Source organism: Pseudomonas sp. LB3P14, from assembly GCF_054898045.1.
In genome coordinates this window covers 4,244,374-4,299,473 of the sequence record NZ_CM142714.1, presented here as the reverse complement: position 1 = coordinate 4,299,473, position 55,100 = coordinate 4,244,374, and the positions used below count along the sequence as shown (strand labels likewise).

Below are 55,100 nucleotides of genomic sequence, written 5' to 3'. Positions count from 1 at the left end.
ACCGATTTCAATGCTCAGGGCGACTTCCATCGCGCGGGCTACATCAAACGTCTCGAATGGCTGGCCCCATACGGCGCCACGGCATTGTTCGCCGCGGGCGGTACCGGTGAGTTCTTCTCTCTGGCGGCCAGCGAATATTCGGAAATCATCAAGACTGCCGTCGACACCTGCGAAACCAGCGTGCCGATTCTCGCCGGCGTTGGCGGTTCGACTCGTCAAGCCATCGAATACGCACAGGAAGCCGAGCGTCTGGGCGCCAAAGGCCTGTTGTTGCTGCCGCACTACCTGACCGAAGCCAGCCAGGACGGTGTTGCCGCCCACGTTGAAGCCGTGTGCAAATCGGTGAAAATCGGCGTGGTGGTTTACAACCGCAACGTCTGCCGCCTGACCGCGCCGCTGCTGGAACGGCTGGCCGAGCGCTGCCCGAACTTGATCGGCTACAAGGATGGCCTGGGCGATATCGAGTTGATGGTGTCGATCCGTCGTCGCCTCGGTGATCGCTTCAGCTACCTGGGTGGTTTGCCGACCGCCGAAGTCTACGCAGCGGCTTACAAGGCTCTTGGCGTACCGGTTTACTCCTCGGCAGTATTCAACTTCATCCCGAAAACCGCGATGGATTTCTACCACGCCATTGCCCGCGAAGATCACGCCACCGTTGGCAAGATCATCGACGACTTCTTCCTGCCGTACCTGGACATCCGTAACCGTAAAGCCGGTTACGCCGTGAGCATCGTCAAGGCCGGGGCAAAAATTGCCGGCTATGACGCAGGTCCTGTGCGTGCGCCGCTGACCGATCTGACGGGTGAAGAGTACGAAATGCTCGCCGCGTTGATCGACAAGCAAGGCGCGCAATAAACACTGACTAAACAAGGCCGCTGAGCAATCAGCGGCTTTTTGCGTGAGGAGAGATTCAATGGCAGATGCAAAGCGTTTTGATAACTACATCGGTGGCCAATGGGTTGCCGGCACCGACTACTCCACCAACATCAATCCGTCGGAGTTGACCGACACCATTGGCGAGTACGCCAAGGCTGATCTGGCTCAAGTCCATGCCGCCATCGACGCCGCTCGCGCCGCGTTCCCGGCGTGGTCGACTTCAGGCATTCAGGCTCGCCACGATTCACTGGATAAAGTCGGCACTGAAATCCTCGCCCGTCGCGAGGAGCTCGGTACCTTGCTGGCCCGGGAAGAGGGCAAGACCCTGCCTGAGGCTATCGGCGAAGTGACTCGCGCCGGCAACATTTTCAAGTTCTTCGCCGGCGAATGCCTGCGCCTGTCCGGCGACTACTTGCCGTCGGTACGTCCGGGTGTGAACGTCGAAGTGACTCGCGAAGCGCTGGGTGTGGTCGGTCTGATCACGCCATGGAACTTCCCGATCGCGATCCCAGCCTGGAAAATCGCCCCGGCCCTGGCCTATGGCAACTGCGTAGTGCTGAAACCGGCCGATTTGGTGCCGGGTTGCGCCTGGGCGCTGGCCGAAATCATCTCCCGCGCAGGCTTCCCGGCCGGCGTGTTCAACCTGGTAATGGGCAGCGGTCGAGTGGTGGGCGATGCGCTGGTGCAGAGCCCGAAAATCGATGGCATCAGCTTCACCGGTTCCGTGGGCGTTGGTCGTCAGATCGCCGTCAGCTGCGTGTCGCGCCAGGCCAAGGTTCAGCTGGAAATGGGCGGCAAGAACCCGCAGATCATTCTCGACGACGCCGACCTCAAGCAAGCGGTCGAGCTGTCGGTACAGAGCGCGTTCTACTCCACCGGCCAGCGTTGCACCGCCTCGAGCCGCTTCATCGTCACCGCCGGGATTCACGACAAGTTCGTTGAAGCCGTGGCCGAGCGCATGAAGTCGATCAAGGTCGGCCACGCGCTGAAAACCGGCACCGACATCGGTCCGGTGGTTTCCCAGGCTCAGCTTGAACAGGACATGAAGTACATCGACATCGGCCAGTCCGAAGGTGCACGTCTGGTCAGCGGCGGTGGTCTGGTGACCTGCGACACCGAAGGCTACTACCTTGCGCCAACCCTGTTTGCCGACAGCGAAGCTGCGATGCGCATCAGCCGTGAAGAGATTTTCGGCCCGGTCGCCAACGTTGTTCGCGTAGCGGATTACGAGGCCGCGCTGGCCATGGCCAACGACACCGAATTCGGTCTGTCCGCGGGCATCGCCACCACGTCGCTGAAGTACGCCAACCACTTCAAACGCCACTCCCAGGCGGGGATGGTGATGGTCAACCTGCCGACGGCGGGCGTGGATTACCACGTTCCATTCGGTGGGCGTAAAGGTTCATCCTATGGCTCCCGCGAGCAAGGTCGCTACGCGCAAGAGTTTTACACGGTCGTAAAAACGTCCTACATCGGCTCCTAATACATCGCGGTATCCCCGGATACCGCGCACCCCTGTAGGAGCTGTCGAGTGAAACGAGGCTGCGATCTTTAGATCTTAAAAAGTAAAGATCGCAGCCTCGTTTCACTCGACAGCTCCTACAGGGATAAACAGTTTCACCCGCGCATAAAAATAATCAGTGGGAGTACATCTACATGCAAGCGACCAAGCCGACCCACGTCCGCTATTTGATTTTGCTCATGCTGTTTCTGGTGACCACGATCAACTACGCTGACCGGGCCACTATCGCCATCGCGGGCTCCAGCCTGCAAAAAGACCTCGGCATCGACGCGGTCACTCTCGGCTACATCTTCTCTGCATTCGGTTGGGCCTACGTGGCCGGGCAAATTCCCGGTGGTTGGTTGCTGGACCGTTTCGGCTCGAAAAAAGTGTACGCACTGAGCATCTTCACCTGGTCGTTGTTTACCGTGCTGCAGGGCTATGTCGGTGAGTTCGGCATGTCCACAGCGGTGGTAGCGCTGTTCATGCTGCGCTTCCTGGTGGGCCTGGCCGAGGCGCCATCCTTCCCCGGTAACGCGCGCATCGTTGCGGCCTGGTTCCCGACCGCTGAACGCGGTACGGCGTCTGCGATTTTCAACTCGGCGCAATACTTCGCCACGGTGCTGTTTGCCCCACTGATGGGCTGGATCGTCTACAGCTTCGGCTGGCAGCACGTGTTCATCGTCATGGGCGTGATCGGCATTATCTTCTCGCTGATCTGGTTGAAGGTTATCCACAGCCCGCGTCAGCATCCGATGATCAACGATGCCGAGTTCAAACACATCGCCGATAACGGCGGCATGGTCGATATGGACCAGGACAAAGGCAAAGGCAAAAAGGTCGACGGCCCGAAGTGGGACTACATCCGCCAGTTGCTGACCAACCGCATGATGCTCGGCGTGTACCTTGGCCAATACTGCATCAACGGCATCACTTACTTCTTCCTGACCTGGTTCCCGGTGTACCTGGTGCAAGAGCGCGGCATGACCATCCTCAAGGCGGGTTTCATTGCCTCTTTGCCGGCGATCTGCGGCTTTATTGGTGGTGTGCTCGGCGGCGTGATTTCCGACTACCTGCTGCGCAAGGGGCATTCCCTGACCTTCGCCCGCAAGGCGCCGATCATTGCTGGTTTGCTCGTTTCCAGCAGCATTGTGGCCTGCAACTACGTGGACATTGAATGGATGGTGGTCGGCTTCATGGCCCTGGCATTCTTCGGTAAAGGCGTGGGCGCGCTGGGTTGGGCGGTGGTGTCCGACACCTCGCCGAAACAGATCGCCGGTTTGAGTGGCGGCCTGTTCAACATGTTCGGCAACATCGCCTCCATCACCACGCCCATCGTGATTGGCTACATCATCAGCTCCACCGGTTCGTTCAAATGGGCGCTGGTGTTTGTCGGATGCAACGCACTGGTCGCAGTGTTCAGCTATCTGGTAATCGTCGGTCCGATCAAACGTGTGGTACTCAAAGAGCCGCCAGTCAGTGGCCCTGAAACGAACAATAAATTATCTGAAGCGCATTCCTGAGGAGCGGCGTCATGCAGTTGATTGAACATTCCGACTCGCCGCGCTACATCCGCCTGCACGAGCGGGACAACGTAGTGATCGTGGTTAATGACCAAGGCGTGCCGGCCGGTACCGAATTTCCGGACGGCCTGGTCACCGTGGATTTCGTGCCACAGAGCCACAAGGTCACCCTGGAAGACATTCCCGAGGGCGGCCAGGTGATTCGTTACGGGCAGACCATCGGCTACGCGTTGCAGCCGATTCCGCGCGGCAGCTGGGTCAAGGAAGATCAACTGCGCATGCCCACCGCGCCACCGCTGGACAGCTTGCCGCTGTCCACCGAAGTGCCGGCGGCGCAGGCACCGCTGGAAGGCTTCACGTTCGAGGGTTATCACAACGCCGACGGCACCGTCGGCACGCGCAACATTTTGGGGATTACCACGACGGTTCAGTGCGTCACTGGCGTGCTCGATCATGCGGTCAAGCGCATCAAGGACGAGTTGCTGCCCAAGTACCCGAACGTCGATGATGTGGTCGCGCTGACCCACAGCTACGGCTGTGGAGTGGCGATTACCGCGACTGACGCGTACATCCCGATCCGTACCGTGCGCAACCTGGCGCGTAACCCGAACCTGGGTGGCGAAGCCTTGGTGATCAGCCTGGGCTGCGAGAAATTGCAGGCCGGGCAGGTGATGCACGAGAACGACAGTTCGGTGGATTTGAGCGATCCGTGGCTGTATCGCTTGCAGGATTCGAGTCACGGTTTCACCGAGATGATCGAACAGATCATGGCGCTGGCCGAGACCCGTTTGAAGAAGCTCGATCAGCGTCGCCGGGAAACGGTGCCGGCGTCCGAGCTGATTCTCGGCATGCAGTGCGGCGGCAGCGATGCGTTTTCCGGCATCACCGCCAACCCGGCGCTGGGCTATGCCTCGGACCTGTTGCTGCGGGCGGGCGCGACGGTGATGTTCTCCGAAGTCACCGAAGTGCGCGACGCGATTTACCTGCTGACGTCCCGTGCGGAAACTGAGGAAGTGGCTCAGGAGCTGGTGCGTGAAATGGACTGGTACGACCGTTACCTGGCCAAGGGCGAAGCAGATCGCAGCGCCAACACCACGCCGGGGAACAAGAAGGGCGGGTTGTCGAACATTGTCGAAAAGTCCCTGGGCTCGATCGTCAAATCCGGCAGTAGCGCGATCAACGGGGTGCTTGGCCCTGGCGAGCGTTTCAAGCGCAAAGGGCTGATCTTCTGTGCGACCCCGGCCAGTGACTTTGTCTGCGGGACGTTGCAATTGGCGGCGGGGATGAACCTGCATGTGTTCACCACCGGACGTGGCACGCCTTATGGGCTGGCGATGGCGCCGGTGGTGAAGGTGGCGACCAGGACCGAGCTGGCGCAGCGTTGGCCGGACCTGATCGACATCGATGCCGGGCGGATTGCGACCGGACGGGCCTCGATTGAAGACCTCGGCTGGGAGTTGTTTCACTACTACCTGGATGTGGCTAGCGGCAAAAAGCAGACGTGGTCGGAGAAGCACAAGCTGCATAACGACATCACCTTGTTCAACCCGGCACCTATCACGTAATGATCGTTCCCACGCTCCGCGTGGGAATGCAGCCCGGGACGCTCTGCGTCCCAAAGCGTGACGCGGAGCGTCACAAGAGGCATTCCCACGCGGAGCGTGGGAACGATCCGGGTGAAAGTGGCTTATCATTAGCCCCCTAACGACGCTCACCCAAGGTTACCCCCGGCATGCTGGCTATCTTCCTCGAAACCCTGAACATCACCGCGCCGGTGTTTGCCATGCTGTTTCTGGGTGTGCTGCTCAAGCGCATCGACTGGATCAACGACAACTTCATTCACACCGCGTCGGCCCTGGTGTTCAACGTCACCATGCCGGCGTTGCTGTTTCTGGGCATCCTGCATGCCGACCTGCATGCTGCGTTGCAACCGGCACTGCTGATCTATTTCTCGCTCGCCACCTTGGTGAGTTTCGCCATCGCCTGGGGCTGGGCGATCTGGAAGTGCCCGCGGGAAGACCGGGGGATTTACACCCAAGGCGCATTTCGCGGCAACAACGGGGTGATCGGCCTCGCACTGGCAGCGAGCATGTACGGCGACTACGGGATTTCCCTCGGGGCGATTCTTGCGGCGCTGGTGATCCTTTTTTACAACACGCTCTCGACCATTGTGCTGGCGGTTTACAGCCCGGTGATCAAGTCCGACCCTTGGAGCATCTGCAAAAGCGTGATGGTCAATCCGCTGATCATCAGCGTGTTTGTGGCGGCGCCGTTTGCCTACTTCAAGATCAGCTTGCCGGGATGGCTGGAGACGTCCGGCCAATATCTGGCGCAAACCACCCTGCCATTGGCGTTGATCTGTATCGGCGGCACGCTGTCGCTGGCGGCACTGCGCAAAAGCGGCAACATGGCGCTGAGCTCAAGCCTGGTGAAGATGATCGGCCTGCCGGTTCTGGCGACACTGGGTGCGTGGCTCTGGGGCTTTCGTGGTGCGGAGTTGGGGATTCTATTCCTGTACTTCGGCAGCCCGACCGCCGCAGCCAGTTTTGTCATGGCCCGTCAGGCCAATGGCAATCATGAGCTGGCGGCAGCGATCATCGTGATCACCACATTGATGGCCGCGGTCACCACCAACATCGGGATCTTCTTGTTGCAGTGGGGCGGGTGGATTTAGTCGGCTTTCTGGTAGCTGTCGATCACTTCCTGCGCCGCCCGAAACGCATCGATTGCCGCCGGTACACCGGCATACACCGCGCAATGCAGCAGCGCTTCACGAATCTCTTCCACGGTGCAGCCATTGTTCAGCGCACCACGCACGTGACCCTTCAATTCCTGCGGGCACTTCAACGCGGTCAGCGCGGCGAGGGTGATCAGGCTGCGGGTTTTCAATGGCAGGCCTTCGCGGTTCCAGACGCTGCCCCAGGCGTGCTCGTTGACGAAATCCTGCAGCGGTTGAGTGAACTCGGTGGCATTGCCCAGTGCGCGGTCGACGAAGGCGTCGCCCATCACTTGGCGGCGTACTTCAACGCCAGGCTTTTTATCATCGGTCATGGCAATTCACTCTTGTGGTGTTGGCGACGCCAGGCGCGCAGCGACGTGAACAGCAAAAACGCCACCAGCGCCGGCAGGGCAAAAAACAGCATCAGGTGTTCAAGCTTGCCGGCCAGCGGCATCCCGGTGGTGAACGACACCACGTGCAGACCGTAAGCCAGATACAAACCCAAAAACATCAGACCTTCGGCGCGGGTCACGCGGTAACCGGAATAGAACACCGGCAGGCACAACACCGCGACGCCGAGCATCACCGGCAAGTCGAAATCCAGGGCGTTGGGCGATACCGACAGCGACGACGGCGCGATCAACGCGGTGAAGCCCAGCACGCCCAAGAGGTTGAACAGGTTGCTGCCTATCACGTTGCCCACGGCGATGTCGCGCTGACCGCGCAAGGCGGCAATCAACGAGGTGGCCAGTTCCGGCAGGGAGGTACTGACCGCGACGATGGTCAGGCCGATGATGCGCTCCGACAGCCCGAGATCGGTCGCGACCGAAACCGCCGCGCCCAACAGCAAGTGCCCGGCGTAGACCAGCATCGCTAATCCGCTGGTGATCATCAGCAAACTGCTGAGCCACGGCGCTTGCGCGACTTCGTGGGTCGTCGATTGCGGACGGGCCGAGTGCCGCGACTGGCGCAGCAGCAGGCCCAGATACAGCGCCAGTGCCGCCAGCAACATCACGCCGTCGGTGCGGGTCAGTTCTTTGTTCCACGCCAAGACGAACACCAGCAGGCTGGCGCCGATCATCAGCGGAATATCCAGGCGCACCAGTTGCCGTGAAACCCGCAGCGGGATGACCAGCGCCGAGAGCCCGAGCGTGACGAGGATGTTGAAGATGCTACTGCCGATCACGCTGCCGACGGCGATGTCGGCGTTCTGCGCCAGGGTGGCTTGCAGGCTGACCGCCATCTGTGGAGCGCTGCTGCCGAGGGCGACGATGGTCAGGCCGATAATCAGCGGTCGTACATGCAGGCGCGCGGCGAGGCGCACGGCGCCACGCACCATCAACTCGGCACCGGCGATCAGCAGCAGCAAGCCGCTGAGCAATTCAATCACGCTGATCAGGGGTAAATCGGCAAGTCCGAAAATGGTCGGCGCTCCATCTGTCAGTCGTCGAGGGCTTGCACGCGAACCCGTGCGGTGCCACTGCCGAGCATGCCCAAACGCTGGGCCGCTTCGTGAGACACGTCGATCAGGCGTCCACGAGTGTGCGGCCCGCGATCGTTGATGCGCACTACACAGGATTTGTCGTTATTCAGATTGGTGACCTTCACCCGTGTGCCAAAGGGTAGCTGGCGGTGGGCGGCGGTCAGGGAATTCTTGTTGAAACGCTCGCCGCTGGCGGTGCGTTTGCCTTGGTGTTTGGCGCCGTAATAGGACGCCGTGCCGGTTTTGTCGTAGCCATGTGAATCGATGATATCGGTGCTGGCGCAACCGGCGAGTAAAGAAAGCAGGGCGCAGGCACTGAGCAGACGCTTCATTAGTTGACCCCATGATCGTTCCCACGCTCCGCGTGGGAATGCAGCCCGTGACGCTCCGCGTCACAAAAGCGGACGCAGAGCGTCCAGTGAGGCGTTCCCACGCGGGAGCGTGGGAACGATCACTGTGGTTAGCCTTCGAGCTTGCTTTTCAGCAGTTCGTTGACCTGTTGCGGGTTGGCCTTGCCTTTGGAGGCTTTCATGGCCTGGCCGACGAAGAAGCCGAACATCTTGCCGCGCTTGGCTTCGTCTGCCGCGCGGTATTGTTCAACTTGTTCGGCGTTGGCCGCGAGCATCTCGTCGAGCACCGCAGAGATCGCGCCTGTGTCGGTCACTTGCTTCAGGCCGCGCTTGTCGATGATCTCGTCCGCACTGCCTTCTCCGTTGGCCATCGCTTCAAAAACCACCTTGGCGATTTTGCCGGAGATGGTGTTGTCGGAGATGCGCAGCAGCATGCCGCCCAATTGCTCGGCCGAGACCGGCGACTGATCGATGTCCAGGCCCTGTTTGTTCAACAGGCTGCCCAATTCAACCATGACCCAGTTGGCCGCCAGCTTGGCGTCGCCGCCGATGCTCACGACTTTCTCGAAGTAATCGGCTTGCTCGCGGCTGGTGGCCAGGACGCTGGCGTCGTAGACCGACAGACCGAACTGCGCCTGGAAGCGCTCGCGTTTCTGCGGTGGCAATTCCGGCAGGGTGGCGCGCACGTCGTCGAGGAACGAGTCTTCGATAACCACCGGCAGCAGGTCCGGATCGGGGAAGTAACGATAGTCGTTGGCTTCCTCTTTGCTGCGCATCGGACGGGTTTCGTCCTTGTTCGGATCGTACAGGCGGGTTTGCTGGATCACCTTGCCGCCGTCTTCGATCAGTTCGATCTGACGCTGCACTTCGCTGTTGATCGCCTTCTCGATGAAGCGGAACGAGTTGACGTTCTTGATCTCGCAGCGCGTACCGAACTCAACCTGGCCTTTTGGACGGATCGACACGTTGCAATCGCAACGCAGCGAGCCTTCGGCCATGTTGCCGTCGCAGATGCCGAGGTAACGCACCAGCGCGTGGATCGTCTTGACGTAAGCCACGGCTTCCTTGGCGCTGCGCATGTCCGGCTCGGAAACGATTTCCAGCAGCGGCGTGCCAGCGCGGTTCAGATCGATGCCGGTGGCACCGGTGAACTCTTCGTGCAGGCTTTTACCGGCGTCTTCTTCCAGGTGCGCACGGGTGACGCCGACACGTTTGATCGTGCCGTCGTCCATGGCGATGTCCAGGTGACCCTTGCCAACGATCGGCAATTCCATCTGGCTGATCTGGTAGCCCTTCGGCAGGTCCGGGTAGAAATAGTTTTTGCGGGCGAACACGTTGTGCTGGCCGATCTCGGCATCAATCGCCAGACCGAACATCACCGCCATGCGCACCGCTTCCTGGTTCAGCACCGGCAATACGCCAGGCATACCGAGGTCAACCAGGCTGGCCTGGGTGTTCGGCTCGGAACCAAACGTGGTGGAACTACCGGAAAAGATTTTCGACCGGGTGGTGAGCTGGGTGTGAATCTCCAGCCCGATCACGACTTCCCATTGCATGTGTTTCTCCTCAGAAGCCGGTTGGGGTGCGGGTGTGCCAGTCAGTGTTTTGCTGATACTGATGGGCAACGTTCAACAGGCGACCTTCCTGGAAATACGGAGCTAGCAGTTGCACGCCGACCGGCAGACCATCGACGAAACCTGCGGGCATGGACAAGCCCGGCAGACCGGCGAGGTTGGCGGTGATGGTGTAGACGTCTTCCAGGTACGCAGCAACCGGGTCGCTGTTCTTGGCGCCGAGCTTCCAGGCCGGGTTCGGCGTGGTTGGGCCGAGGATGATGTCGACCTCATTAAAGGCTGCCATGAAGTCGTTCTTGATCAAGCGACGAATCTTCTGGGCCTTCAGGTAATAGGCATCGTAGTAACCGGCCGACAGCGCGTAGGCACCGACCATGATCCGGCGCTGCACTTCCGGGCCGAAACCTTCGCCACGGGAGCGCTTGTACAGGTCGATCAGGTTTTTCGGGTCTTCGCAGCGGTAGCCGAAACGCACGCCGTCGAAACGCGACAGGTTGGAAGAGGCTTCTGCCGGCGCGATCACGTAGTACGCAGGGATTGCGTGCTGCATGTTCGGCAGGCTGATTTCCTTGACCACGGCACCGAGCTTTTCCAGCTCCTTGACGCTGTTGTGAATCAGCTCGGCGATGCGCGGGTCGAGACCGGCGCTGAAGTATTCCTTCGGCACGCCGATGCGCAGGCCTTGCAGCGACCCATTGAGGCCGGCGCTGTAATCAGGCACGGGCTCGTCAATGCTGGTGGAATCCTGCGGGTCGAAACCGGCCATGCCTTGCAGCAGGATCGCGCAGTCTTCGGCAGTGCGGGCCAGAGGGCCGCCCTGATCGAGGCTGGAGGCGTAGGCGATCATGCCCCAGCGTGAAACGCGACCGTACGTCGGTTTCAGGCCGGTGAGGTTGGTCAGTGCGGCGGGCTGTCGGATCGAGCCGCCCGTGTCAGTGCCGGTGGCCGCAGGCAGCAGGCGCGCGGCGACCGCAGCCGCCGAACCGCCGGACGAACCGCCGGGTACGTGTTCCAGGTTCCACGGGTTTTTCACCGGGCCGTAGTAGCTCGACTCGTTGGCCGAACCCATGGCGAATTCGTCCATGTTGGTCTTGCCCAGGGTCACGGTCCCGGCAGCGGCCAGCTTGGCAACGACAGTGGCGTCGTACGGTGCTTTAAAATTGTCGAGCATCTTCGAACCGCAGCTGGTGCGGATGCCCTGAGTGCAGAACAGGTCTTTGTGCGCGATCGGCGCGCCGAGCAGGGCGCCGCTCTCACCCTTCGCGCGGCGTGCGTCAGCGGCTTTCGCCTGCTGGAGCGCCAGGTCTTCGGTGAGGCTGATGAAACTGTTGAGCTGCGGATCGAGCTGGGCGATACGCGCCAGCAGGGTTTTGGTCAGCTCTTCGGAAGAAAACTTTTTATCGGCGAGTCCGCGGGCGATCTCGGCCAGAGTCAATTGATGCATTGCAGGCTCTTTCCCTTTAGTCGATGACTTTCGGAACCAGGTACAGGCCGTTTTCGACCGCTGGTGCGATGGACTGATAGGCCTCGCGATGATTGGTCTCGGTCACGACGTCTGCACGCAGGCGCTGGCTGGCTTCCAGTGGGTGGGCGAGCGGCTCGATACCGTCGGTATTGACCGCCTGCATTTCGTCGACCAGCCCAAGAATGCTGTTCAGGGCCGAAGTAATATGTGGAAGATCGGCATCATTAAGGCCCAGACAGGCCAGATGAGCGATTTTTTCCACGTCGGAGCGTTCAAGCGCCATGGGAATCTCCAGTGGAAAACAGAACGGACGGCGTCCGTGTGTTAGATTGTCGGAACACTACCGCATTTCTACGGTCATAAGGCCGCGATTGTGGGGGTTGGTGCACAGAAAAGCGGCCAATTTAACATATTGGCGCCTTGCCCAAAATCCCTGTCGTTGTTAGAGTTTGCCGCACTTTTTTACCCACGCGTTGCCTAGGGTCCCTTTCCCATGTTCAAGAAACTGCGTGGCATGTTTTCCAGCGATCTTTCCATTGACCTGGGCACTGCCAACACCCTTATTTACGTGCGCGAGCGCGGTATCGTCCTGAATGAGCCCTCGGTTGTGGCTATTCGGACACACGGTAACCAGAAAAGTGTCGTTGCTGTCGGCACCGAGGCCAAGCGCATGCTCGGCCGTACGCCGGGCAACATTGCTGCCATTCGTCCGATGAAGGACGGCGTGATTGCCGACTTCAGCGTTTGCGAAAAGATGCTGCAGTACTTTATCAACAAGGTTCACGAAAACAGCTTCCTGCAGCCTAGCCCTCGTGTGTTGATCTGCGTTCCTTGCAAATCCACCCAGGTTGAACGTCGTGCCATCCGTGAGTCGGCCCTTGGTGCCGGTGCCCGTGAAGTGTTCCTGATCGAAGAGCCAATGGCGGCTGCGATCGGTGCCGGCCTGCCGGTTGAAGAAGCTCGCGGCTCGATGGTTGTCGATATTGGTGGTGGTACCACTGAAATCGCACTGATCTCCCTGAACGGTGTGGTTTACGCCGAATCGGTACGGGTTGGCGGCGACCGCTTCGACGAAGCGATCATCACTTACGTGCGTCGCAACTACGGCAGCCTGATCGGCGAATCCACTGCCGAGCGCATCAAGCAGGAAATCGGTACGGCCTACCCGGGCGGCGAAGTTCGCGAAGTCGACGTTCGTGGCCGTAACCTGGCCGAAGGCGTTCCACGCGCATTCACCCTGAACTCCAATGAAGTGCTGGAAGCTCTGCAAGAGTCCCTGGCCACCATCGTTCAGGCTGTGAAAAGTGCGCTAGAGCAATCGCCTCCGGAACTGGCTTCCGATATCGCCGAGCGTGGTCTGGTACTGACCGGTGGTGGCGCCTTGCTGCGTGACCTCGACAAGTTGCTGGCGCAGGAAACCGGTCTGCCGGTGATCGTTGCCGAAGACCCGCTGACCTGCGTTGCTCGCGGCGGTGGCCGTGCATTGGAAATGATGGATAAACACACCATGGACCTGCTGTCGAGCGAGTGATTTCGCCGGTCGCATCTATGCTGTTGGCGCGCAGGCAGCACTTTGCAGTGCTGCCTGTTGGCGTTTATCTTCTGTCAGTCTGCATCCAGGCCGGTTTGATGCCGTATGAATAAAGAGAACATTTGCCTGGGAGGAGCGGCTTATTAAACCGCTTTTCACCAAAGGGCCTTCACTGGGCGTGCGCTTGTTGGTGCTGGTCGTGCTATCGGTCGCGCTGATGGTGGTCGATGCCCGCTTCACACTGCTCAAGCCGGTGCGTAGCCAAATGTCGCTGGTGCTGATGCAGTCCTACTGGATCACCGACCTGCCGCAGAGGCTATGGCAGGGTGTGGCCAGCCAATTTGGCAGCCGAACCGAGCTCGTCGCCGAAAACGAAAAACTCAAAACCGAAAACCTGCTGTTACAGGGCCGCATGCAAAAGCTTGCCGCCCTCACCGAGCAGAACGTTCGGCTGCGCGAGTTGCTCAACTCCTCCGCACTGGTCAACGAGAAGGTCGAAGTGGCCGAGTTGATCGGCATGGACCCCAATCCCTTTACCCATCGCATCATCATCAATAAAGGTGAGCGTGACGGTGTGGTCCTTGGTCAGCCGGTGCTCGATGCTCGCGGCCTGATGGGCCAGGTGGTCGAGTTGATGCCGTACACCTCTCGTGTGCTGCTGCTGACCGACACCACTCACAGTATTCCGGTGCAGGTGAACCGCAACGGTCTGCGTGCTATTGCCAGCGGCACCGGCAACCCGGAACGCCTGGAGCTGCGTCACGTGGCCGATACCGCCGACATTAAGGAAGGCGATCTGCTGGTCAGCTCCGGTTTGGGCCAACGGTTCCCGGCGGGTTACCCGGTGGCGACGGTCAAGGAAGTGATTCACGATTCCGGTCAGCCGTTCGCCATTGTGCGTGCCGTGCCGACCGCCGCATTGAACCGCAGCCGTTACCTGCTGCTGGTGTTCACCGACGGCCGCACAGCCGAAGAGCGCGCCAACGAAGCCGCCCAGGCTCAAGAGGCTCTGGACCAGCACGGTGGTGGGCCAATCATTCCAGCGACCGTGCCAAAACCTGCCATCGTCCCGGCTGCTGTTGCTGCACCTGCGACTCCGGCTGCGACTCCGGTTGCACCGCCGACTGCCCCGGCCGCCGCAACCCCGGCCAAACCTGCGGCAACTCATCCTGCTGCAGCGAAGCCTGCCGCCAGTAAGCCGCCCGCGACGCAACCTGCTGCCGCTAAACCGCCGGCCACGCAACCTGCTGCCGTGAAGCCTGCTGCCAAACCGCCTGTTTCTGCGCCGGCTACCACTGGGGGACGAGAATAATGGTTGGTGCTACTGCCTCCCGAAACGGCTGGATGGTCTGGCTGACGTTCGCCATAGGCATGCTGCTCAGCGTTTCGCCGCTGCCGCAATTCATGGAAATCCTGCGTCCGCTGTGGCTAGCCCTGTTGTTGGCGTTCTGGGCGTTGGCCATGCCGCAGAAAGTCGGGATGGTCACCGCGTGGTGCCTGGGCCTGGCCGAAGACGTGCTCTATGGCACGCTGCTGGGCCAGAACGCGTTAATCCTGACGCTGATCACGTATCTGGTGCTGGCGCTGCAACAACGCCTGCGCATGTTCCCGATGTGGCAACAGAGCCTGGTGATCCTGGTGATCTTCGGCCTCGCGCAGCTTGTTCAATTATGGCTCAGCGCTCTGACCGGCAATCGTCAGCCGACGCTGGCGCTGGTCTTGCCGGCACTGGTCAGTGCATTGCTGTGGCCGTGGATCAGCTACGGTTTGCGTGGTTTGCGTCGACGCTACAAAATCAATTAATTCGGTCAGGCATGTGCTCGCACCGGTGCCCTGTCTCGACAAAAAGGAACAGTATTTGTGAGACAGGGCACCAGGCAGGGAGATGTCTTGATGAAACAGCTGTACCTCGCCTCAGGCTCGCCGCGTCGGCGTGAACTGCTCACGCAGATCGGCGTGCCGTTCTGCGCCATCAGCGCGGACATCGATGAAACCCCTTTAAAAGATGAATCCCCGTCGGCCTATGTCGAGCGCCTGGCGCGCGGCAAAGCTGAAGCCGGGCGCGGGACTGTCGTGTCCGACGCAGATTTTTGCGTGCTGGGCGCCGATACCGCCGTGGTGCTGCACGGGAAAATTCTCGGCAAACCGGTTGATGAAGCGCAAGCGTGCGCCATGCTTATGATGTTGTCCGGGTGCGAACATGAAGTCCTGACGGCGATTGCGGTGCTCGATGGTGAGCGTTGCGAGTCTCGGGTCGTGCGCAGCCTGGTGCGTTTTCGCAACATCAGTCGTGATGAAGCGGTGGCCTACTGGGCCAGCGGCGAGCCGCAGGACAAGGCCGGCGGCTATGGCATTCAAGGGCTCGGCGCCGTGTTTGTCGCCGGCCTCAATGGCAGTTACTCGGCGGTGGTCGGGTTGCCGCTGTGCGAAACCGCTGAGCTGCTCGGCCATTTCGGCATACCCTGTTGGCAAACCCTTAACGCGCGTTGAGCGTCGTACTGACAAGATGCGGCCATTATCGTGAACATGCCTGAACGAGACCCTGCCATGAGTGAAGAGATCCTGATCAACATCACGCCGATGGAATCGCGCGTGGCGGTGGTTGAAAACGGTGTCCTGCAAGAGGTCCACGTCGAGCGCACGCAAAAACGCGGGATCGTCGGCAACATCTATAAAGGTAAGGTCGTACGGGTATTGCCGGGCATGCAGGCGGCCTTCGTCGACATTGGTCTGGACCGCGCTGCGTTCATTCATGCCTCGGAAATTTCCCTGCGTGAAGGCCCTGCGGTGGAGAGCATCAGCGCTCTGGTTCACGAAGGCCAGAGCCTGGTGGTGCAAGTCACCAAGGACCCGATCGGTTCCAAAGGTGCACGCCTGACGACTCAGCTGTCGATTCCGTCGCGTTATCTGGTGTACATGCCGCGCACTGCGCACGTCGGCATTTCGTTGAAGATCGAAGACGAAGCCGAGCGCGATCGACTCAAGCAAGTGGTCACCGATTGCGTGGCCCAAGAAGGCATCAAAGAGGCCGGAGGCTTCATCCTGCGTACCGCCGCCGAAGGTGCCGGCGCCGATGAAATCCTCATGGACATCCGCTACCTGCGCCGTCTTTGGGATCAGATCAACGAGCAGATCAAAACCATCAGCGCACCCAGTGTGATCTACGAAGATCTCGGCCTGGCGCTGCGCACCTTGCGTGACCTGGTGAGCCCGAAGATCGAGAAGATCCGGATCGACTCCCGGGAAACCTTCCAGAAAACCACCCAGTTCGTCGCCGAGCTGATGCCGGAAATCGCCGATCGTCTTGAGCATTACCCTGGCGAACGGCCGATCTTCGACCTGTACGGCGTCGAAGACGAGATCCAGAAAGCGCTGGAACGCAAAGTCCCGCTGAAGTCCGGCGGTTATCTGGTGGTCGATCCGGCGGAAGCCATGAGCACCATCGATGTCAACACCGGGGCATTCGTTGGTCATCGCAACCTCGAAGAAACCATTTTCAAGACCAACCTCGAAGCGGCAACCGCCATCGCTCGTCAGCTGCGCCTGCGCAACCTGGGCGGGATCATCATCATCGATTTCATCGACATGGAAGATGAAGAGCATCAGCGTCAGGTGCTGCGCACACTCGAGAAGCAACTGGAGCGCGATCACGCCAAGACCAACATCATCGGCATCACCGAGTTGGGCCTGGTGCAGATGACTCGCAAGCGCACCCGCGAAAGTCTCGAACAAGTGCTGTGCGAACCGTGCAGCAGCTGTCAGGGTCGCGGCAAGCTCAAGACGCCAGAAACCGTTTGCTACGAGATTTTCCGCGAAATCCTCCGAGAGGCTCGCGCCTATCAGGCGGAAGGCTATCGTGTATTGGCAAATCAGAAAGTGGTCGACCGTTTGCTCGATGAAGAATCGGGCAATGTCGCCGAGCTCGAAGGTTTTATCGGGCGCACCATTCGGTTCCAGGTGGAAACCATGTATTCCCAGGAACAATACGACGTGGTGCTGCTCTGAATCGCTGTGCTTCAACCTTACTAGAACGGCTGGCCTCAGCTTTTTGCAGTATTTTTGCCATGGGAGCCAACTGACATGGAACGTCTGACACGCATTTTGGCCGCACTGACCCGCTGGGGTCTGGGGCTATGTGCGTTGGTATTGGTGTTGATGGCGTTATACGTCAGCCTCGGCCGAGAGCTGACGCCGCTGGTGGCCGAGTACCGTGCCGAAGTCGAAGCCAAAGCCAGTGCAGCCTTGGGCATGCCGCTTAATATCGGCGAACTGGAAGGCAACTGGAGCGGCTTTGCGCCGATTATGCTGGCTCACGACGTCATGGTCGGCGAGGGCGCCAATGCCCTGCGTCTGGATCAGGTTCGCGCGGTGCCGGATTTGTGGGCCAGTCTGCTGGCTCGCGAAGTGCGCATCGCTCACCTGGAACTCAGCGGCCTGAAGATCAGCCTCAAAGAAGGCGAGGACGGCCATTGGGCGCTGGAAGGTTTGCCGGTGCAGCAGGATCAGCCGCTGGATCCTGAGCAATTGCTCAATCGCATGCAGATGGTTCAGCAGCTGTCGGTGCTCGATAGCCAAGTCACTTTGCAGCCACTGCAAGAGCAGCCTCTGACCCTGACTTACGTCGGCCTGAATCTGCAAACCGGCGCGTCGCGTCAGCGACTCGACGTTCGCCTGACCCTGCCCGACGGCCAACCGGTGGCCATGAGTGTGCGCACCCGTCTACGCGCCAGCGAGTGGAAGGACGGCGAAGCGGATGCCTATCTGAGCCTGCCGCAAAGCGACTGGTCGAAATGGTTGCCTGAGCGCCTGACCCAGCAATGGAATTTCTCCGAGATCAAGGCCGGTGGCGAGCTCTGGGTGAACTGGGGCAAAGGCGCCCTGCAAAGTGGCGCGATACGCTTGAACGCGCCCCAACTCAAAGGTGCCTACGCCGAGCGCAAGCCGATCCAGATCAATAATCTGGCGCTGAACGGCTATTTCCAGCGCAGTTCAGAAGGCGTCCTGGTGACCCTGGATTCCCTGGCCATGAACCTCGGCGATACCCGCTGGGAAACGCATCTGCAACTCAAACAAAGCGCGGCTACCGACAAGATTGAAGAACTTTGGCATCTGCAAGCCGACCGCCTCGACCTCACCCCGATCACCCCGGTACTGAATGCCTTGGGGCCGCTGCCCGAAGGCGTTGCCACGGCCGTCGAGCGACTCAAAGTGACAGGTGGCCTGCGCAACGTGCTGATCGATTTCCGGCCCAATGCCACCGACGACAGCAAGTTCAGCTTTGCCGCCAACCTGGATCGGGTTGGCTTCGATGCCTATCACGGCGCTCCGGCGGCGCGAAATGTCAGTGGCAGCATCAGCGGTGATCTGGGCGGTGGCGAGCTGCGCATGGACAGCAAGGATTTTTCCCTGCACCTGGACCCGATCTTCGCCAAGCCATGGCAGTACATTCAGGCCAATGCCCGACTGACCTGGAAACTCGATAAAGAAGCCTTCACCTTGATCGCGCCGTACCTGAAGGTGCTGGGCGAGGAGGGCAAGATTGCTGGCGACTTTCTGATCCGCCTGCATTTCGACCACACCCAGGAAGACTACATGGACCTGCGGGTCGGTCTGGTGGACGGCGACGGTCGATACACCGCCAAGTACCTGCCGCAAATGCTCAGCCCGGCGCTGGACGAATGGCTGCGTACGGCCATTCTCAAAGGTGCGGTGGACGAAGGGTTCTTCCAGTACCAGGGGTCGTTGAACCACGGCGCCGCTGATACTGCCCGCAGCATCAGCCTGTTCTTCAAGGTTCACGATGCCGAACTGGCCTTCCAGCCGGGCTGGCCACATGTCAGCAAGGTCACGGGTGATGTGTTTGTTGAAGACAGCGGCGTGCGGATCCTGGCCAGCGAGGGGCAGTTGCTCAATACCCAGGTCAGCGACATTTACGTCAATATTCCCCATGCGCCTGCGGGGCAAAACGTCCACCTGTTCCTCGACGGTGGATTCGCCGGCGGGTTGGGCGATGGTCTGAAGATTCTCCAGGAAGCGCCGATCGGTACCGCAGCCACCTTTGCCGGTTGGGAAGGTGAGGGCGATCTGCAGGGCAAACTGAAACTGGATATTCCGCTGGCCAAAGGCGAGCAGCCGAAGATCCTCGTCGACTTCAAGACCGCCAAGGCCCGTCTGAAACTGGCCGAGCCAACCCTGGAGTTGACTCAGCTCAAGGGCGATTTCCGTTTCGACAGCACCAAGGGTTTGAGCGGGCAAAACATCACCGCGCGCGCCTTTGATAAACCTGTCACCGCACAGATTTTCGCCGATGGTGGCCCCGGCAACCTCAAGACTCGCGTCACCGCTTCGGGTCAGGTCGAGGTCAAAAAGCTTACTGACTGGCTGAGTGTTACTCAGCCGTTGCCAGTGGCCGGTGTGATCCCTTATCAGCTGCAACTGAACCTTGATGGTGCCGACAGTCAGTTGATGGTCAGCTCCAACCTCAAGGGCGTAGCAATCGATTTGCCGCCGCCGTTCGGCATGGCTGCCGATGTGGGCCGCGACACCACGTTCCGCATGACCCTGCAGGGCCCGGAGCGGCGCTACTGGGTCAACTACGGTGATCTGGCGAACTTCACGTTTGCGGCACCGGCCGGCAATTTTGCCGACGGTCGTGGCGAGTTGTTCCTGGGGGGCGGCAATGCCGTGTTGCCCGCCGCCAAGGGCTTGCGAGTTCGAGGCGTACTGTCGGAACTGGATGTCGGCCCGTGGAAGGATCTGGTGGACAAGTATGCCGGCCAGGATCCGGGCGGCAGCGCCAAACAGTTGCTCAGCAGTGCGGATTTCAAGGTTGGCAAGCTCAGCGGTGTTGGCACTACACTTGATCAGGCTTCCGTACAGTTGAACCGCAAACCCGCCGCGTGGGCCTTGCAACTCGACAGTCAGCAGGTCAAGGGCGGCGCCAGCATTCCCGATGCGAAAGCCGCACCGATTGCGATCAATCTGCAATACGTGCGTTTGCCGGCGCCAGACCCGACGGTCCTGGCCGACGAAAACTCACCGGATCCGCTGGCCTCGGTCGATCCGACCAAGATCCCGGCGCTGGATATCACCATCAATCAGCTGTTCCAGGGGCAGGACCTCGTAGGCGCCTGGTATCTGAAAGTCCGTCCGACCGCCAAGGGCATTGCGCTTACCACACTGGATCTGGGCCTCAAGGGCATTCTCCTGCAGGGCAGCGGTGGTTGGGAAGGCATGCCCGGTTCCAGCAGCAGTTGGTACAAAGGCCGGATCAGCGGCAAGAATCTCGCCGATGTGCTGAAGGGCTGGGGCTTTGCGCCGAGTGTCACCAGTGAAGATTTTCATATGGATGTCGATGGTCGCTGGCCCGGTTCGCCGGCCTGGCTGGCCACCAAGCGCTTCTCCGGAACCCTCGATGCTTCGCTGAATAAAGGCCAGTTTGTTGAAGTAGAGGGCAGCGCCCAGGCGTTGCGAGTGTTTGGCTTGCTGAACTTCAACTCCATCGGCCGCCGGCTGCGCCTGGACTTCTCCGACCTGTTCGGCAAAGGCTTGAGTTACGACCGGGTCAAAGGCTTGCTCGTAGCGACCAACGGCGTATACGTGACGCGTGAGCCGATCCTGATGACCGGACCGTCGAGCAATATTGAACTCAACGGCACCCTGGACCTGGTGGGCGATAAGGTCGATGCCAAGTTGTTGGTGACCTTGCCTGTGACCAACAACCTGCCGATTGCTGCACTGATTGTCGGCGCTCCGGCTATCGGCGGCGCGCTGTTCCTGATCGACAAGCTGATCGGTGACCGCGTGGCGCGTTTCGCGAGCGTCAAATACACCGTCAAGGGCCCATGGAAAGAGCCAAAAATCACCTTCGACAAGCCTTTTTGACTCTCTTATTGAAAACACACTCCCCAAGCCTATGGAGTAGCATGGCGGCCTGCCCTTATAAAAAGCGATGAAGGAGCGCGCCATGTCTGTAGCGGTGATTCAAATGGTCAGCCAGAGCGATGTGCTGGCCAATCTGGCCCAGGCCCGTCGGCTGCTCGAGCAAGCGGCGGCCGGTGGTGCGCAGCTTGCCGTCCTGCCGGAAAACTTCGCCGCCATGGGCCGTCGCGACATTGGCGACATCGGCCGCGCCGAGGCGTTGGGCGAAGGCCCGATCCTGCCATGGTTGAAACAGACCGCCCGCGACCTCAAGTTATGGATAGTGGCCGGCACGTTACCGTTGCCGCCGGTGGATCAGCCGACGGCCAAAGTGCATGCCTGCTCGCTGCTGGTGGATGACCACGGCGAAACCGTTGCACGGTATGACAAGCTGCACCTCTTCGACGTCGATGTGGCGGACAATCGCGGACGTTATCGCGAATCCGATGACTATGCTTATGGCAGCGGGGTGGTGGTGGCGGACACGCCCGTCGGTCGAGTCGGGCTGACCGTGTGTTACGACCTGCGCTTCCCGGAGCTGTACAGCGAATTACGCGCTGCCGGTGCGGAGTTGATTACCGCGCCGTCGGCCTTTACCGCGGTGACCGGCGCGGCGCATTGGGATGTATTGATTCGCGCGCGGGCCATCGAAACTCAATGTTATGTGCTCGCGGCCGCTCAGGGTGGAACCCATCCGGGGCCGCGAGAAACCTGGGGTCATGCCGCAATCATCGACCCGTGGGGGCGTGTGTTGGCGCAACAGGACCAAGGCGAGGCCGTGCTGCTGGCCGAACGCGATAGCAGCGAACAGGCGTCCATCAGGGCGCGGATGCCGGTGTCCAGTCACCGGCGCTTTTTCTCGCAGGGCGCACAGCGACCTGCCCGGAACGACGAATTTAAGGCGTAAAGCATATGAGCGAGTTGTTGTCCTCAGTCAGTGAACACCTCCTGGCGCCTGGCGGCGTAACGATCGAGAGCCTGCAAGGTGTGCTCGGCGATTTGGCCGGCCCGGGCATCGATGCCGCCGACCTGTATTTTCAGGGGCAGATCTCCGAGTCCTGGGCGCTGGAAGACGGGATCGTCAAGGAAGGCAGCTTCAACCTCGACCAAGGTGTCGGTGTGCGAGCGCAATCGGGTGAGAAAACCGGTTTTGCCTACAGCAATGCCATTACCCTCGAAGCCCTTGGCGCTGCGGCCCGTGCTGCGCGTTCGATCTCCCGCGCCGGGCAGAACGGCACGGTGCAAGCGTTCACCACTCAGGATGTCGCCCAGTTGTATGGGCCGGACAACCCACTGGAAGTGATGACCCGTGCCGAGAAGGTCGAATTGCTCAAACGCATCGACGTCGCGACTCGCGCCCTCGATCCGCGTATCCAGCAAGTCACCGTAAGCATGGCCGGCGTCTGGGAGCGAATCCTCGTGGCTTCCACCGATGGTGGCCTGGCTGCCGATGTACGGCCGTTGGTGCGCTTTAACGTCAGCGTGATCGTCGAGCAGAACGGTCGCCGTGAGCGCGGTGGTCATGGCGGTGGCGGTCGTACCGATTACCGCTATTTCCTCAGCGATGACCGCGCCATGAGCTACGCCCGTGAAGCGTTGCGTCAGGCATTGGTGAATCTGGAGGCCATCCCTGCGCCGGCCGGTACGTTGCCGGTGGTGCTGGGTTCGGGCTGGTCCGGCGTGCTGTTGCACGAAGCGGTCGGCCATGGTCTGGAAGGTGATTTCAACCGCAAGGGCAGTTCGGCCTACAGCGGGCGCATGGGCGAGATGGTTGCGTCCAAGCTGTGCACCATCGTCGATGACGGCACGCTGGCCGGTCGTCGCGGCTCCCTGAGCGTCGACGACGAAGGCACGCCGACCGAGTGCACCACGCTGATCGAAAACGGCGTACTCAAAGGCTACATGCAGGACAAGCTCAACGCCCGCCTGATGGGCGTGGCCCGTACCGGTAACGGTCGCCGCGAATCCTACGCGCACCTGCCGATGCCGCGCATGACCAACACCTACATGCTGGCGGGCGAAAGCGATCCGGCAGAAATCATCGCCTCGGTGAAGCGCGGCATCTACTGCGCCAACCTTGGTGGCGGTCAGGTGGACATCACCAGCGGCAAGTTCGTGTTCTCCACCAGCGAGGCGTACTTGATCGAAGACGGCAAGATTACTGCCCCGGTCAAAGGCGCGACGTTGATCGGCAACGGCCCGGAAGCCATGAGCAAGGTGTCGATGGTCGGTAACGATCTGGCGCTGGACAGCGGCGTGGGGACGTGTGGCAAGGATGGGCAGTCGGTGCCGGTGGGTGTCGGCCAGCCAACGCTGAAAATCGATGCGATCACTGTGGGTGGCACAGGATCTTGAGGAATGGAGCTTCGGGTGAACTGCAATGCAGCTCACCCGATTCGAGATTTAACGCAGACCGCGTTGAGTCTCGTCCAGCTCACGGATGTACTTGAAGATTTTACGGCTCGATGCCGGTGGCTTGTTAGTCGCCAGTTCGTGCTGGGCCTGACGGATCAGGGAGCGCAATTGCTGACGATCAGCCTCCGGGTAGTCGATGACGAACTTCTCCAGAACGCCGTCGTCGCCAGCGATCAAGCGATCGCGCCAGCGTTCCAGGCCATGGAAACGTTCGTTGTACTGCCGAGTGGAGGCATCGAGTTGATCGAGCAAAGTCAGAATGGCGTCAGTGTCCTGATCGCGCATCAGTTTGCCGATGAACATAAGGTGCCGTTTACGCGCGATATTCGCGGTGTGCTTGGAGGCATCGCCCAGAGCCCGGCGCAAAGCGTCGGTCAACGGCAGTTTTGCCAGCAAGTCAGGCTTGAGTGTTGTAAGGCGCTCGCCAAGGTCAACCAGAGCATGAAGCTCGCGTTTAACCTGGGATTTGCTTTTTTCTCCCGTATCGAGGGAGTCGTCGTAAGAATCAACCATGGTGGCCGTCCGCAAAGAAACGCCGCCATGATAACCAGTCGGGGGCCGCTTGTCCGGCCCGGTCGCTCGAAGGCCCCAGCCGAAAGCAGAATTTGAGTGGAGAACAGCATGAGTGCAGTTGAAAGCGTCGGCCCACAAGCGTTGCCGGCACTGCAAGAACAAGTCGAGCAGATCATCGCTGAAGCCAAGCGCCAAGGTGCCAGTGCCTGTGAAGTGGCGGTGTCCCTGGAGCAGGGCCTGTCCACCACGGTGCGTCAGCGTGAAGTCGAAACCGTCGAATTCCACCGCGATCAGGGTTTTGGCATCACCTTGTACGCTGGCCAGCGCAAGGGCTCGGCGAGCACCTCGGCCAGTGGGCCTGAGGCGATTCGTGAAACCGTCGCTGCTGCACTGGCCATCGCCAGGCACACCTCGGAAGACGAAGCCGCAGGCCTGGCCGATGCAGCACTGATGGCCAAGGATCTGCAGGATTTCGACCTGTTCCACCAATGGGACATCACCCCGGAGCAAGCCATCGAGATGGCCTTGAGCTGTGAAGCGGCGGCGTTTGCCACCGACAGCCGGATCAAGAACGCCGACGGCACCACCCTCAGCACCCACCAGGGCTGCCGCGTTTACGGCAACAGCCACGGTTTTATCGGCGGTTACGCGTCGACCCGGCACAGCCTGAGCTGCGTGATGATCGCCGTGGCCGACGGCCAGATGCAGCGCGATTACTGGTACGACGTGAACCGTCAGGGCAATTTGCTGGCCGACCCGGTGAGCATTGGCCAGCGTGCCGCACAACGGGCTGCGAGCCGGCTGGGTGCGCGTCCGGTGCCGACCTGCGAAGTGCCCGTACTGTTTTCGGCTGAGCTGGCCGGTGGTTTGTTCGGCAGTTTCCTCTCGGCGATTTCCGGCGGCAGTCTGTATCGCAAATCGTCGTTCCTTGAAGGCACGCTGGGGCAGAAGTTGTTCCCGGAATGGCTGACCATCGATGAGCGTCCGCACTTGATGCGCGCCTTGGGCAGTTCGGCATTCGATGGCGATGGTTTGGCGACCTACGCCAAACCGTTCGTCGAAAAAGGCGAGTTGGTGTCGTACATTCTCGGCACATACTCCGGCCGTAAGCTCGGGATGCCGAGCACTGCCAATGCCGGCGGTGTGCACAACCTGTTCGTCACCCATGGCGACGAAGACCAGGCAGCCTTGCTGCGCCGCATGGGCCGCGGCCTGCTAGTGACGGAGTTGATGGGCCAGGGCCTGAACATGGTCACTGGCGATTACTCCCGTGGTGCGGCGGGTTTCTGGGTCGAGAACGGTGAAATCCAGTTCGCGGTGCAGGAAGTGACCATCGCCGGCAACATGCGCGACATGTTCAAGCAGATCATTGCGGTCGGTAATGACCTGGAATTGCGCAGCAACATTCGCACAGGTTCGGTGCTGATCGAGCGGATGACGGTAGCGGGTAGCTAACGCTTTACCGTTACACAAAAAGGCGCGCCACCCATCGTTGGGCGGCGCGCCTTTTTTATGCGTTGGTTTTCTCGGGGTTGTCTTGGTTCTCATTATCATCTAATAATAAATCACATTACCGAATGAGCCTGGATCATGAGTTCTGCCTTGCACGAGCAGCCTTACCTCGAAAGCTGGCGCTGGATGAGCCGCCAGATCCGTTGCGCAATGGACCCTGACGAGCCTCGCCTGATCGAACATTACCTGGCCGAAGGTCGGTATCTCGCCTGCTGCACGGCAACGTCTCCCTGGACCATCGCCGAAACTTCTTTCCGTTTGTTGCTCGACACCGCCGCCGACGTTGCGCTGCCCTGGCACTGGCGCACCTTTTGTCTGGACCAGGCCTGGCGCCCGTTGCGCGATCTGGAACGCCTCTGCAAATGCCGGCTCAAGCGCTGGCAGAGCTACACCTGGCAACTGGCGACCTGCGAGTTGCAGCCCTCGATTCCTCTCATAGAACTGGTGCAAGGATTACCCGATGAGTAACACTCCTGGCCATGGGCATTGCCTTGCAGGATGTACCGGAAGGTCTGGTGATCGCGCTGGTATTGGCCGGGGCAGGGATGACGCGGGTCAAGGCGTTCCTGATGGGTGCTGCGTCAGGTCCGGTCGAGCCGGTCTTCGCGTTGTTGTGCGCCTGGCTGGTGAGCCTGGCCGAATTGTTGTTGCCCTTGGGGTTGGCACTGGCGGCCGGGGCAATGTTGCTGGTAGTCACCCATGAAGTCATCCCCGAGTCGCGCCGCAATGGTCACGACAAGCTTGCAAGTCTTGGGCTGCTGATCGGGTTCTGCTTGATGATGGTGATGGATACGGCGCTCGCCTAGGCGAGTGCTTAACCACCTTCGCCGAAGTAGTCCTTGATCAAATCCACCAAAGCCTGCAAGGCTTCGTCAGCCTGCTCACCTTCGGTACTCAGGTGAATTATTGTTCCCTTGCCGGCAGCGAGCATCATCATGGCCATGATGCTTTTTCCGTCTACCATGGACTCGGGAGTACGTCCGACCCGGATCGTGCAATCCTTGAACTCGCCGGCGACGCCAACGAATTTTGCAGAAGCACGGGCATGCAGGCCCAGCTTGTTGATGATTTCAATTTCCAGAGCAGGCATCGCGGTGTGAATCCTTTAGCTGAGGTCGCGGTGGCGAACCTGGACGTTCTTCAGGGTTTTTTGCAAGGCCTGGCCCAGACGTTCGGTCAGGTAGACGGAGCGGTGATGCCCGCCGGTGCAGCCAATGGCAATGGTGACATAAGCGCGGTTGCTAGCGGCAAAGCGTGGCAGCCACTTGAACAAGTACGTGGAAATGTCCTGGAACATCTCTTCGACATCCGGCTGTGCCGCCAGGTACTCAGCGACCGGTTGATCGAGCCCGGAATGATCGCGCAACTCCGGCTTCCAATAGGGATTGGGCAGGCAACGCACGTCGAACACCAGATCGGCGTCCACCGGCATGCCACGCTTGAAACCAAAAGACTCCACCAGAAACGCAGTACCGGGCTCCGGCTGGTTCAGCAGGCGCAGCTTGATGGTATCGCGCAGCTGATACAGGTTCAGGTTGGTAGTGTTTACTTTGAGATCGGCGAGGTCGGCAATCGGCCCGAGCAGGCTGGTTTCATCGTTGATGGCTTCGGCCAGCGAGCGATTGGCAGTGCTCAGCGGGTGACGCCGGCGGGTTTCCGAGAAGCGTTTGAGCAAGGTTTCTTCGTCGGCGTCCAGATAAAGCACATCACACTGGATATGCCGGCTGCGTACTTCTTCCAGCAGCTCGGGAAACCGCGACAAGTGACTTGGCAAGTTGCGCGCATCGATGGACACGGCAACCAGCGGTTGTGCCAGCTCGGTGTGAATCAACGCGCGCTCGGCCAGTTCCGGCAACAGGCCGGCGGGAAGGTTGTCGATGCAGTAGTAGCCGTTGTCCTCGAGAACATCGAGCGCGGTACTTTTACCTGAGCCGGAGCGGCCACTGACGATGATCAAGCGCATGATTACTGACCGTTTTGCTCGTCCAGGACGACCTGATACAAGGCTTCATTGCTCGGGGCGCTGCGCAGTTTTTCGCGCACTTCCTTGCGATCGAGCATGCTGGCGATCTGGCGCAGTAGCTCCAGGTGCGCATCGGTGGCAGCCTGCGGGACTAGCAGAACGAACAGCAGGTCAACCGGGGCACCGTCGATGGCGTCGAAATCGATGGGGGCGTCCAGGTGCATCAAGGCACTGATGGGCGCGTCGCAGCCCTTGAGGCGGCAGTGGGGGATAGCGATGCCGTTACCAAAACCGGTGGAACCGAGTTTTTCACGGGCGACCAGACTCTCGAAGACATCCTGCATCGCCAGATCCGGCACTTCGCGGTGGATAAGGTTGGCAATTTGCTCGAGGGCTTTCTTTTTACTGCCGCCCGGCACGTTCACGAGGGAACGGCCGGGGGTCAGGATGCTTTCAAGTCGGATCATGGGTTGGGAGTGTTAACGACCGGTCGCGCCCTGGAGGAGGCTTTGGGTCTTTTCCTTATGCTTTTTGAGTTGTTTATCCAGCTTGTCGGTCAGTGCGTCGATCGCCGCGTACATATCAGTATGCTCCGCGTTTGCGACCACTTCATTGCCGGGAATATGCAGCGTGGCTTCGATTTTCTGCTTGAGCTTTTCGACCGTCATCGTGACTTGCACGTTGGTGATCTTGTCGAAATGCCTCTCTAATCGTTCGAGTTTTTCGCCGATGTAGGTGCGAAGAGGTTCGGTCACTTCCAGTTGGTGTCCACTGATGTTGACTTGCATACAGCTTCTCCTTCGTTGCCAGTGCATAAAGCGGCAGGCAGAAATGCCTGCCACTGGAACGCTGTGGCGTGGCTCTACATCAACCGCTTGCGTTCGCTCGAAGGCGCGATCCCGAGGGATTCGCGGTACTTGGCGACGGTGCGGCGAGCCACCTGAATGCCTTGTGCCTCCAGTAAACCAGCGATCTTGCTGTCACTCAACGGCTTTTTCTGATTTTCCGCGGCAACCAGTTTTTTGATGATCGCGCGGATCGCCGTAGACGAGCATTCACCGCCCTCAGAGGTGCTGACGTGACTGGAGAAAAAGTATTTCAGTTCATATATGCCCCGTGGGGTATGCATGAATTTCTGCGTGGTCACCCGTGAAATCGTCGACTCGTGCATGCCCACCGCTTCGGCGATGTCATGCAGGACCAGCGGTTTCATGGCTTCGTCGCCGTATTCAAGAAAGCCGCGCTGATGCTCGACGATCTGAGTGGCTACTTTCATCAGGGTTTCGTTGCGGCTTTGCAGGCTCTTGATAAACCAGCGGGCCTCTTGCAACTGATTGCGCATGAAGGTGTTGTCGGCGCTGGTGTCGGCGCGGCGCACGAAACCGGCGTATTGAGCATTGACCCGCAGTCGCGGCACGGATTCCTGGTTCAGTTCCACCAACCAGCGCTCGTTGTCCTTGCGTACGATCACGTCGGGAACGACGTATTCGGCTTCGCTGGACTCGATCTGCGAGCCTGGGCGCGGGTTGAGGCTCTGGACCAGTTCAATCACTTGGCGCAGCTCATCTTCCTTGAGCTTCATGCGACGCATCAGCTGGCTGTAATCACGGCTGCCGAGCAGGTCGATATAATCGGTGACCAGGCGTTTGGCCTCGACCAGCCAAGGGGTCTTGGCGGACAACTGACGCAATTGCAGCAGCAGGCATTCGCCCAGGTTACGGGCGCCGATGCCAGCGGGTTCGAATTGCTGGATGCGGTGCAGGACGGCTTCGATTTCGTCCAGTTCGATGTCCAGCTCCGGATCGAAGGCTTCGAGAATCTCCTCGAGGGTTTCGTCCAGGTAGCCCTGATTGTTGATGCAGTCGATCAGGGTCACGGCAATCAGGCGATCAGTGTCGGACATCGGTGCCAGGTTCAGTTGCCACAACAGATGGCTTTGCAGGCTTTCGCCGGCCGATGTACGGGTGGTGAAATCCCACTCGTCGTCATCGTTGCTCGGCAGGCTGCTGGCGCTGGTCTGGTAGACGTCTTCCCACGCGGTATCGACGGGCAGTTCGTTGGGAATGCGCTCGTTCCAGTCACCTTCCTCGAGGTTGTCCACCGTCGGGGCGGTTTCCTGGTAAGAGGGTTCCGAAACATCGGCGTTGGGTTGCTGTTCCGCTTTGTCGGCCAAGGGGTCGGCATTATCGAAGTCGTCGCCTTCTTCCTGGCGTTCGAGCATCGGATTGGACTCCAGGGCCTCCTGGATTTCCTGTTGCAGGTCCAGGGTCGACAATTGGAGCAGGCGGATGGCCTGTTGCAGCTGCGGTGTCATCGTCAGCTGCTGGCCCATTCTCAAGACTAGCGATGGTTTCATGGCAGGGGCTTAACACCTTATTCGCCGGCGCACATGCGCCATCCACTACAGGGCGCCGGGGCGCCAAACATAAGCAAATTATATGCCTGAAACTGAAGTGTTTGCCTAGAGCGCTGTAACAATAAAAAACTATAAAGCGTTATTGGTACGTTGCTCTTGCTAATGGCTGACACCTTTGAAGCGGCGTGTACGCCTGGAGCGCCGTAACAATAAAAGCACACAGGCGTTTTTATCGAAGCGGCTCTCTGTCGACTAGCCAGGCACCTCAGTGCTTACAGGCGGAACTCATGGCCCAGATACACTTCCTTGACCAGGTCGTTGGCCAGGATGGTGGCAGAGTCACCTTCGGCAATCAGCTGGCCATCGTTGACGATGTAGGCGGTTTCGCAGATATCCAGGGTTTCACGGACGTTGTGGTCAGTGATCAACACGCCAATGCCCTTGGCCTTGAGGTGATAGATGATCTGCTTGATGTCGCCCACCGAAATCGGGTCCACGCCGGCGAACGGTTCGTCGAGGAGGATGAATTTCGGGTTGGTGGCCAGTGCCCTGGCGATTTCCACGCGGCGGCGTTCACCGCCGGACAGACTCATGCCGAGGTTGTCGCGGATGTGGCTGATGTGGAATTCCTGCAGCAGGCTTTCCAGCTCCTTGCGACGACCGGTCTTGTCGAGCTCCTTGCGGGTCTCGAGGATTGCCATGATGTTGTCGGCTACCGAGAGTTTGCGGAAGATCGATGCTTCTTGCGGAAGATAGCCGATACCAGCGTTCGCACGACCGTGCATAGGCTGGTGGCTGACATCCAGGTCATCAATCAGTACGCGGCCCTGGTCGGCTTGTACCAGACCGACAATCATGTAGAAACAGGTGGTCTTGCCAGCGCCGTTGGGACCCAGTAGACCGACGATCTGACCGCTGTCGATCGACAGGCTGACGTCACGCACAACCTGGCGGCTCTTGTAGCTCTTCGCCAAGTGCTGAGCTTTCAGAGTTGCCATTACTGGGCCTTTTGCTCGTCGGTTTTCTTCTTCGGCTGGATCACCATGTCGATGCGCGGACGCGCCTCGGTGACCTTGTTGCCGGTGGCGCGACCGGCGCTCGCGAGCTTTTTGACCGTGTCGTAGACGATTTTTTCGCCTTGGGTGACGTTGTTGTCCTTGTCGATGACTTTGGCGCGATCGATCAGCACGACGCGGTTTTGCGCGGCGTGGTACTGGATCGTTACCCCGTAACCCTGGACAGGCTTTGTGTCGCCCTGGGTTTGCAGTTGCTCGAAGTAGGCGAGGTTGCCCACCGAAGTCACCACGTCGATGTCGCCCGCAGGAGTGCGGGTGATGGTCACGGTATTGCCTTTAACGATCATTGAGCCCTGGGTAATGATCACGTCACCTTTATAGGTGGCAATGCCATTCTTGTCGTCCAGTTGGGCATCGTCGGCCTGGATGCGAATAGGCTGCGCTTGATCGGTCGGCAAAGCCCAGGCGCTCACGCTTCCCAGTGCTGCGCCCAGACCGAGCAAAATAGGGAGGGTTTTAACGAGCCTCATACTGTCCTCTTACGTTCGATAGCAGGTGTATCCTGCTTTCTTTCAAGTACGCTTTCATTCCGTTGCCTGTCGATACACCGCCAGCGCCGTCGATTCTAACGGGTTGCTCGGTCTGCGCATATTGCTGCTGCGGGAACACTGTCATGCGGGTGGTGGTAATCAGAGTCTTGCGGTTTTTCTCGTCGAAGCGCGTGATGCGCACCGAGTCAATCAGTTCGACCTGAGTGCCGTCGGGGTTCACTTCGCCGTGATCGCTCTGGACGTGCCAGGGAAACTCGGTGCCGCGGAACATGTTCAGGTCGGGATTGGTCAACAGCGTCACTTCGGTCGCCTTCAGGTGTTCGACCTTGTCGGACGTCATTTCGTATTGCAGCTTTCCGTCCGGCAGGTACTGCACGCTGTGGGCGTTGACCGCGTAATAGTCGATCGCGGTTTCATCGATCTTTGCCACTGGCTGATCGAGGAAGCGTTCCGGGCTGATGTTCCAGTAGCCGACCGCCGCGAATATCGCTGCGATGCAACCGAACACCAGGAATTTGCGAATCTTTTTGCTCAGCATAGTTGGCTCACAGGTACGCGGCGTTGGCCGCATCGAGGCGGCCCTGGGCGCGCAGGATCAATTCGCAAAATTCGCGAGCGGCACCCTCGCCACCACGGGCCTGGGTGATGCCGTGGGCGTGTTCACGGACGAAACTGGCAGCGTTGGCCACCGCCATACCCAGGCCGACGCGGCGAATCACCGGCAGGTCCGGCAGGTCATCGCCGAGATAGGCGACTTCCTCATAGCTTAGGTTGAGTTGGGCAAGAAGTTCGTCGAGCACCACCAGTTTGTCTTCGCGCCCCTGGTACAGGTGTGGAATGCCGAGGTTCTTCGCTCGTCGCTCGACTACCGGGGTCTTGCGGCCGCTGATGATAGCGGTCTGCACGCCGGCTGCCATCAACATCTTGATGCCTTGGCCGTCGAGGGTGTTGAAAGACTTGAATTCGCTGCCGTCTTCGAGGAAATACAGGCGTCCGTCGGTCAGTACGCCATCGACGTCGAAAATCGCCAGCTTGATGTTCTTGCCGCGTTGCAACAGGTCGGTGCTCATCACATTACTCCTGCGCGCAGCAGATCGGACAGGTTGAAGGCGCCGATCGGACGGTCTTCCTTGTCGACTACCACCAGCGCGTTGATTCGATGGTCTTCCATGATTTTCAGGGCTTCGGCTGCCAGCATATCGGCCCGGGCGGTCTTGCCATGAACGGTCATGACCTCGTCGATGGTCGTATGGTGGATGTCGATGGTCCGGTCAAGGGTGCGGCGCAAGTCGCCGTCGGTGAAGATCCCGGCCAGTTTGCCGTCGGCCTCCAGAATCGCGGTCATGCCCAGGCCCTTGCGGGTCATTTCCATCAACGCGTCCTTGAGTAGCGTGCCACGTTGCACCTGGGGCAGTTCTGCGCCGGCGTGCATGACGGTTTCCACTTTCAGCAGCAGGCGTCGGCCAAGTGCGCCACCGGGGTGGGAAAAGGCGAAGTCTTCAGCGGTAAAACCGCGGGCTTCCAGCAGCGCAACGGCCAGGGCGTCGCCCATGACCAGCGCGGCGGTGGTCGACGAGGTCGGTGCCAGGTTAAGCGGGCAAGCTTCGTGCTCGACGTGCACGTTGAGATTGACCTCGGCAGCCTTGGCCAGCTGTGAATCAGGGTTGCCGGTCATGCTGATCAATTGAATGCCCAGACGCTTGATCAGCGGCAGCAGGGTGACGATTTCATTGGTGGAGCCGGAGTTCGACAGCGCCAGGATGATGTCGTCGCGGGTGATCATGCCCATGTCGCCGTGGCTGGCTTCGGCCGGGTGCACGAAAAAGGCCGTGGTGCCGGTGCTGGCCAGGGTGGCGGCGATCTTGTTGCCGATGTGCCCGGATTTGCCCATGCCGACCACGACCACGCGGCCTTTGCTGGCCAGAATCATCTCGCAAGCGCGTACGAAATCTGCGTCGATACGGGGCAGCAAGCCTTGTACGGCTTCCAGTTCGAGGCGGATGGTGCGTTGAGCAGATTGAATCAGGTCGCTGGATTGGCTCATGTCAGAAATCGTATAGCCTGATGAAAAGGCGGCGATTATAACGGTAATGATCGAAACCCTCACGCAAGTTCGTCGCGCTTTGTCATTCCCTGTTACCGAATACCCCTCAATAGAAGCTTTTGCCTTGTCATGTTGCTCAACATGGCCCGGCTTGGGCCTTGGGCGCTTGGCCTTTGCAGTGATATAGTTCGCCGCCAGTTCGGCCTGCCCGGGAGGTATGTGCTTTCGTCAGAAAGTCAGGCGTCCGAGTGAGAGGCTGCATCGCAAGGAGTTTAGATGAGTGCCGATAAAGCCTACGCGGTCGAGCTGAAGGGACTGACCTTCAAGCGCGGTGCGCGCAGCATTTTCAATAACGTCGATATACGTATCCCGCGCGGCAAGGTCACCGGCATCATGGGGCCTTCCGGGTGTGGCAAGACTACGCTGTTGCGGCTGATGGGCGCACAGTTGCGGCCCACCAAAGGCGAAGTCTGGGTCAACGGGCAGAACCTGCCGAAGCTGTCGCGCAGTGATCTGTTCGATGCGCGCAAGCACATGGGCGTGCTTTTTCAGAGTGGTGCACTGTTCACCGATCTCGATGTGTTCGAGAACGTCGCCTTTCCGCTACGCGTTCATACCGAACTGCCGGAAGAAATGATCCGGGACATTGTGCTGCTCAAATTGCAGGCCGTGGGCTTGCGTGGCGCCATCGACCTGATGCCTGACGAATTGTCCGGCGGCATGAAGCGTCGTGTCGCTCTGGCCCGGGCGATTGCCCTCGATCCGCAAATCCTCATGTACGACGAGCCCTTTGTCGGCCAGGACCCCATCGCCATGGGCGTGCTGGTGCGCCTGATCCGCCTGCTCAACGATGCGCTGGGCATCACCAGTATCGTGGTCTCCCACGACCTGGCCGAGACCGCGAGCATCGCCGATTACATCTATGTCGTCGGCGAGGGCCAGGTGTTGGGGCAGGGCACTCCCGAGGAACTGATGAACTCGCAGGAGCCACGCATCCGTCAATTCATGACAGGCGAGCCGGACGGTCCGGTCGCCTATCACTTTCCAGCGACGGATTACCGCGCAGATCTTCTGGGGAAGCGTTGATGCGCAAGATTTCACTAATAGAACGGGTTCGCCGGTTCGGCCACTCTGGCATTGACGTGCTGGGGGTGTTCGGCCGTTCGGCGATATTCCTGTTTCATGCCTTGCTCGGCCGTGGTGGCATTGGTGGCGGTTTTGGCCTGCTGATCAAGCAACTGCATTCAGTGGGCGTGATGTCCCTGGTGATCATCGTGGTCTCCGGGGTATTCATCGGCATGGTGCTGGCGCTGCAAGGCTTCAATATTCTATCCAGCTACGGTTCGGAGCAGGCGGTGGGCCAGATGGTTGCGCTGACGCTGTTACGTGAACTGGGGCCCGTGGTCACGGCATTGCTGTTCGCCGGGCGCGCCGGTTCGGCATTGACTGCCGAAATCGGCAACATGAAGTCCACCGAGCAGTTGTCCAGTCTGGAAATGATTGGTGTCGACCCGCTCAAGTACATCATTGCCCCGCGCCTGTGGGCCGGCTTCATTTCCCTGCCGGTGCTGGCGATGATCTTCAGCGTGGTGGGAATCTGGGGTGGTTCGTGGGTGGCCGTCGACTGGCTGGGTGTCTATGAAGGTTCCTACTGGTCCAACATGCAGAACAGCGTGACCTTTGCTGACGATGTGCTCAACGGCATCATCAAAAGCATCGTTTTCGCCTTTGTCGTGACCTGGATCGCCGTATTCCAAGGCTATGACTGCGAGCCCACTTCCGAGGGGATCAGTCGTGCCACTACCAAGACCGTGGTGTATGCCTCTTTGGCTGTACTCGGCCTGGACTTTATTCTGACCGCCTTGATGTTTGGAGATTTCTGATGCAAAACCGCACCCTGGAAATCGGTGTCGGCCTTTTCTTGCTGGCTGGCATCTTGGCTTTGCTGTTGCTGGCGTTGCGGGTGAGTGGCCTGTCCCCGAGCGCAACCACCGATACTTATAAACTTTATGCGTATTTCGACAATATCGCCGGTTTGACTGTCAGAGCTAAAGTGACCATGGCCGGTGTGACCATCGGCAAGGTCACGGCGATCGATCTGGACCGCGACAGTTTCACCGGTCGAGTGACCATGCAGCTGGAAAAGCGCGTAGATAACCTGCCGACTGACTCCACTGCATCTATCCTGACCGCTGGCCTGTTGGGCGAGAAGTACATCGGTCTCAGCGTGGGCGGGGAAGAAGCCTTGCTCAAGGATGGTTCAACCATCCACGACACACAGTCGTCGCTGGTACTTGAGGACCTGATCGGTAAATTTCTGCTCAATACCGTTAGTAAAGACGCCAAATGAGGAGCTTTTGAATGATCTCTACCTTGCGACGTGGCCTGTTGGTATTGCTCGCAGCCCTGCCGTTGATGGCTAACGCCGTGGCAGCGCCCTCAGCGCACGATATCGTGCAGGACACTACCAGTCGGTTACTGGCCGATCTGTCGGCCAATAAAGAGAAATACAAGCAAGACCCGCAAGACTTTTATACGGCGCTGAACACCATCGTCGGGCCTGTGGTGGATGCCGAGGGCATTTCCAAGAGCATCATGACGGTCAAGTACTCACGCAAAGCCACGCCTGCGCAGATGAAGACCTTTGAAGAAAACTTCAAAAAGGGTCTGTTCCAGTTCTATGGCAACGCGTTGCTCGAGTACAACAATCAGGGGATCGTCGTCGACCCAGCCAAGGATGAATCGGGAGACCGTACAAGCGTTGCCATGACGGTCAAAGGCACCAACGGCGCGATCTATCCTGTGTCTTACACACTCGAAAAGATCAATGGTGAGTGGAAACTGCGCAACGTGATCATCAACGGCATCAACATTGGCAAGCTGTTCCGTGATCAGTTCGCTGATGCGATGCAGCGCAATGGCAACGACCTGGACAAGACCATCAATGGTTGGGCCGGGGAAGTCGCCAAAGCCAAGGAAGCCAGCCAGAAGCAAACCACTGAGACGAAAGCTCAATGAGTGTGTCGGCCATTCGCATGAGCGAATCCGGCGAGCTGGCGCTTAGCGGCATGCTGGATTACCGCACCGGCCCGGGCTTGCGCAAGCAGGGGCAGGCGCTGATCAAGTCCAGCAAGGCCGCGGCACTGGTGATCGATTGCTCGGCAGTGTTGAAGTCCAGCAGTGTCGGCTTGTCGCTGCTGCTGTGCTTTATGCGTGATGCAGAGGCGGCTGGCAAGGCGTTGAGCATCCGTGGGATGCCAGAAGATATGCGCGAAATCGCTCAGGTCAGCGAATTGACCGAGCTGTTGGCGCATCCCTAACCGCATCTATAAGGAAGCCCCCCGTCAGAGTCCTGCTTCGCGGGGTTCGCAGGCGCGGGGCTTTTTTGTATGATGTCCGACCCGCGCGCACAGGGCGCCGATTGAGGTTGAGCATGCAGGCCGTAGAAGTGAAGAGCTTCCTTGAAGGAAAGCTGCCAGGAACTCAAGTAGAAGTTGAGGGCGAAGGCTGCAACTTTCAGCTGAACGTGATTAGCGATGAACTGGCGGCGTTGAGCCCGGTGAAGCGTCAGCAGCAGATCTATGCCCATTTGAACCCATGGATCACCGATGGCAGCATCCATGCGGTCACTATGAAATTTTTCAGCAGCGCGGCCTGGGCCGAGCGCACCTGAGCCCAAGGGCGTCGAGATTCTTATGGATAAATTGATTATTACCGGTGGCGTTCGTCTTGATGGCGAAATCCGCATCTCCGGGGCAAAGAACTCTGCCCTGCCGATCCTGGCTGCAACCCTGCTGTGCGATGGCCCGGTTACCGTTGCCAACCTGCCGCACCTGCACGACATCACCACCATGATCGAGCTGTTCGGTCGCATGGGCATCGAACCGGTGATCGACGAGAAACTCAGCGTCGAAATTGACCCGCGTACCATCAAGACCCTGATCGCACCGTACGAACTGGTTAAAACCATGCGTGCGTCGATTCTGGTGCTGGGCCCGATGGTTGCCCGTTTCGGTGAGGCCGAAGTCGCACTGCCTGGCGGTTGCGCCATCGGTTCGCGTCCGGTTGACCTGCACATCCGTGGCCTCGAAGCCATGGGCGCGGTCATCGACGTCGAGGGCGGCTACATCAAGGCCAAGGCGCCTGAAGGCGGCCTGCGCGGTGCGCATTTCTTCTTCGACACCGTCAGCGTGACCGGTACCGAAAACATCATGATGGCAGCCGCTCTGGCCAAGGGCCGCAGCGTTCTGGCAAACGCCGCTCGCGAACCTGAAGTCATCGACCTGGCGAACTTCCTGATCGCCATGGGCGCCAAGATCACTGGCGCCGGCACCGACACCATCACCATCGATGGCGTCGAGCGTCTGCACCCGACCACTTACAAAGTGATGCCTGACCGTATCGAAACCGGCACCTACCTGGTCGCCGCTGCCGTGACCGGCGGTCGTGTGAAGGTCAAGGACACTGATCCGACCATCCTCGAAGCTGTTCTTGAGAAACTCAAGGAATCGGGCGCGGAAATCACCTGCGGCGATGACTGGATCGAGCTGAACATGCACGGCAAGCGGCCAAAAGCCGTCAACGTGCGGACCGCTCCGTACCCGGCGTTCCCGACTGACATGCAAGCGCAGTTCATCTCGCTCAACGCCATTGCCGAAGGCACCGGTGCCGTGATCGAGACGATCTTCGAGAACCGCTTCATGCACGTTTACGAACTGCACCGCATGGGCGCCAAGATCCAGGTCGAAGGCAACACTGCCATCGTCACCGGTACCGAGAAGCTGAAAGGCGCGCCAGTCATGGCCACCGACCTGCGTGCTTCGGCCAGCCTGGTGATCTCGGCGCTGATCGCTGAAGGTGACACCCTGATCGACCGCATCTACCACATCGACCGTGGTTATGAGTGCATCGAAGAGAAACTGCAGATGCTCGGCGCCAAGATCCGCCGCGTACCGGGCTAGTTTCTGCTTTATGGGCGCAAGGACGCGCCCGTTGGTTTTGTTCCAAGTCGAGCCTGTTTCAGGCTCGATGTGTGTTCGGCGCCATTTGCGACCGGGCATGAGTACCTTGATAAGGACTGACGTTTCCCATGTTGACCATCGCACTGTCCAAGGGCCGCATCCTTGACGACACCCTGCCGCTTCTGGCTGAAGCGGGCATCGTGCCGACCGAGAATCCGGACAAGAGCCGCAAGCTGATCATCCCCACGACTCAGGCCGATGTGCGGCTGCTGATCGTGCGCGCCACGGATGTGCCGACGTACGTCGAGCATGGGGCCGCAGACCTGGGCGTCGCCGGTAAAGATGTGCTGATGGAATATGGCGGCCAAGGTTTGTACGAGCCTTTAGACCTGCGCATTGCCCTCTGCAAGCTGATGACCGCTGGCCGTGTCGGCGATGTCGAGCCCAAGGGCCGTTTGCGGGTGGCGACCAAGTTCGTCAACGTTGCCAAGCGCTACTACGCCGAACAGGGCCGCCAGGTCGACATCATCAAGCTTTACGGCTCGATGGAACTGGCGCCGCTGATCGGTCTTGCGGACAAGATCATCGACGTGGTCGACACCGGTAATACGCTGCGGGCCAACGGCCTCGAGCCACAGGATTTCATTGCCGACATCAGCTCCCGGCTGATCGTGAACAAAGCTTCGATGAAAATGCAGCACGCCCGTATCCAGGCGTTGATCGACACCCTGCGCAAGGCAGTGGAGTCTCGACACCGCGGTTGACTCACCCGCGCGGCCATAAACCGCGCCCGTCTATCCGCCTCATAGCCAGAATTCTCAGGTGCCCAAGCGGAAATGACTGCTAAGTTAGGGCGCCTGAGTTTTTGCCAATTCTATGAGGCTCTCGCTATGACCGCACCGACTGCAATTCGCCGACTCAACGCTGCTGACCCGGATTTCGCACATCATCTGGATCATCTGCTGAGCTGGGAAAGTGTGTCTGACGACTCGGTCAATCAGCGGGTGCTGGACATCATCAAGGCTGTGCGCGAGCGTGGCGATGCGGCGCTGGTGGAGTTCACCCAGAAGTTCGACGGCCTGCAAGTCGCGTCCATGGCGGACCTGATCCTGCCTCGCGAACGTCTGGAACTGGCCCTGACCCGAATCACCGTGCCTCAGCGTGAAGCGCTGGAAAAAGCCGCGGCTCGAGTACGCAGCTACCACGAGAAACAGAAACAGGATTCCTGGAGCTACACCGAAGCCGACGGCACCGTGCTGGGCCAGAAGGTCACGCCGCTGGATCGCGCCGGCCTGTATGTACCGGGTGGCAAGGCGTCTTATCCTTCCTCGGTTCTGATGAACGCAATTCCGGCCAAGGTGGCCGGCGTGACCGAAGTGGTCATGGTGGTGCCGACTCCTCGCGGTGAAATCAACGAGCTGGTGCTGGCTGCAGCCTGCATCGCTGGCGTCGACCGCGTGTTCACCATCGGCGGCGCTCAAGCAGTCGCCGCGCTGGCTTACGGTACCGAAAGCGTGCCGAAGGTCGACAAGGTGGTCGGTCCGGGCAACATCTATGTCGCCACGGCCAAGCGCCACGTGTTTGGCCAGGTCGGCATTGACATGATCGCCGGTCCATCCGAAATCCTCGTGGTGTGCGACGGCAAGACCGATCCGGACTGGATTGCCATGGACCTGTTCTCCCAGGCCGAACACGACGAAGACGCCCAGGCGATTCTGGTCAGCCCGGACGCCGAGTTCCTCGACAAGGTCGCCGCCAGTATCGCCAAATTGCTGCCGGCCATGGAGCGTGCCGAGATCATTGAAACCTCGATCAATGGCCGTGGTGCGCTGATCAAGGTTCGTGACATGGACCAAGCCATCGAAGTGGCCAACCGCATCGCGCCGGAACACCTTGAGTTGTCCGTTGCTGATCCGCAGGCCTGGCTGCCGAAGATTCGCCACGCTGGCGCGATCTTCATGGGGCGTCACACCTCTGAGGCCTTGGGCGACTACTGCGCCGGTCCGAACCACGTGTTGCCGACTTCCGGCACCGCGCGATTCTCCTCGCCGCTGGGCGTGTACGACTTCCAGAAACGCTCGTCGATCATCTTCTGCTCCGAGCAGGGTGCGTCGGAACTGGGCAAAACCGCTTCCGTGCTGGCCCGTGGCGAGTCGCTGACCGCGCACGCGCGGAGCGCCGAATACCGCATCCTCGACGAAGACTTTTCACAAGGGCAGGGGAACTGAACATGAGTAAATTCTGGAGCCCGTTCGTCAAGAATCTGGTGCCCTACGTGCCGGGCGAGCAGCCGAAACTGGCGAAACTGGTGAAGCTCAACACCAACGAAAACCCGTACGGCCCATCGCCAAAAGCCTTGGCGGCGATGCAGACCGAACTGAATGACAACCTGCGTCTGTACCCGGACCCGAACAGCGATCTGCTCAAGCAAGCGGTCGCCAAGTACTACGGCGTGCAGGGCAATCAAGTGTTCCTCGGCAACGGTTCCGATGAAGTCCTGGCGCACATCTTTCACGGTTTGCTGCAACACGATCAGCCGCTACTGTTCCCGGACATCAGCTACAGCTTCTATCCGGTTTACTGCGGCTTGTATGGCATCACCTTCGACGCGGTGCCGCTGGACGAGCAGTTCCAGATCAACCCGGCGGACTACGCCAAGCCGAACGGCGGGATCATCTTCCCGAATCCGAATGCACCGACGGGTTGCCTGTTGGCGCTGGATGCTGTGGAGCAAATCCTCAAGGCCAGCCCGGATTCGGTGGTCGTGGTCGATGAGGCTTATATCGACTTCGGTGGTGAGACAGCGATCAGCCTGGTGGACCGTTATCCGAACCTGCTGGTCACTCAGACATTGTCCAAGTCGCGCTCGCTGGCCGGCCTGCGGGTGGGTCTGGCGGTGGGGCATCCGGACCTCATCGAGGCGCTGGAGCGGATCAAGAACAGCTTCAACTCCTATCCGCTGGATCGCCTGGCGAATGTCGGTGCAGCCGCAGCGTTCGAGGATCGCGAGTACTTCGACAAGACCTGCCGGTTGGTCATCGAGAATCGTGAACAGGTCGTTGCTCAATTGGAAGCGAAGGGCTTTGAAGTGTTGCCGTCGGCGGCGAACTTCATTTTCGCCCGTCATCCGAAACATGATGCGGCGGGACTGGCGGCGAAGTTGCGCGAGCAGGGTGTGATCGTTCGGCACTTTAAGCAGGAGCGGATTGCCCAGTTCCTGCGGATTTCGATTGGCACACCGGAGCAGAATCAGGCGTTGATCGACGGCCTCGGCGAGCTTTAACTCTACTCACTGATCGTTCCTACGCTCTGCGTGGGAATGCATCCCGTGACGCTCCGCGTCACAGTGGACGCAGAGCGTCCATGGCGGCATTCCCACGCAGAGCGTGGGAACGATCAGTCACTTACTCTTCTTCTTTCTCTTTGACCGGCGCAGGTGGCGGACGCAAACCGATCTCTGCGGTGAGCTTGAGCTCTTTGCCGTTGCGCATCACCTGGACTGTGACCTTGTCGGTCGGTTTGATCCGCGCGACCTGGTTCATCGAGCGGCGACCATCGCCAGCCGGCTCGCCGTCGATGCTGAGGATCACGTCTCCCAATTGAAGGCCGGCCTTCTGTGCCGGACCGTCGCGGAAAATCCCCGCCACCACGATGCCCGGACGCCCGGACAGACCAAACGATTCCGCCAGTTCCTGACTCAGCGGCTGCACTTCAATACCTAGCCAGCCGCGAATCACCTGGCCGTGTTCGATGATCGACTTCATCACTTCCATGGCCAGTTTCACCGGGATCGCGAAACCGATGCCCTGGGAGCCGCCGGACTTGGAGAAGATCGCCGTGTTGATGCCGGTCAGGTTGCCGTTGGCATCCACCAGCGCACCGCCGGAGTTGCCTGGGTTGATCGCGGCGTCGGTCTGGATGAAGTCTTCGTAGTTGTTCAGGCCCAGCTGATTGCGCCCGGTGGCGCTGATGATGCCCATGGTCACGGTCTGGCCGACACCGAACGGGTTACCGATGGCCAGGGCCACGTCGCCGATGCGGATGTTGTCGGAACGCCCGACCGTGATCGCTGGCAAGTTCTTCAGATCAATTTTCAGTACCGCAAGGTCGGTTTCCGGGTCGCTGCCGATTACTCGGGCGAGGGTTTCACGACCGTCCTTGAGCGCCACCACGATCTGGTCGGCACCGCTGGTCACATGGTTGTTGGTCAGCAGGTAACCTTCCGGACTCATAATCACGCCGGAGCCGAGACTCGATTCCATGCGCTTCTGCTTGGGCGAATTGTCGCCGAAGAAGCGGCGGAACTGCGGGTCCTCGAACAGCGGATGGTTCGGTTTGTTGATGACTTTGGTGGTGTACAGGTTGACCACCGACGGTGCCGCCGTGGTCACCGCGTCGGCATAGGACACGGGGCCCTGTTGCATGGTGGTGGATTGCGGAGCTTGCTGCATGTTGACGTCGAGGCTTGGGAGCCCGACCCACTGCGGGTAACGCTGGATTATCAATAGAGCGATAAGCACGCCGGCCAACAGCGGCCAGCCGGAAAAACGCAGCGCCTTAAGCATTAAGCACGTCCTGAGAGGTTGCAGGCGGTATGAGACCGCCCATAATGTCGCGCATTATACGAGGCGAAGCGTGCCTCTGAACGGGATATTTAGGAGTCTTTTATGGCCGTCGCCTTGAGCACCCTGGTCGAAGAAGCCGACCGTTACCTTAGCAGTGCAAAGATTGCCGATTACTGCCCCAACGGGTTGCAGGTCGAAGGCCGGCCGCAGGTGATGCGCATCGTCAGTGGCGTCACTGCCAGCCAGGCTTTGCTCGACGCCGCTGTGGAAGCCAATGCCGATCTGGTGCTGGTGCATCACGGCTACTTCTGGAAGGGCGAGAATCCGTGCATCACGGGTATGAAGCAGCGTCGGTTGAAAACCCTGCTCAAGCACGATATCAGCCTCTTGTCCTACCATCTGCCGTTGGATTTGCACCCGGAAGTCGGCAATAACGTGCAGTTGGCACGTCAGCTGGACATCACCGTTGAAGGCCCACTGGACCCGGACAACCTCAAAGTGGTCGGCCTGGTCGGTTCATTGAACGAGCCAGTGACGGCCCGCGATTTTGCCCGTCGCGTACAAGAAGTCATGGGGCGCGAACCGTTACTGATTGAAGGCAGCGAGATGATCCGCCGCGTCGGCTGGTGCACCGGTGGTGGTCAGGGTTACATCGATCAGGCCGTGCTGGCTGGCGTCGACTTGTACCTCAGCGGTGAGGCGTCCGAGCAGACCTTCCACAGCGCCCGGGAAAACAACATCAGCTTCATCGCCGCCGGCCACCACGCCACCGAGCGCTACGGCGTTCAGGCGCTGGGGGATTATCTGGCGCGGCGTTTTGCCCTAGAGCACATCTTCATCGATTGCCCGAACCCCATCTGACTTCAAGACTGTATGGGACCATCCTGTAAGGGGGCAGCCCAAACGCGGGGGTATATTCATATACCCTTTCGATCTAGTCGGTGTCCTGATTAGAAGAGGTCGCTGTGCTAGGATTCCCCGCTCGAACACGGCCCGCTGGCCGTCCATAAGATCGTTTTCGTGAGTAGCCATGGTCGACAAACTGACGCATCTGAAACAGCTGGAGGCCGAAAGCATCCACATCATCCGCGAGGTCGCCGCCGAGTTCGATAACCCGGTGATGCTGTACTCCGTCGGTAAAGACTCCGCCGTGATGCTGCACCTTGCGCGCAAAGCATTCTTCCCGGGCAAACTGCCGTTCCCGGTGATGCACGTCGACACCCGGTGGAAGTTCAAGGAAATGTACGCGTTCCGCGACCGCATGGTCGAAGAGCTCGGCCTGGACCTGATCGTGCACGTGAACCCCGAGGGTGTTGCGCAGGGCATCAACCCTCTGACCCACGGTAGTGCCAAACACACCGATATCATGAAAACCGAAGGCCTCAAGCAGGCCCTCGACAAGTACGGTTTCGACGCCGCTTTCGGTGGTGCCCGTCGTGACGAAGAGAAATCCCGTGCCAAAGAGCGCGTGTATTCCTTCCGCGACACCAAGCACCGCTGGGACCCGAAAAACCAGCGTCCCGAGTTGTGGAACGTCTACAACGGCAAGGTCAACAAGGGCGAATCGATCCGCGTGTTCCCTTTGTCGAACTGGACCGAACTGGACATCTGGCAGTACATCTACCTCGAGGGCATCCCGATTGTGCCGCTGTATTTCGCCGCCGAGCGCGACGTCATCGAGATGAATGGCACCTGGATCATGATCGACGACGAACGCCTGCTCAATCACCTGAGCGATGAAGACAAGGCGCGCATCGTTAAGAAGAAGGTCCGTTTCCGTACACTCGGCGACTACCCGTTGACCGGTGCGGTCGAGTCCGAGGCCATCAGCCTGACCGACATCATTCAGGAAATGCTCCTGACGCGAACTTCCGAACGCCAGGGCCGAGTCATCGATCACGATGGCGCAGGCTCGATGGAAGAAAAGAAACGTCAGGGTTATTTCTAAGGGGTTGTCATGTCGCATCAATCTGAGTTGATCAGCGAGGACATCCTCGCCTATCTAGGCCAGCACGAACGCAAGGAAATGCTGCGCTTTCTTACCTGTGGCAACGTCGACGACGGCAAGAGCACCCTGATCGGGCGCCTGCTGCACGACTCCAAAATGATCTACGAAGATCACCTGGAAGCCATTACCCGCGACTCGAAAAAGGTCGGCACCACCGGCGATGACATCGACCTGGCATTGCTGGTCGACGGCCTGCAGGCCGAGCGGGAGCAGGGCATCACCATCGATGTCGCTTACCGTTATTTCTCCACCGCCAAACGCAAATTCATCATCGCCGACACCCCTGGCCATGAGCAGTACACCCGCAACATGGCCACCGGTGCGTCCACCTGTGACCTGGCGATCATCCTGGTCGACGCCCGTTACGGCGTGCAGACCCAGACCCGTCGCCACAGCTTCATTGCCTCGTTGCTCGGCATCAAACACATCGTTGTCGCCATCAACAAGATGGACCTCAACGGCTTCGACGAAACAGTTTTCGAGTCGATCAAGGCCGATTACCTGAAGTTCGCCGAAGGCATCGCGTTCAAGCCGACCACCATGGCCTTCGTGCCGATGTCGGCGCTGAAGGGCGACAACGTGGTGAACAAGTCCGAGCGCTCGCCGTGGTACACCGGCCAGTCGCTGATGGAAATTCTTGAAACCGTCGAGATCGCCAACGATCGCAACTACACCGACCTGCGTTTCCCGGTGCAGTACGTCAACCGTCCAAACCTGAACTTCCGTGGTTTCGCCGGTACCTTGGCCAGCGGCGTCGTGCACAAGGGCGACGAAGTCGTTGTGCTGCCGTCGGGCAAGAGCAGCCGCGTGAAATCCATCGTCACCTTCGAAGGTGAGCTGGAGCACGCCGGTCCAGGTCAGGCCGTCACGCTGACCATGGAAGACGAGATCGACATCTCCCGCGGCGACTTGCTGGTGCACGCCGATAACCAGCCGCTAGTGACTGATGCCTTCGACGCCATGTTGGTGTGGATGGCTGAAGAACCGATGCTGCCGGGCAAGAAATACGACATCAAGCGCGCCACCACTTACGTGCCGGGTTCGATCACCAGCATCGTCAACCGTGTTGACGTGAACACCCTGGAAGAAGGTCCGGCCAGTTCGTTGCATCTGAACGAGATCGGTCGGGTCAAGATCAGCCTCGACGCAGCCATCGCTTTGGACGGCTACGCGAGCAACCGCACCACCGGTTCGTTCATCGTCATCGATCGTTTGACCAATGGCACCGTTGCGGCCGGCATGATCATCGCTCAGCCGTTGAGCCATGGCACCAGCACGCATCACGGCAAACTGGCTCACGTTGCCACCGAAGAACGCGCCCAGCGTTTCGGCCAGCAACCGGCCACCGTGTTGTTCAGCGGTTTGTCGGGCGCGGGTAAAAGCACCCTGGCTTACGCGGTTGAACGCAAGCTGTTCGACATGGGCCGTGCGGTGTTTGTACTCGATGGTCAGAACCTGCGTCACGACCTGAACAAAGGTCTGCCACAGGACCGCGCCGGGCGTACCGAGAACTGGCGTCGTGCGGCTCACGTTGCGCGTCAGTTCAACGAGGCTGGCCTGCTGACCTTGGCAGCCTTCGTTGCACCGAATGCCGAAGGTCGTGAGCAGGCCAGGGACCTGATCGGCAAGGAGCGTCTGCTGACGGTCTACGTCCAGGCTTCTCCGACGGTCTGTGCCGAGCGTGACCCACAAGGCCTGTACGCGGCGGCCGGGGATAACATCCCGGGCGATTCCTTCCCGTACGACGTGCCGCTGGACGCCGACCTCGTGGTCGACACCCAGTCGCTGTCGCTGGAAGAAAGCGTCAAGCAAGTGCTGGATCTGCTGCGTAAACGTGGCGCGATCTAAGCGTTAGCTGCAAACAAAAAAACCGCCGACAAGTGATTGTCGGCGGTTTTTTTATGTCCGGTGATGATCGTTCCCACGCTCCGCGTGGGAATGCCGCCCGGGACGCTCCGCGTCCCTTCGCTGGCGTGACGCAGAGCGTCACAGGATGCATTCCCACGCAGAGCGTGGGAACGATCAGGGAAGGGGTTAGTGTTTGCCTGGGAATTCCCGGTGCATCTGCTCCAGCAGCGCATCCTTGTCTTCCCACAACTGATTAATCCAGCCCTGAAACTGCAGTCGATATTCCCCATCCTGGTCGTAGTTCTTGCCGATGAACTGCGGCGGAATCTTCAGTTCCTGAAAATGCACAACAACATCCTTCACATTCCCGCAGAGCAAATCCCAATAACCGGGGCGCCCGGCCGGGTAGTGAATGGTCACGTTGACGATGGCTTCCAACTGCTCCCCCATGGCATCCAGCACAAACGCAATGCCGCCAGCCTTCGGTTTGAGCAAGTGGCGGAACGGTGATTTCTGCTGCGCATGCTTGCCTTCAGTGAAGCGTGTGCCTTCGACGAAGTTGAAAATCCCCACCGGGTTATTGCGGAACTTGTCGCAAGTCTTGCGGGTGGTTTCCAGGTCTTTGCCTTTCTTCTCCGGGTGCTTTTCCAGATAGGCCTTGGAGTAGCGCTTCATGAATGGAAAACCGAGCGCCCACCACGCCAGGCCAATCACCGGCACCCAGATCAGTTCCTGTTTGAGGAAGAACTTCAACGGGCGAATCTTCCGGTTCAGCACGTACTGCAACACCATGATGTCGACCCAGCTCTGGTGGTTGCTGGTGATCAAATACGAGTGCTGATAGTCCAGGCTTTCGAGGCCGCTGAGCTTCCAGCGCGTGTGTCCGAGCAAGTCCATCCAGGCTTTGTTGTTGCTGATCCAGGCTTCGTGGATGTGGCCCATCAGCCAATCGGTAAAACGCTGGGCGGCGGGGAAGGGCAGCAGCAATTTGAAGATCGCCACGATGAACAGCGGTGCGCAGCAGACAATCGTGTTCAGCGCCAACAGCAGCGAGGCGATCACGCCACGCACGGGTGCAGGTAGGGAATCCAGCATTTAAAGATCCAAAGGTCGGTTGGCAGCTTGAATCGCGGTCAACGCGATGGTGTAGACGATGTCGTCGACTTGCGCGCCGCGCGGCAGGTCGTTCACCGGTTTGCGCAGGCCTTGCAGCATCGGCCCGAGGCTGACGCAGTCGGCGCTGCGCTGCACGGCTTTGTGGGTGGTGTTGCCGGTGTTCAGGTCGGGGAATACGAACACTGTGGCGCGACCGGCGACCTGGCTGTTCGGCGCCAGTTGCCGGGCAACGGTTTCGTTGGCGGCGGCGTCGTACTGCAATGGGCCGTCGATCAACAGCGAGTTCTGTTGTTCGTGGGCGAGCAGCGTCGCTTCGCGAACCTTCTCGACTTCTTCGCCGCTGGCCGACTCACCGCTGGAGTAACTGATCATCGCCACGCGTGGGGTGATGCCGAATGCGGCGGCCGAGTCGGCGCTTTGCAGCGCGATCTCGGCCAGTTCGCTGGCGCTCGGGTGCGGGTTCATCACGCAGTCGCCGTAAACCAGGACTTCCTCGGGGAAGAGCATGAAAAACACCGACGACACTAATGTGCAACCCGGCGCGGTCTTGATCAGTTGCAGGGCTGGGCGGATGGTGTTGGCGGTGGAGTGAATGACCCCGGACACGAGGCCGTCCACTTCATCCAGCGCCAGCATCATGGTGCCGATCACCACGGTGTCTTCCAGTTGCTGCTCGGCCATCGGCGCGTTGAGGCTTTTGGTTTTGCGCAGGGCGACCATCGGCTCGACGTAGCGCTCGCGAATCAGGTCCGGGTCAAGAATCTCCAGCCCCGGCGGCAACTCGATGCCTTGGGCGCGGGCGACGGCTTCGACGTCCTCCGGTTTCGCCAGCAACACGCAACGGGCGATACCGCGTGCCTGACAGATCGCTGCGGCTTGCACCGTCAGCGGCTCGCTGCCTTCGGGCAGAACGATGCGCTTGTTGGCGGCTTGGGCACGCTGAATCAGTTGATAGCGGAACACCGCTGGCGACAGGCGCATTTCCCGTGGCGTGCCGCAACGCTGGTGCAGCCAGTTGGCATCGAGGTGGCTGGCGACGAAGTCGGTGATGATCTCCGCCCGCTCGCGGTCGTCGATCGGGATTTCCTTGTTCAAACCGTTCAATTGGTTGGCGGTGTCGTAGGAGCCAGTGCTCACCGACAACACCGGCAGGCCGGCCTGCAACGCGCCACGGCACAGGTCCATGATGCGCGGATCGGGCAGGGTGTCGCTGGTCAGCAACAGGCCGGCCAGGGGCACGCCGTTCATGGCGGCGAGGCTGACGGCGAGGATGATGTCGTCGCGATCGCCAGGCGTCACCACCAACACGCCGGGCTTGAGCAGCTCCACGGTGTTACGCATGGTGCGGGCGCAGATGATGATTTTGGTCATGCGCCGGGTTTCGTAGTCACCGGCATTGAGAATTTGCGCGCCCATCAGGTCGGCAACGTCGCGAGTGCGCGGGGCGTTCAATTCCGGCTGGAACGGGATGCAACCCAACAGGCGGAAATCGCCACTGCGCAGCAATGGCGAATGCTCTTTCAAGCGCGAGGCAAAGGCTTCCATGCTCTCGTCGGTTTTGACTTTGTTGAGGATCACGCCGAGGACTTTCGGGTCTTTCGGACCGCCGAACAATTGCGCCTGCAATTCCACTCGACCGGAAAGCTCGGTCAGCACTTCGTTTTCCGGCGCCGAGACCAGAATCACATCGGCGTCGAGGCTCTTGGCCAAGTGCAAATTGACCCGCGCGGCGTAACTGGCGCTGCGGGTCGGGACCATGCCTTCGACGATCAGCACGTCCTTGCCGACAGCCGCCTGCTGGTAGAGGGTGATGATTTCTTCGAGCAGCTCATCCAGCTGACCGTCGCCGAGCATCCGTTCGACGTGGGCCAGGCCGAGCGGCTGAGGCGGTTTCAAGCCGTGAGTGCGGGCCACCAGTTCGGTCGACCGTTCAGGCCCGGTGTCACCCGGATGTGGCTGGGCAATCGGTTTGAAAAAACCGACTTTGAGGCCGGCTCGCTCAAGGGTACGTACCAGCCCAAGGCTGATGGAGGTCAGACCCACACCAAAATCGGTGGGTGCGATAAAAAAAGTTTGCATGCGAATTCTCTGGAGGTGCATGGCAATGGTGAAGACCTATGACTGGCCGTCTACCGAAATTCAGTCGCCAAGGTTATCGCTAACCGAGCCTTGAGCGCACCAACCGCAATCAAAGGGCTGGCCTATTTTTTCAATACGTTGCGCGGGGTCCAAGACCCAGGCCCGGGATTGCCAGGGCGGCTGGTGGCGCAGGTGCTGGGTGTGACCGCAGGAAAGCTCGGCCACCCAGTGCCCGTCCTCATCCTGATGGAAACCTGTGACCGTCGAGTCTTTCGCCACCACCCGTCTGTCCGGGTTGTGTTCGCTTTCGGGCGATTGCTTCGCTAAACTTGGCCATTCTTCATTCTTATGCAAAAGGTCTCGCCCCATGCTGATCGCCGCCAATAAGGCTGTCTCCATCGACTATACCCTGACCAACGACGCTGGTGAGGTCATCGACAGTTCCGCCGGCGGCGCGCCGCTGGTCTACCTGCAAGGCGCAGGTAACATCATTCCGGGCCTGGAAAAGGCGCTGGAAGGCAAAGCAGTCGGTGACGAACTGACGGTTGCCGTAGAGCCTGAAGATGCTTACGGCGAATACGCTGCCGAACTGGTCAGCACGTTGAGCCGCAGCATGTTCGAAGGCGTCGACGAACTGGAAGTGGGCATGCAGTTCCACGCATCCGCTCCAGATGGCCAAATGCAGATCGTCACCATTCGTGACCTGGACGGCGACGATGTCACCGTCGACGGCAACCACCCGTTGGCCGGTCAGCGCCTGAATTTCCAGGTCAAGATCATCGACATCCGTGATGCCAGCCAGGAAGAAATCGCTCATGGTCACGTCCATGGCGAAGGTGGCCATCACCACTGATTTTCTGCGCTAAGCTTTCCAGAACTGGAGAGGCGCCCGAGGGCGCCTTTTTAGTCCGCGGCTGTCCCTGGTGACACCGCCAAGTGGCTGTTTCGAGAAGAACACGGGAATTTGGAGTTCGTCATGAGTGCTTTTCACGACCTTAAATTGACAGGCCTGGATGGTCAGGAGCTACCTCTGGCGCCCTTCAAGGGGCACGTCGTGCTGGTGGTCAACGTCGCCTCCAAATGCGGCTTGACCCCACAGTACGCGGCGCTGGAAAACCTCTACCAGCAATACAAGGACAAAGGCTTCAGCGTGCTGGGCCTGCCGTGCAACCAGTTTGCCGGGCAGGAACCGGGTACCGAGCAAGAGATCCAGGCGTTTTGCAGCCTCAACTATGGCGTGAGTTTTCCGTTGTCCAGCAAGCTGGAAGTCAACGGTCACGATCGTCATCAGCTGTACCGTCTGCTGGCGGGCGAGGGGGCTGAATTTCCCGGTGACATTACCTGGAACTTCGAAAAATTCCTGCTGGGCAAGGATGGTCGCGTGCTGGCGCGGTTCTCGCCGCGCACGGCGCCGGATGATCCGTCTGTCGTTCATGCGATCGAAAAAGCGCTGAGCTGAACCAAAAAAATCGCAGCCACCGAGCTGCGATTTTTTATGCCTGCCTTTTGAACCTTAATCACCGCAATCAATAGTGCTGTGCAGCGTTTGTCGCTCCGCATATTATCGCCGTCATAAAACATATGTCCCGTCGATATCGTTTCTGTGGAGCGTCCCATGCCCGTCAAAGCCCTGTTCAAACCGTTCCACCTCGGCACCCTTGAATTGCCGACTCGCGTCGTCATGGCGCCAATGACCCGCTCGTTTTCGCCGGGTGGCGTTCCCAATTCCAAAGTGATCGAGTACTACCGTCGTCGCGCCGCCGCAGGCGTCGGCCTGATCATCACCGAAGGCACCACCGTCGGCCACAAGGCTTCCAACGGCTACCCGAACGTACCGCACTTCTACGGTGAAGCAGCGCTGGCCGGCTGGAAGAAAGTGGTCGACGCGGTTCATGCTGAAGGCGGCAAGATCGTTCCGCAGCTGTGGCATGTCGGCAGCGTGCGCCGCATCGGCACCGAGCCGGATGCCAGCGTGCCGGGTTATGGCCCGTCGGAGAAATTGAAGGACGCTCAGGTCGTGGTTCACGGCATGACCCAACAAGATATTCAGGACGTGATCGCCGCGTTCGCCCAGGCCGCCAAAGATGCCCAGAGCATCGGCATGGACGGCGTGGAAATTCACGGTGCCCACGGCTACCTCGTGGACCAGTTCTTCTGGGAAGGCAGCAACCAGCGCACCGACGAATACGGCGGCAGCCTGGCCAACCGTTCGCGTTTCGCCATTGAACTGATCCAGGCTGTGCGTGCTGCGGTCGGTGAAGGCTTCCCGATTATTTTCCGTTTCTCCCAATGGAAGCAGCAGGATTACACCGCGCGTCTGGTGCAAACACCCGAAGCGTTGGGTGAATTCCTCAAACCGTTGTCCGACGCTGGCGTGGATATTTTCCACTGCTCGACGCGCCGTTTCTGGGAGCCGGAATTCGACGGTTCCGAGCTGAACCTGGCAGGCTGGACCCGCAAGCTCATTGGCAAACCGACCATCACGGTGGGCAGTGTCGGCCTGGACGGCGAGTTCCTGCAGTTCATGGTCAACACCGACAAGATCGCGCAGCCGGCCAGTCTGGAAAAACTGCTGGAGCGTTTGAACAATGATGAGTTCGATCTGGTGGCGGTAGGTCGTGCGCTGCTGGTGGACCCGGACTGGGCGCAGAAAGTGCGTGAGGGCCGTGAAGAAGACATCCTGCCGTTCAGCCGTGAGGCGTTGATGACCCTGGTTTAAGCCGAGGCTCAATGCTTGAGGCAAGCGGGGTCTGACAAGCCCCGCGCAACTGCCCTTCAAACTGTTCGATAATCGCTGCCCAACCCTGGCGACTCGCATGTTGGCGCGCATTCAGCCGCACGCAGCGCAAGGTTTCGCGCTTCTCCAGCAGCCAGCACGCCGCATCGCAGAACGCCTCTTCGTCCCCCGGCATCGCCAGCACGCCGTTGTAGCCATGGCGGATGTGCTGAGCCGCCGCCGCTTGATCGTAAGCCACGACACCCAAACCCGAAGCCAGTGCCTCAAGTACCACGTTGCCGAAAGTTTCGGTCAGGCTCGGAAACAGAAACACATCCGCCGACGCATAGTGACTGGCCAAGGCTTCGCCGCGTTGTGAGCCACAGAAAATCGCTTCAGGCAGTTCCTTCTCAAGTGCCGCTCGTTGCGGACCGTCGCCAATCACAATCAACCGAATTTTGCGCTGTGGATAAGTGGCTTTCAGTGCGTCGAAGCAGCGCTTGAGCAGGCCCAGATTTTTCTCCGGTGCCAGACGTCCTACATGGATGACAGCGATGTCGTCGTTACCCACCCCCCAACTCTCACGCAGGGCGTTAATCCGTTTGGTCGGGTGAAACAATTGGCTGTCGACGCCACGTGACAGCAGCGCCAGGCGCTCGAAATGCCGGCGCTCCAGCTCCAGCCGCTGACTGACGCTGGGCACCAGGGTCAGGGTCGTGCGATTGTGAAACCAGCGCAGGTAGTGAGTCAGCAAACGTGTCAGCAACCCAAGCCCATATTGGCTGGAGTACTGCTGGAAATTGGTGTGGAAGCCACTGACCACCGAAATCCCCAAGCGCCGTGCCGCGCGCAACGCCGACAATCCCAGCGGTCCTTCCGTGGCGATGTACAGCACGTCCGGCCGATGACGCTTCCAGCGCCGCAGCAGTTTGTGCATCGACGACTGGCCCCATTGCAAGCCGGGATAGCCCGGCAGCGGCCAGCCCCGACATAGCAACAACGCATCGTCGCTGCCCAGCTGCTGGTCGCAACCCTGACGCGGCCGCACCAATTCCACCTGATGCCCGCGCGCGCGCAAGCCGTCGCACAAGCGGCCAAGGGTATTGGCGACGCCGTTGATTTCCGGTGGGAAGGTTTCGGTGATCAGAGTGATATGCAGAGCTGTCGTCATGACCTCAGTGTCGGCTGAGGCCATGTCGGCATTGTGACGGTGGGATGATGGATTTGTGACCGGATCAGCGCTGGACCACCAGGTTTTCCGCACCGCGCTCACGCACCCAAAACAACGTCGCTCCCGCAACCGCCGCTGGCATCATCAGGATGTTGACCACCGGAATCAGCAACACCAGATAGACGATCCCGCCGAAGCTCATGCTCTGCCAGCGCTTCTCGCGCAGCCAGGCGAGCATCTCATCCCACCCAAGCTTGTGGTTATCCGCTGGGTAGTCGATGTATTGGATCGCCATCATCCACACGCCAAACAGCAGCCAAAGCGGCGCGGCAATGATGTTCACCACGGGGATGAAAGACAGGATGAACAACCCGATGGCGCGTGGCAGGAAGTAGCTGAGTTTGCGCATTTCCCGGGCCAGGGTGCGAGGGATCATGGCGATCAGTTCGCCCCAGCTGAAGCTCGGGAAGTCGTCCGTGCCACGCACCACGACTTCGACTTTTTCCGCTAGAAAGCCGTTGAACGGCGCGGCGATGACGTTGGCCAGCATGGTGAAGGTGAAGAACACCATCAACACCACCAGCACCACGAACAACGGCCAGAGGACATAACTGAGAAAACTCAACCAGTCGGGCAGGGACGGCATCAATGTATCGACCCACAGGCTGAATTGATGGCTGGCCAGATAGATCAATCCGACGAACAGCACCAGGTTGATCACCAGGGGCAACAACACGAACAAGCGCAGGCTTGGGCTCAGGACCAGCTTGAGGCCTTCGCGCAGGTATTGCGGGCCGGACAGAACGGGGGCGGGCATAACGTGCTCCGAGCAAAGGGGAAACGCGCCGACCTTACCGGCTTTGCCTGACAGGCGAAAGCGCGGTAGCACCATCGACATTAACTGTAACAAAGGCGCCTATCTCCATCGTGATGGGATAGAGACCGCCTATGAGCTGGATTGTTAAACCGTATTTCCTTAATCTTCGCCCCCTCGATACGCTGCACCCAATCTTTTTACAGGACTGTCGAGCTCAAGCCTTCCCCAAGTGCTATCTACGGTCCTTTTTTATTCCCGCCGGCAACCCGGCGTTCCGCGCCAGAAGTTTCGGGCCGGTCAACAGGAGCAGGTCATGTCTGAAGTCCGTCATTCGCGAGTGATTATTCTCGGTTCCGGCCCTGCCGGTTACAGCGCCGCGGTGTATGCCGCCCGTGCCAACCTTAAGCCACTGCTGATTACCGGCATGCAAGCCGGCGGTCAACTGACCACCACCACCGAAGTCGACAACTGGCCGGGCGATGTCCACGGCCTGACCGGCCCGGCGCT

General features: G+C 59.7%; 55 protein-coding genes and 1 pseudogene (2 of these 56 only partly in view). 33 read left to right on the top strand and 23 right to left on the bottom strand.

Features of this window, described 5'->3' with window-relative positions; all coding sequences use genetic code 11:
• From kdgD to ACYZT5_RS19865, 5 genes are all read left to right on the top strand, one after another.
• Positions 1-855, top strand: the 3' portion of a protein-coding gene (kdgD, locus tag ACYZT5_RS19885) for a 5-dehydro-4-deoxyglucarate dehydratase (RefSeq protein WP_109627960.1). Its footprint begins 57 nt before the window's first position; only the last 855 of its 912 coding nucleotides appear in the window; its start codon lies off the left edge, out of view; its stop codon occupies positions 853-855.
• A gap of 58 nt (positions 856-913) precedes the next feature.
• On the top strand, positions 914-2,359 hold the full coding sequence (locus ACYZT5_RS19880) for an aldehyde dehydrogenase family protein (RefSeq protein WP_462047054.1): 1,446 nt from the start codon (positions 914-916) through the stop codon (positions 2,357-2,359).
• A 173-nt stretch (positions 2,360-2,532) separates the two neighbouring features.
• Complete coding sequence (locus ACYZT5_RS19875; RefSeq protein ID WP_462047053.1) at positions 2,533-3,900, top strand: MFS transporter; 1,368 nt, start codon at positions 2,533-2,535, stop codon at positions 3,898-3,900.
• 11 nt (positions 3,901-3,911) lie between these two features.
• Positions 3,912-5,465: a galactarate dehydratase gene (garD, locus tag ACYZT5_RS19870; RefSeq protein ID WP_462047052.1), complete on the top strand. Its 1,554-nt coding sequence runs from the start codon at positions 3,912-3,914 to the stop codon at positions 5,463-5,465.
• A 167-nt stretch (positions 5,466-5,632) separates the two neighbouring features.
• Positions 5,633-6,574, top strand: coding sequence for an AEC family transporter (locus tag ACYZT5_RS19865; protein ID WP_462047051.1), 942 nt, complete (start codon positions 5,633-5,635; stop codon positions 6,572-6,574).
• Here the strand turns inward: ACYZT5_RS19865 and ACYZT5_RS19860 are convergent.
• The 6 genes from ACYZT5_RS19860 to gatC form a co-directional block, all read right to left on the bottom strand.
• Entirely contained in the window at positions 6,571-6,951 is a 381-nt protein-coding gene (locus tag ACYZT5_RS19860; protein ID WP_149630540.1) for a carboxymuconolactone decarboxylase family protein, read from the bottom strand. The two genes, ACYZT5_RS19865 and ACYZT5_RS19860, sit on opposite strands and share 4 nt — an antisense overlap.
• The gene (locus tag ACYZT5_RS19855; protein WP_462047050.1) at positions 6,948-8,009 is read right to left on the bottom strand and encodes a calcium/sodium antiporter; all 1,062 of its coding nucleotides are present in this window, start codon (positions 8,007-8,009) and stop codon (positions 6,948-6,950) included. Before ACYZT5_RS19855 ends, ACYZT5_RS19860 begins: the two co-directional genes overlap by 4 nt.
• Before the next feature lie 50 nt (positions 8,010-8,059).
• Positions 8,060-8,434, bottom strand: a complete 375-nt coding sequence (locus ACYZT5_RS19850; RefSeq protein ID WP_462047049.1) for a septal ring lytic transglycosylase RlpA family protein — start codon at positions 8,432-8,434, stop codon at positions 8,060-8,062.
• A 128-nt stretch (positions 8,435-8,562) separates the two neighbouring features.
• The gene (gene gatB, locus ACYZT5_RS19845; protein ID WP_462047048.1) at positions 8,563-10,008 is read right to left on the bottom strand and encodes an Asp-tRNA(Asn)/Glu-tRNA(Gln) amidotransferase subunit GatB; all 1,446 of its coding nucleotides are present in this window, start codon (positions 10,006-10,008) and stop codon (positions 8,563-8,565) included.
• A 10-nt stretch (positions 10,009-10,018) separates the two neighbouring features.
• Positions 10,019-11,470: an Asp-tRNA(Asn)/Glu-tRNA(Gln) amidotransferase subunit GatA gene (gatA, locus tag ACYZT5_RS19840; protein WP_462047047.1), complete on the bottom strand. Its 1,452-nt coding sequence runs from the start codon at positions 11,468-11,470 to the stop codon at positions 10,019-10,021.
• 16 nt (positions 11,471-11,486) lie between these two features.
• Entirely contained in the window at positions 11,487-11,774 is a 288-nt protein-coding gene (gatC, locus tag ACYZT5_RS19835; RefSeq protein WP_007901429.1) for an Asp-tRNA(Asn)/Glu-tRNA(Gln) amidotransferase subunit GatC, read from the bottom strand.
• A gap of 210 nt (positions 11,775-11,984) precedes the next feature.
• Here gatC and mreB point away from each other — a divergent pair, with 210 nt between their 5' ends.
• The 8 genes from mreB (at position 11,985) to tldD (ending at position 23,297) form a co-directional block, all read left to right on the top strand.
• On the top strand, positions 11,985-13,022 hold the full coding sequence (gene mreB / locus ACYZT5_RS19830; RefSeq protein ID WP_002555108.1) for a rod shape-determining protein MreB: 1,038 nt from the start codon (positions 11,985-11,987) through the stop codon (positions 13,020-13,022).
• Positions 13,023-13,200: 178 nt separating this feature from the next.
• Positions 13,201-14,334: a rod shape-determining protein MreC gene (gene mreC, locus ACYZT5_RS19825; protein ID WP_462047046.1), complete on the top strand. Its 1,134-nt coding sequence runs from the start codon at positions 13,201-13,203 to the stop codon at positions 14,332-14,334.
• Entirely contained in the window at positions 14,334-14,825 is a 492-nt protein-coding gene (mreD, locus tag ACYZT5_RS19820) for a rod shape-determining protein MreD (RefSeq protein WP_008148886.1), read from the top strand. Before mreC ends, mreD begins: the two co-directional genes overlap by 1 nt.
• Before the next feature lie 90 nt (positions 14,826-14,915).
• A complete protein-coding gene (locus ACYZT5_RS19815) occupies positions 14,916-15,512 on the top strand; it encodes a Maf family protein (protein ID WP_462047045.1) in 597 nt (198 codons plus the stop codon).
• Positions 15,513-15,569: 57 nt separating this feature from the next.
• A complete protein-coding gene (gene rng / locus ACYZT5_RS19810; RefSeq protein WP_462047044.1) occupies positions 15,570-17,027 on the top strand; it encodes a ribonuclease G in 1,458 nt (485 codons plus the stop codon).
• Positions 17,028-17,102: 75 nt separating this feature from the next.
• The gene (locus ACYZT5_RS19805; RefSeq protein ID WP_462047043.1) at positions 17,103-20,906 is read left to right on the top strand and encodes a YhdP family protein; all 3,804 of its coding nucleotides are present in this window, start codon (positions 17,103-17,105) and stop codon (positions 20,904-20,906) included.
• An 82-nt stretch (positions 20,907-20,988) separates the two neighbouring features.
• Positions 20,989-21,849 (top strand): carbon-nitrogen hydrolase family protein, encoded by an 861-nt coding sequence (locus ACYZT5_RS19800; RefSeq protein WP_462047042.1) that lies wholly within the window; start codon positions 20,989-20,991, stop codon positions 21,847-21,849.
• Positions 21,850-21,854: 5 nt separating this feature from the next.
• Positions 21,855-23,297, top strand: coding sequence for a metalloprotease TldD (gene tldD, locus ACYZT5_RS19795; RefSeq protein ID WP_008148876.1), 1,443 nt, complete (start codon positions 21,855-21,857; stop codon positions 23,295-23,297).
• Between the two features lie 48 nt (positions 23,298-23,345).
• Here the strand turns inward: tldD and yjgA are convergent, their stop codons facing one another.
• The gene (gene yjgA / locus ACYZT5_RS19790; RefSeq protein WP_462047041.1) at positions 23,346-23,870 is read right to left on the bottom strand and encodes a ribosome biogenesis factor YjgA; all 525 of its coding nucleotides are present in this window, start codon (positions 23,868-23,870) and stop codon (positions 23,346-23,348) included.
• 108 nt (positions 23,871-23,978) lie between these two features.
• Here yjgA and pmbA point away from each other — a divergent pair, with 108 nt between their 5' ends.
• The 3 genes and pseudogenes from pmbA to ACYZT5_RS19775 form a co-directional block, all read left to right on the top strand.
• Positions 23,979-25,325, top strand: a complete 1,347-nt coding sequence (gene pmbA, locus ACYZT5_RS19785; RefSeq protein WP_462047040.1) for a metalloprotease PmbA — start codon at positions 23,979-23,981, stop codon at positions 25,323-25,325.
• Positions 25,326-25,460: 135 nt separating this feature from the next.
• On the top strand, positions 25,461-25,850 hold the full coding sequence (locus ACYZT5_RS19780) for a FagA protein (protein ID WP_462047039.1): 390 nt from the start codon (positions 25,461-25,463) through the stop codon (positions 25,848-25,850).
• A gap of 5 nt (positions 25,851-25,855) precedes the next feature.
• Positions 25,856-26,188, top strand: a pseudogene (locus tag ACYZT5_RS19775) (ZIP family metal transporter); the annotation flags it as partial.
• Positions 26,189-26,196: 8 nt separating this feature from the next.
• Here the strand turns inward: ACYZT5_RS19775 and ACYZT5_RS19770 are convergent.
• From ACYZT5_RS19770 to ACYZT5_RS19725, 10 genes are all read right to left on the bottom strand, one after another.
• Positions 26,197-26,472, bottom strand: coding sequence for an HPr family phosphocarrier protein (locus ACYZT5_RS19770; RefSeq protein ID WP_282375086.1), 276 nt, complete (start codon positions 26,470-26,472; stop codon positions 26,197-26,199).
• A gap of 15 nt (positions 26,473-26,487) precedes the next feature.
• Positions 26,488-27,345 carry an RNase adapter RapZ gene (gene rapZ, locus ACYZT5_RS19765; protein WP_462047038.1) on the bottom strand — a complete coding sequence of 286 codons (858 nt, stop codon included), beginning with the start codon at positions 27,343-27,345 and terminating at the stop codon, positions 26,488-26,490.
• Between the two features lie 2 nt (positions 27,346-27,347).
• Positions 27,348-27,812 (bottom strand): PTS IIA-like nitrogen regulatory protein PtsN, encoded by a 465-nt coding sequence (ptsN, locus tag ACYZT5_RS19760; protein ID WP_462047037.1) that lies wholly within the window; start codon positions 27,810-27,812, stop codon positions 27,348-27,350.
• Positions 27,813-27,824: 12 nt separating this feature from the next.
• Positions 27,825-28,133, bottom strand: coding sequence for a ribosome hibernation-promoting factor, HPF/YfiA family (hpf, locus tag ACYZT5_RS19755; RefSeq protein WP_007941242.1), 309 nt, complete (start codon positions 28,131-28,133; stop codon positions 27,825-27,827).
• 74 nt (positions 28,134-28,207) lie between these two features.
• Positions 28,208-29,701 carry an RNA polymerase factor sigma-54 gene (locus ACYZT5_RS19750; RefSeq protein WP_462047036.1) on the bottom strand — a complete coding sequence of 498 codons (1,494 nt, stop codon included), beginning with the start codon at positions 29,699-29,701 and terminating at the stop codon, positions 28,208-28,210.
• Between the two features lie 272 nt (positions 29,702-29,973).
• Positions 29,974-30,699, bottom strand: coding sequence for an LPS export ABC transporter ATP-binding protein (gene lptB / locus ACYZT5_RS19745; RefSeq protein ID WP_462047035.1), 726 nt, complete (start codon positions 30,697-30,699; stop codon positions 29,974-29,976).
• The gene (lptA, locus tag ACYZT5_RS19740; protein WP_462047034.1) at positions 30,699-31,247 is read right to left on the bottom strand and encodes a lipopolysaccharide transport periplasmic protein LptA; all 549 of its coding nucleotides are present in this window, start codon (positions 31,245-31,247) and stop codon (positions 30,699-30,701) included. The genes lptB and lptA overlap by 1 nt, the downstream gene beginning before the upstream one ends.
• Entirely contained in the window at positions 31,234-31,806 is a 573-nt protein-coding gene (gene lptC, locus ACYZT5_RS19735; RefSeq protein WP_462047033.1) for an LPS export ABC transporter periplasmic protein LptC, read from the bottom strand. Before lptC ends, lptA begins: the two co-directional genes overlap by 14 nt.
• 7 nt (positions 31,807-31,813) lie before the next feature.
• On the bottom strand, positions 31,814-32,338 hold the full coding sequence (locus ACYZT5_RS19730; protein WP_462047032.1) for a KdsC family phosphatase: 525 nt from the start codon (positions 32,336-32,338) through the stop codon (positions 31,814-31,816).
• Positions 32,338-33,312 (bottom strand): KpsF/GutQ family sugar-phosphate isomerase, encoded by a 975-nt coding sequence (locus ACYZT5_RS19725; protein WP_462047031.1) that lies wholly within the window; start codon positions 33,310-33,312, stop codon positions 32,338-32,340. The genes ACYZT5_RS19730 and ACYZT5_RS19725 overlap by 1 nt, the downstream gene beginning before the upstream one ends.
• A 276-nt stretch (positions 33,313-33,588) precedes the next feature.
• On the opposite strand from ACYZT5_RS19725, the gene ACYZT5_RS19720 reads away from it, so the two are divergent.
• The 10 genes from ACYZT5_RS19720 (at position 33,589) to hisC (ending at position 41,556) form a co-directional block, all read left to right on the top strand.
• The gene (locus ACYZT5_RS19720; RefSeq protein WP_059403257.1) at positions 33,589-34,398 is read left to right on the top strand and encodes an ATP-binding cassette domain-containing protein; all 810 of its coding nucleotides are present in this window, start codon (positions 33,589-33,591) and stop codon (positions 34,396-34,398) included.
• Complete coding sequence (gene mlaE / locus ACYZT5_RS19715; RefSeq protein WP_008150745.1) at positions 34,398-35,195, top strand: lipid asymmetry maintenance ABC transporter permease subunit MlaE; 798 nt, start codon at positions 34,398-34,400, stop codon at positions 35,193-35,195. Before ACYZT5_RS19720 ends, mlaE begins: the two co-directional genes overlap by 1 nt.
• Positions 35,195-35,662 (top strand): outer membrane lipid asymmetry maintenance protein MlaD, encoded by a 468-nt coding sequence (mlaD, locus tag ACYZT5_RS19710; protein ID WP_123365278.1) that lies wholly within the window; start codon positions 35,195-35,197, stop codon positions 35,660-35,662. Before mlaE ends, mlaD begins: the two co-directional genes overlap by 1 nt.
• 11 nt (positions 35,663-35,673) lie before the next feature.
• Complete coding sequence (locus ACYZT5_RS19705; RefSeq protein ID WP_462047030.1) at positions 35,674-36,330, top strand: MlaC/ttg2D family ABC transporter substrate-binding protein; 657 nt, start codon at positions 35,674-35,676, stop codon at positions 36,328-36,330.
• Complete coding sequence (locus ACYZT5_RS19700) at positions 36,327-36,632, top strand: STAS domain-containing protein (protein ID WP_462047029.1); 306 nt, start codon at positions 36,327-36,329, stop codon at positions 36,630-36,632. The genes ACYZT5_RS19705 and ACYZT5_RS19700 overlap by 4 nt, the downstream gene beginning before the upstream one ends.
• Positions 36,633-36,745: 113 nt before the next feature.
• Positions 36,746-36,985, top strand: a complete 240-nt coding sequence (locus ACYZT5_RS19695; protein WP_046052891.1) for a BolA family protein — start codon at positions 36,746-36,748, stop codon at positions 36,983-36,985.
• A 22-nt stretch (positions 36,986-37,007) separates the two neighbouring features.
• Positions 37,008-38,273, top strand: coding sequence for a UDP-N-acetylglucosamine 1-carboxyvinyltransferase (gene murA, locus ACYZT5_RS19690; protein ID WP_462047028.1), 1,266 nt, complete (start codon positions 37,008-37,010; stop codon positions 38,271-38,273).
• 128 nt (positions 38,274-38,401) lie between these two features.
• A complete protein-coding gene (gene hisG, locus ACYZT5_RS19685) occupies positions 38,402-39,037 on the top strand; it encodes an ATP phosphoribosyltransferase (protein WP_007901570.1) in 636 nt (211 codons plus the stop codon).
• A gap of 126 nt (positions 39,038-39,163) precedes the next feature.
• Positions 39,164-40,501: a histidinol dehydrogenase gene (gene hisD, locus ACYZT5_RS19680; RefSeq protein WP_462047027.1), complete on the top strand. Its 1,338-nt coding sequence runs from the start codon at positions 39,164-39,166 to the stop codon at positions 40,499-40,501.
• 2 nt (positions 40,502-40,503) lie between these two features.
• Complete coding sequence (gene hisC / locus ACYZT5_RS19675; RefSeq protein ID WP_462047026.1) at positions 40,504-41,556, top strand: histidinol-phosphate transaminase; 1,053 nt, start codon at positions 40,504-40,506, stop codon at positions 41,554-41,556.
• A 121-nt stretch (positions 41,557-41,677) separates the two neighbouring features.
• Here the strand turns inward: hisC and algW are convergent, their stop codons facing one another.
• A complete protein-coding gene (gene algW, locus ACYZT5_RS19670) occupies positions 41,678-42,838 on the bottom strand; it encodes a Do family serine endopeptidase AlgW (protein WP_462047025.1) in 1,161 nt (386 codons plus the stop codon).
• A gap of 102 nt (positions 42,839-42,940) precedes the next feature.
• Between algW and ACYZT5_RS19665 the strand changes: the two genes are divergently transcribed.
• From ACYZT5_RS19665 to cysN, 3 genes are all read left to right on the top strand, one after another.
• Complete coding sequence (locus tag ACYZT5_RS19665; protein ID WP_462047024.1) at positions 42,941-43,699, top strand: Nif3-like dinuclear metal center hexameric protein; 759 nt, start codon at positions 42,941-42,943, stop codon at positions 43,697-43,699.
• Between the two features lie 169 nt (positions 43,700-43,868).
• Positions 43,869-44,786: a sulfate adenylyltransferase subunit CysD gene (gene cysD, locus ACYZT5_RS19660; protein ID WP_462047023.1), complete on the top strand. Its 918-nt coding sequence runs from the start codon at positions 43,869-43,871 to the stop codon at positions 44,784-44,786.
• 9 nt (positions 44,787-44,795) lie between these two features.
• Positions 44,796-46,694, top strand: a complete 1,899-nt coding sequence (gene cysN / locus ACYZT5_RS19655) for a sulfate adenylyltransferase subunit CysN (protein ID WP_462047022.1) — start codon at positions 44,796-44,798, stop codon at positions 46,692-46,694.
• A 186-nt stretch (positions 46,695-46,880) separates the two neighbouring features.
• Here cysN and ACYZT5_RS19650 read toward each other — a convergent pair whose 3' ends face one another.
• The 3 genes from ACYZT5_RS19650 to ACYZT5_RS19640 are packed head-to-tail and all read right to left on the bottom strand — an operon-like array spanning position 46,881 to position 50,288.
• On the bottom strand, positions 46,881-47,789 hold the full coding sequence (locus tag ACYZT5_RS19650) for an acyltransferase (protein ID WP_462047021.1): 909 nt from the start codon (positions 47,787-47,789) through the stop codon (positions 46,881-46,883).
• Entirely contained in the window at positions 47,790-49,889 is a 2,100-nt protein-coding gene (pta, locus tag ACYZT5_RS19645; RefSeq protein WP_462047020.1) for a phosphate acetyltransferase, read from the bottom strand.
• Positions 49,890-49,949: 60 nt separating this feature from the next.
• Entirely contained in the window at positions 49,950-50,288 is a 339-nt protein-coding gene (locus tag ACYZT5_RS19640) for a DUF3565 domain-containing protein (protein WP_462047019.1), read from the bottom strand.
• On the opposite strand from ACYZT5_RS19640, the gene ACYZT5_RS19635 reads away from it, so the two are divergent.
• The 3 genes from ACYZT5_RS19635 to ACYZT5_RS19625 all read left to right on the top strand — a co-directional run bounded on the left by ACYZT5_RS19635 (position 50,257) and on the right by ACYZT5_RS19625 (position 52,608).
• Positions 50,257-50,742: an FKBP-type peptidyl-prolyl cis-trans isomerase gene (locus ACYZT5_RS19635; protein WP_007901600.1), complete on the top strand. Its 486-nt coding sequence runs from the start codon at positions 50,257-50,259 to the stop codon at positions 50,740-50,742. The genes ACYZT5_RS19640 and ACYZT5_RS19635 overlap by 32 nt on opposite strands.
• A 123-nt stretch (positions 50,743-50,865) precedes the next feature.
• On the top strand, positions 50,866-51,348 hold the full coding sequence (locus ACYZT5_RS19630) for a glutathione peroxidase (RefSeq protein ID WP_458508379.1): 483 nt from the start codon (positions 50,866-50,868) through the stop codon (positions 51,346-51,348).
• Positions 51,349-51,504: 156 nt separating this feature from the next.
• Entirely contained in the window at positions 51,505-52,608 is a 1,104-nt protein-coding gene (locus ACYZT5_RS19625; protein WP_462047018.1) for an NADH:flavin oxidoreductase, read from the top strand.
• On the opposite strand, the gene ACYZT5_RS19620 is transcribed toward ACYZT5_RS19625, so the two are convergent.
• Both ACYZT5_RS19620 and cysZ read right to left on the bottom strand, forming a co-directional pair.
• Complete coding sequence (locus ACYZT5_RS19620) at positions 52,577-53,800, bottom strand: glycosyltransferase family 4 protein (RefSeq protein WP_462047017.1); 1,224 nt, start codon at positions 53,798-53,800, stop codon at positions 52,577-52,579. The two genes, ACYZT5_RS19625 and ACYZT5_RS19620, sit on opposite strands and share 32 nt — an antisense overlap.
• Positions 53,801-53,840: 40 nt before the next feature.
• Positions 53,841-54,593 (bottom strand): sulfate transporter CysZ, encoded by a 753-nt coding sequence (gene cysZ, locus ACYZT5_RS19615; protein ID WP_462047016.1) that lies wholly within the window; start codon positions 54,591-54,593, stop codon positions 53,841-53,843.
• A 313-nt stretch (positions 54,594-54,906) separates the two neighbouring features.
• Between cysZ and trxB the strand changes: the two genes are divergently transcribed.
• Positions 54,907-55,100 carry the 5' portion of a thioredoxin-disulfide reductase gene (trxB, locus tag ACYZT5_RS19610; protein ID WP_462047015.1) on the top strand. It continues 769 nt past the right edge of the window, so only the first 194 of its 963 coding nucleotides appear in the window; it begins with the start codon at positions 54,907-54,909; its stop codon lies off the right edge, out of view.

What these genes read in the sequence shown, in the direction of transcription:
- ACYZT5_RS19880 (WP_462047054.1), top strand. Translation starts at nt 914, where the DNA reads ATGGCAGATGCAAAGCGTTTTGATAACTACATCGGTGGCCAATGGGTT.
- ACYZT5_RS19875 (WP_462047053.1), top strand. Translation starts at nt 2,533, where the DNA reads ATGCAAGCGACCAAGCCGACCCACGTCCGCTATTTGATTTTGCTCATG.
- garD (WP_462047052.1), top strand. Translation starts at nt 3,912, where the DNA reads ATGCAGTTGATTGAACATTCCGACTCGCCGCGCTACATCCGCCTGCAC.
- ACYZT5_RS19865 (WP_462047051.1), top strand. Translation starts at nt 5,633, where the DNA reads ATGCTGGCTATCTTCCTCGAAACCCTGAACATCACCGCGCCGGTGTTT.
- ACYZT5_RS19860 (WP_149630540.1), bottom strand. Translation starts at nt 6,951, where the DNA reads ATGACCGATGATAAAAAGCCTGGCGTTGAAGTACGCCGCCAAGTGATG.
- ACYZT5_RS19850 (WP_462047049.1), bottom strand. Translation starts at nt 8,434, where the DNA reads ATGAAGCGTCTGCTCAGTGCCTGCGCCCTGCTTTCTTTACTCGCCGGT.
- gatB (WP_462047048.1), bottom strand. Translation starts at nt 10,008, where the DNA reads ATGCAATGGGAAGTCGTGATCGGGCTGGAGATTCACACCCAGCTCACC.
- gatA (WP_462047047.1), bottom strand. Translation starts at nt 11,470, where the DNA reads ATGCATCAATTGACTCTGGCCGAGATCGCCCGCGGACTCGCCGATAAA.
- gatC (WP_007901429.1), bottom strand. Translation starts at nt 11,774, where the DNA reads ATGGCGCTTGAACGCTCCGACGTGGAAAAAATCGCTCATCTGGCCTGT.
- mreB (WP_002555108.1), top strand. Translation starts at nt 11,985, where the DNA reads ATGTTCAAGAAACTGCGTGGCATGTTTTCCAGCGATCTTTCCATTGAC.
- mreD (WP_008148886.1), top strand. Translation starts at nt 14,334, where the DNA reads ATGGTTGGTGCTACTGCCTCCCGAAACGGCTGGATGGTCTGGCTGACG.
- ACYZT5_RS19815 (WP_462047045.1), top strand. Translation starts at nt 14,916, where the DNA reads ATGAAACAGCTGTACCTCGCCTCAGGCTCGCCGCGTCGGCGTGAACTG.
- rng (WP_462047044.1), top strand. Translation starts at nt 15,570, where the DNA reads ATGAGTGAAGAGATCCTGATCAACATCACGCCGATGGAATCGCGCGTG.
- ACYZT5_RS19805 (WP_462047043.1), top strand. Translation starts at nt 17,103, where the DNA reads ATGGAACGTCTGACACGCATTTTGGCCGCACTGACCCGCTGGGGTCTG.
- ACYZT5_RS19800 (WP_462047042.1), top strand. Translation starts at nt 20,989, where the DNA reads ATGTCTGTAGCGGTGATTCAAATGGTCAGCCAGAGCGATGTGCTGGCC.
- tldD (WP_008148876.1), top strand. Translation starts at nt 21,855, where the DNA reads ATGAGCGAGTTGTTGTCCTCAGTCAGTGAACACCTCCTGGCGCCTGGC.
- yjgA (WP_462047041.1), bottom strand. Translation starts at nt 23,870, where the DNA reads ATGGTTGATTCTTACGACGACTCCCTCGATACGGGAGAAAAAAGCAAA.
- pmbA (WP_462047040.1), top strand. Translation starts at nt 23,979, where the DNA reads ATGAGTGCAGTTGAAAGCGTCGGCCCACAAGCGTTGCCGGCACTGCAA.
- ACYZT5_RS19780 (WP_462047039.1), top strand. Translation starts at nt 25,461, where the DNA reads ATGAGTTCTGCCTTGCACGAGCAGCCTTACCTCGAAAGCTGGCGCTGG.
- ACYZT5_RS19770 (WP_282375086.1), bottom strand. Translation starts at nt 26,472, where the DNA reads ATGCCTGCTCTGGAAATTGAAATCATCAACAAGCTGGGCCTGCATGCC.
- rapZ (WP_462047038.1), bottom strand. Translation starts at nt 27,345, where the DNA reads ATGCGCTTGATCATCGTCAGTGGCCGCTCCGGCTCAGGTAAAAGTACC.
- ptsN (WP_462047037.1), bottom strand. Translation starts at nt 27,812, where the DNA reads ATGATCCGACTTGAAAGCATCCTGACCCCCGGCCGTTCCCTCGTGAAC.
- hpf (WP_007941242.1), bottom strand. Translation starts at nt 28,133, where the DNA reads ATGCAAGTCAACATCAGTGGACACCAACTGGAAGTGACCGAACCTCTT.
- ACYZT5_RS19750 (WP_462047036.1), bottom strand. Translation starts at nt 29,701, where the DNA reads ATGAAACCATCGCTAGTCTTGAGAATGGGCCAGCAGCTGACGATGACA.
- lptB (WP_462047035.1), bottom strand. Translation starts at nt 30,699, where the DNA reads ATGGCAACTCTGAAAGCTCAGCACTTGGCGAAGAGCTACAAGAGCCGC.
- lptA (WP_462047034.1), bottom strand. Translation starts at nt 31,247, where the DNA reads ATGAGGCTCGTTAAAACCCTCCCTATTTTGCTCGGTCTGGGCGCAGCA.
- lptC (WP_462047033.1), bottom strand. Translation starts at nt 31,806, where the DNA reads ATGCTGAGCAAAAAGATTCGCAAATTCCTGGTGTTCGGTTGCATCGCA.
- ACYZT5_RS19730 (WP_462047032.1), bottom strand. Translation starts at nt 32,338, where the DNA reads ATGAGCACCGACCTGTTGCAACGCGGCAAGAACATCAAGCTGGCGATT.
- ACYZT5_RS19725 (WP_462047031.1), bottom strand. Translation starts at nt 33,312, where the DNA reads ATGAGCCAATCCAGCGACCTGATTCAATCTGCTCAACGCACCATCCGC.
- ACYZT5_RS19720 (WP_059403257.1), top strand. Translation starts at nt 33,589, where the DNA reads ATGAGTGCCGATAAAGCCTACGCGGTCGAGCTGAAGGGACTGACCTTC.
- mlaE (WP_008150745.1), top strand. Translation starts at nt 34,398, where the DNA reads ATGCGCAAGATTTCACTAATAGAACGGGTTCGCCGGTTCGGCCACTCT.
- mlaD (WP_123365278.1), top strand. Translation starts at nt 35,195, where the DNA reads ATGCAAAACCGCACCCTGGAAATCGGTGTCGGCCTTTTCTTGCTGGCT.
- ACYZT5_RS19705 (WP_462047030.1), top strand. Translation starts at nt 35,674, where the DNA reads ATGATCTCTACCTTGCGACGTGGCCTGTTGGTATTGCTCGCAGCCCTG.
- ACYZT5_RS19700 (WP_462047029.1), top strand. Translation starts at nt 36,327, where the DNA reads ATGAGTGTGTCGGCCATTCGCATGAGCGAATCCGGCGAGCTGGCGCTT.
- ACYZT5_RS19695 (WP_046052891.1), top strand. Translation starts at nt 36,746, where the DNA reads ATGCAGGCCGTAGAAGTGAAGAGCTTCCTTGAAGGAAAGCTGCCAGGA.
- murA (WP_462047028.1), top strand. Translation starts at nt 37,008, where the DNA reads ATGGATAAATTGATTATTACCGGTGGCGTTCGTCTTGATGGCGAAATC.
- hisG (WP_007901570.1), top strand. Translation starts at nt 38,402, where the DNA reads ATGTTGACCATCGCACTGTCCAAGGGCCGCATCCTTGACGACACCCTG.
- hisD (WP_462047027.1), top strand. Translation starts at nt 39,164, where the DNA reads ATGACCGCACCGACTGCAATTCGCCGACTCAACGCTGCTGACCCGGAT.
- hisC (WP_462047026.1), top strand. Translation starts at nt 40,504, where the DNA reads ATGAGTAAATTCTGGAGCCCGTTCGTCAAGAATCTGGTGCCCTACGTG.
- algW (WP_462047025.1), bottom strand. Translation starts at nt 42,838, where the DNA reads ATGCTTAAGGCGCTGCGTTTTTCCGGCTGGCCGCTGTTGGCCGGCGTG.
- ACYZT5_RS19665 (WP_462047024.1), top strand. Translation starts at nt 42,941, where the DNA reads ATGGCCGTCGCCTTGAGCACCCTGGTCGAAGAAGCCGACCGTTACCTT.
- cysD (WP_462047023.1), top strand. Translation starts at nt 43,869, where the DNA reads ATGGTCGACAAACTGACGCATCTGAAACAGCTGGAGGCCGAAAGCATC.
- cysN (WP_462047022.1), top strand. Translation starts at nt 44,796, where the DNA reads ATGTCGCATCAATCTGAGTTGATCAGCGAGGACATCCTCGCCTATCTA.
- ACYZT5_RS19650 (WP_462047021.1), bottom strand. Translation starts at nt 47,789, where the DNA reads ATGCTGGATTCCCTACCTGCACCCGTGCGTGGCGTGATCGCCTCGCTG.
- pta (WP_462047020.1), bottom strand. Translation starts at nt 49,889, where the DNA reads ATGCAAACTTTTTTTATCGCACCCACCGATTTTGGTGTGGGTCTGACC.
- ACYZT5_RS19635 (WP_007901600.1), top strand. Translation starts at nt 50,257, where the DNA reads ATGCTGATCGCCGCCAATAAGGCTGTCTCCATCGACTATACCCTGACC.
- ACYZT5_RS19640 (WP_462047019.1), bottom strand. Translation starts at nt 50,288, where the DNA reads ATGGAGACAGCCTTATTGGCGGCGATCAGCATGGGGCGAGACCTTTTG.
- ACYZT5_RS19630 (WP_458508379.1), top strand. Translation starts at nt 50,866, where the DNA reads ATGAGTGCTTTTCACGACCTTAAATTGACAGGCCTGGATGGTCAGGAG.
- ACYZT5_RS19625 (WP_462047018.1), top strand. Translation starts at nt 51,505, where the DNA reads ATGCCCGTCAAAGCCCTGTTCAAACCGTTCCACCTCGGCACCCTTGAA.
- ACYZT5_RS19620 (WP_462047017.1), bottom strand. Translation starts at nt 53,800, where the DNA reads ATGGCCTCAGCCGACACTGAGGTCATGACGACAGCTCTGCATATCACT.
- cysZ (WP_462047016.1), bottom strand. Translation starts at nt 54,593, where the DNA reads ATGCCCGCCCCCGTTCTGTCCGGCCCGCAATACCTGCGCGAAGGCCTC.